Raw genomic sequence first — 54,581 nt, 5'->3', positions numbered from 1 at the left:
GCGCGAAAGCCCTGTCCAATCGGGCGCTCACATTCTCTGGATAGCGCGCGATGATCTCGTCGTAATCAGCGATCGCACGATCGATCTCGCCTTTCTGGCGGTAGAACATGGCGCGGCGAATGTGTGCCATGATTGTGCTTTGCTGCATGGTCGGCGCCGCCTCGATCATCGCGGTGCAGCCCGCGATCCGGTCATCGACACTGAAATTTCCGACCGCGTTGCACTTGGCGGTCAATGGCATTTCCGCGCGGGCGACCGGCGCATCGATCAAGCCCGCAAAACCTGCTACCGCACACATGAGTGCGCGGCCTGTCATTCCAAACATGCAGTCCCCAACTCAATTCACGGGGACTGTCATAGCAACCAATCGGGCTCATGCACAGCCCTTGGTTGCAGCTATCGTAACGGCGCCGGCCAGCCCAAACCTACGCGCCCTGCTCGACCATCCCCTGCAGCCGCACCAGCTCCGCCTCGAGATCGCGCTCGACATCCGCCGCGCGGATCTCCAGCACGCGATAATCGCGCGCCTCCAGCCATGCCCGCCGCGACGCGCGGTCGGCGGCAATCGTCTCGCCCTCGCCTGGATTCACCAGCTCGATCGCGATCCGGTGCGGAAAGGAGACGAAATCCGGGATGTGGCGGCCCACGGGGGTCTGGCGCTTGAACCCACCTGCAAAACGGCGATCGCGCGTGAGCGCCTGCCAGAGCAGGCGCTCGGCATCGGTCGGGTTGCGGCGGAGCAGGCGCGCAAGGCCGCGCACGGTGGAGCCGCTGTCGGGCACGCCGCCGCCCTGGCCGTGCTCGGCCAGCAGCGCGCGCAGGCGCGTGGCCTGCTCGCCATCGAGCACGCCGCCCTTGGCCGGGCCCTTGCGGCCTTCCGCGATGGCCATCACCACGCCGTGGAGCGTGTGCATGTCCTGCTTGGTCGGCTCCATCCTGGAGAAGATGTTGCGCAGGTTGACCAGCATGGTGTCGCGCTTCTCGGCCGGGCGCAAAAATTCGACGCGGTCGAGCTCGCGGATGAGGTTGTCGAAGAAGGACTGCATCTGGTGCTGCGAGGCGCGCTCGGAGCGTTCCGGCATGCCGTGCGGCAGTTCGCCTGATGTCGCGCGCTTGAACCATTCATAACCGACCAGCAGCACGGCCTGGGCAAGGTTGAGCGAGGCAAAGCCCGGATTGACCGGGAAGGTGATGATGCGGTTGGAGAGCCCGACCTCCTCATTGGTCAGGCCCCAGCGCTCCCGGCCGAACAAGATGCCGGCCTTGCCGCCGGTGGCAACGTGTCCCGAAATCTCCGCGGCGGCCGCTTCCGGCCCCACCACCGGCTTGGCCTGATCATGAGGTCGCGCGGTGGTGGCGAACAGCAGGTCGAGGTCGGCCACCGCCTGCTCCACTGTGTCGAACAGTTCGACCGTTTCCAGAATGTGGTCGGCGCCGGCGGCGGCCCGCTGGGCTGCGATGTTCGGCCAGCCGTCACGCGGGTTGACGATGCGCAAGCGGCTCAGGGCGAAATTACCCATGGCGCGCGCGGCCATACCGATATTTTCCCCGAGCTGCGGTTCGACCAGGATCACGATGGGGCCGTCGAGTGCGAGCCCTGCCTTGGTCTTGTCGGTGCCGGACATCTCAATCCACTTTCTGCTTCAGCTTTCGGCTTCCGAAGAGCTTGAACGTCTGTCCGAAGACCCTGATCCAAACCTTCATCCACGCCGCCCGCCCGCCTTCCGCGCGGCGCAATTTCTCAAGGGAGATAACAGGGTTAGCGGCGTTTGCGAAACCGCAATCGCACCTCAATTGGGGACGATTTCACCGCTCGGCTTGCGCGCGCATTGCTTTCGGATATGGCTATCAACCACAACCAAAGCGAAGCCGAAAGGCCTGAGCTGAAGCAACGATTGAGTGGGGGGATGGCGATGCTGAGCCGATGGAAATTGGCGCTTCTGGGACTGGTCCTGATCGTGGCGGGCGGCCTCATCGCCCATCTGACGCAGACATCAGGCGGCATCCGGATCCAGGATGTCAGGTTCAAGGGCGCCAAGGGCAACACCATGAGTGCCCTGCTCTACATCCCCCAAAATGCCACCGCACAGACCCCGGCACCCGGCATCCTCGCCGTCCACGGCTACATCAATTCGCGCGAGACCCAGGATGGCTTCGCCATCGAATTCGCCCGCCGCGGCTATGTCGTGCTGGCGCTGGACCAGACCGGCCATGGCTATAGCGATCCACCCGCCTTCGCCAACGGCTTCGGCGGCCCTGACGGCCTCGCCTATCTCCGCAGCCTCGACATCGTCGACAAGGCCAATATCGGCCTTGAGGGTCACTCGATGGGCGGCTGGACTGTGCTGGCCGCGGCCACCGCGATGCCGAACGACTACAAGTCGATGGTGCTCGAGGGCTCCTCGACCGGCAAACCGTTCGCGGCCGACGGCACCCCCAGTTGGCCGCGCAATGTGGCGCTGGTGTTCGCCCAGTACGAAGAATTCTCCACGTTGATGTGGGGTGTCGATCTCGCCCGCGATGTCACCAAGAGCCCCAAGCTGTGGGCGATGTTCGGCACGCAGGGGCCGGTCGAGCCGGGCAAGGTCTATGGCGACCCAACGGCCGGGACCGCCCGGGTGCTTTACACGCCTGCGATCACGCACCCGGCCGAACACATCTCGCATGAGGCGATCAGCTACAGCCTCGACTGGTTCGCCAAGACGCTGCAGGGCGGCACGCCGCGGCCGGCCGACGACCAGATCTGGTTCCGCAAGGAGCTCGGCACGCTGATCGCGTTTGTTGGTTTCGTCGCGCTGTTGATCGGCACGTTCGACGGCCTGCTCGAAGCGCAGATGTTCGCCCGCCTCCGCCTGCCCGCGGTCCCCGACGGCACCATGCCGCCGCATCACGCCGCCGCCGGCCGGCGCTGGACCGCAGCTTTCATCCTGTCCGCCTTCATTCCGGCGCTGACCTACTACCCGGCCTTTGCACTGGGCGGCAGCTTCGTGACGCCGTCGGCGTACCTGCCGCAGGGCATCACGAACCAGATCCTGGTCTGGGCCATCATCAACGGCCTGATCACGCTGGCGCTGATGGGCTTCGCCCCGAAGCGCAAGGGGCGGACCGGGCTGCTCGGCCAGTCGCTCGCGATCGCGGTTGTCTCCGTCGCCGTCGGCTATGCCGCGCTGTGGCTCGCCGACCTCGCCTTCAAGATCGACTTCCGATTCTGGATCATCGCCCTGAAGCTGATGAACCAGAAGCAGTTTGTGATCTTCCTGATCTACCTGATTCCGTTCACGGCGTTTTTCGTCGTGGCGCTGCACGTGCTGCACCGGAATTTCTCGACCATGGAGGCGCCGCGGCTCGCGCTTTATCTGACCAATATCCTGGCGCTGACGTTCGGCTTCATCGTGCTGCTGGTCCTGCAATACGGCACGCTCTGGCTGACCGGAAAGCTGTTCAACCCGCTCCCCGATCCCGGCTTCGTGCCGCTCTCGACCATCGTCGCCATCCAGTTCGTGCCGCTGCTCGCGATCGTCGCCGTGATCGCGACCTTCACCTGGCGACGGACCGGATCGAGCCTGCCGGGCGCCCTGATCTCCGGCCTGTTCGTGACCTGGTACATCGTGGCCGGCACCGCCACCCAGGCCGCCTTTTAGAAGCGTTCTCGGAGGGCGCCGGTTCGCTCCGGGGATCGGTGCCCAAACAAGGTGCGAGGGCCGTCATTCCGACCTCAGGGAATGGCGGTTCTCGGCGAAAAGATGGGCTGAAAGTGCATAACCGCTCCGCTTCCGCCCGCCCTCGGGCGGTGCTATAGCGCGGGAGATTTCCTCCAGTTCCCAAGAAGGCTTCTCCGATCATGGCAAAAATCAAGGTATCCAATCCCGTCGTCGAGCTCGATGGCGACGAGATGACCCGGATCATCTGGCAGTACATCAAGGACAAGCTGATCAACCCGTTCCTGGATGTCGAGCTGCAGTATTTCGACCTGGGCATGGAGTACCGCGACCACACCAACGATCAGGTGACCATCGACGCCGCCGAGGCGATCAAGAAGGTCGGCGTCGGCGTCAAGTGCGCCACCATCACCCCGGACGAGGCCCGGGTGAAGGAGTTCAACCTCAAGCAGATGTGGAAGTCGCCGAACGGCACCATCCGCAACATCCTCGGCGGCGTGATCTTCCGCGAGCCGATCATCTGCAAGAACGTGCCGCGCCTGGTTCCCGGCTGGACCAAGCCGATCATCATCGGCCGCCACGCCTATGGCGACCAGTACCGCGCCACCGACATCAAGTTCCCGGGCAAGGGCACCCTCTCGCTGAAGTTCGTCGGCGAGGACGGCACCGTGATCGAGAAGGAAGTGTTCAAGGCTCCGGGCGCCGGCGTCGCCATGGAGATGTACAATCTCGACGACTCCATCATCGACTTCGCCCGCGCCTCCTTCAACTACGGCCTGCTGCGCGGCTACCCGGTGTACCTGTCGACCAAGAACACGATTCTGAAGGTCTATGACGGCCGCTTCAAGGACATCTTCCAGGAGATCTTCGACAAGGAGTTCAAGAAGGAGTTCGACGCCAAGGGCCTGACCTACGAGCACCGCCTGATCGACGACATGGTCGCCTCGGCGCTGAAGTGGTCCGGCGGCTACGTCTGGGCCTGTAAGAACTACGACGGCGACGTGCAGTCCGACACCGTGGCCCAGGGCTACGGCTCGCTCGGCCTGATGACCTCGGTGCTGCTCACCCCCGATGGCAAGACGGTGGAAGCCGAAGCCGCCCACGGCACGGTGACCCGCCACTACCGCGAGCACCAGAAGGGCAAGGAGACCTCGACCAACTCGATCGCGTCGATCTTCGCCTGGACCCGTGGCCTGTCGCACCGCGCCAAGCTCGACAACAATCCGGCGCTCGCGAAGTTCGCGGCCACGCTGGAGAAGGTCTGCGTCGACACCGTCGAGGAAGGCTACATGACCAAGGACCTCGCGCTCCTGGTCGGCGCCGACCAGCGCTGGCTCTCGACCACCGGCTTCCTCGACAAGGTCGCTGACAACCTTGTGAAGGCGCTGGCGGCCTAAGCTGCCATCCGCATTTTCGCCCGACTGGGCCAGACATCATCCCGGGCCGCGTCTCACACGCGGCCCGTTCGTTTTTTGAGAGCCCTCCCGCGGAGAGATACGACCATGTCGACCAAGTTTGTTGCCCCCTGCCTGCTGCTGCTCGCCGCCATGGCCGCGCCCGCCTCCGCCGCCGAGACGCTGCCCGAGGCCATCGCCGCCGCCGGCGAGAGCGTCGTGCTCAGCGTCCACGCCGAGGGCGCGCAGGTCTATGAGTGCAAGGCCGGCACCGACGGCAAGCTCGCCTGGGCTTTCCGCGAGCCGATCGCGACGCTGCTCTCGGAGGGCAAGACCATCGGCCGCCACTATGCGGGGCCGAACTGGGAGCACGCCGACGGCAGCGCCGTCGTGGGCAAGGCGATTGGCAATGCTCCGGGCGCAACGGCGGCCGATATTCCCTGGCTGAAGCTCGAGGTCGCCTCCCGCCGCGGCAGCGGCGTGTTGACGCCGGTCACCACCGTTCAGCGCATCAACACCCATGGCGGCAAGCTCGAGGGTCCTTGCGACAAGGCCGGCGAGTTCAAAAGCGCGCCCTACTCGGCCGAGTACGTCTTCCTGAAGAAGGGCTGACCGCTCAGCGGTCGGTGCCCTCGCGCTGGGCCTGCGCGAGCTCGGCGGCGGCGAGATCGCCGGTCTCCTCCAGCCGCGCGCGCGCCGTCTCGTGGACGTGGGCGGCGAGCGTCGGCATGCGCGCGATCAGGGCGTGAAAATCCTGGGCGTCGAGCAGCAAGAGCCGCGTCTTGCGCGTCGCCGTCACCGTGCCGCTGCGTTTCGTCTTGTGCAGCAGCGCGATCTCGCCGAAAAACGTGCCGTCGCCGAGCCGCACCTGCTGGCTCGGCAGCGCGATCTCGACCTCGCCGGCGGTGATGAAATACATCGACGAGGCCGCATCGCCCCGCCGCACCAGCACCTCGCCCTGCTCGATGGTGCGCGCGCGGAGCAGCCGCATGATGTCGGCGATTTCGCCGGCCGCGAGATGCGAGAACAGCGGCACGCGGGCGAGCATGCCCCAGGTCACGACGAAATCGCGCCGCTTCACCTCTTCGGCGAAGGCGGTGGAAATGATCGCGACCGGCAGTGCGATCATGGCGAAGCCGCTGATGATGGTGAGGACCGAGATGATCTTGCCGAGCGCCGTCACCGGCACGACGTCGCCATAGCCGACGGTGCCGAGCGTCACGATCGCCCACCACATCGCGTCCGGAATGGTGCCGAGCTTGGTCGGCTGCACGTCGCGCTCGACGGCGTAGAGCAGCGAGGCGAACGTCAAGACCGCGCCGGTCAGGATGACGAGGCAGCCGATCAGCGCCCGCCGCTCGGCATGCACGGCGGCGAGCAGCGAGCGCATCGCCGGCGAATATCGGATCAACTTGAAGAACGGCAGCACGCCGAGCGCGGCCAGGGTTGCGTGCCGCCCCATCACCAGCACGATCGCGGCAGGCAGGAATGCCATGAGGTCGATGATGCCGAGCGCCGAGAAGGCATAGCCGAGCCGGTCGGCGAGCGGCGAGCGATTGCGCGGCGTATGGCCCGCCACCGTCCAGAGCCGCGCGGCATATTCCAGCGCGAACACGATGACGCAGAGGATCTTGATCCCGGAGAACAGCGCACCGTATCGCGCATCCAGCTCCGGCACCGAGGCCAGGATCATCGCGAGGACATCGAGCACGATGACGCCGATGATGATCTGGATGAAGCGCGATCCCGCCGAATAGGCCAGGGGATCGTGCTCCAGCAATTCGTAGAGGCGATCCCTCAGATCGGGATCGCGCAGGCCACGCCCTCGCGGAACGAGGCCCATCTGCCTTTAAGCGCCTGCCGCTTTTTGTTCGAGGATGGCTTTTTCGATCGCAGCCAACGCCTCGGTCGCCTTGCCGCCGTCGGGGCCACCGGCCTGCGCCATGTCGGGACGGCCGCCGCCGCCCTTGCCGCCGAGCGCTTCGGAGGCGATCTTCACCAGATTGACCGCATTGAAGCGCGCGGTGAGATCGGCGGTGACGCCGACCACAACGCCGGCCTTGCCGTCCTCGGTGACGCCGACGATGGCGACCACGCCGGAGCCGATCTGCTTCTTGCCGTCGTCGGCGAGGCTCTTGAGATCTTTCATCTCGATGCCCTCGACCGCGCGCGCCATCAGCTTGACGCCGCCGACGTCGCGCACGCCCGCGGCTGCGCCATCACCGGCAGACGCGCCGCCGCCCATCGCCAGCTTCTTGCGGGCATCCGAGAGCTCGCGCTCGAGCTTCTTGCGCTCCTCCATCAGCGCGGTGATGCGCGCCGGAACGTCGTCGATCGAGGTGCGCAGCTCGCTCGCCGCGTTCTTCGCCAGCGCCATGGTCTCGTTGGCGTGGCGGCGCGCGTAGTTGCCGGTCAACGCCTCGATGCGGCGCACGCCCGAGGCCACCGCGCTCTCGCCGGTCAGCGTGATCAGGCCGATATCGCCGGTGCGCCGCACATGGGTGCCGCCGCAGAGCTCGACCGACCAGCCGAGCGCGTTGGTGCCGCGCTCGCGCGCGGTCTTGCCCATCGAGACGACGCGAACCTCGTCGCCATACTTCTCGCCGAACAGCGCACGCGCACCGGCCTCGCGGGCCTCGTCGACGCCCATGACGCGGGTGGTGACCTCGTCGTTCTCCAGCACCACGTCGTTGGCGATATCCTCGACACGCGCGAGCTCTTCCGCCGTGATCGGCTTCGGATGAACGAAGTCGAAGCGCAGACGATCCGGCGCCACCATCGAGCCGCGCTGGGCGATGTGATCGCCGAGCACCTGGCGCAGCGCCTCATGGATGAGATGCGTCGCCGAGTGATGCGCGCGGATCGACGAGCGCCTGGAATGATCGACCTCGAGCTGCAGCGCGGCGCCGACCTTCAGCTCGCCGCTCTCCAGCGTGCCGACGTGAACGAAGAAATCGCCGAGCTTCTTCTGCGTGTCGGTGACGCGGAATTTGATGCCGCCCTCGCCCGTCAGCACGCCGGTGTCGCCGACCTGGCCGCCGGACTCCGCATAGAACGGCGTCTGGTTCAGCAGCAGCGCACCGGTGTCGCCGGCCTTGAGGCTGGCAACCTCAGCGCCGTCCTTCACCAGCGCAGACACCACGCCTTCGGCGCTCTCGGTCTCGTAGCCCAGAAATTCGGTGGCCCCGAGCTTCTCGCGCAGCGGGAACCAGATCGCTTCGGATGCCGCTTCGCCAGAGCCCTTCCAGGATTCGCGCGCCTTGGCTTTCTGCCGCTCCATCGCGTCGGTGAACGAGGCCTGGTCGACGCCGATGCCGCGCGACTTCAGCGCGTCCTGCGTCAGGTCGAGCGGAAAACCATAGGTGTCGTACAGCGTGAAGGCGACGTCGCCGTCGAACATGTCGCCCTTCTTCAGGCCCGCGCTCTTCTCATCCAGGATGGCCAAGCCGCGCGACAGAGTCTTGCGGAAGCGGGTCTCTTCCAGCCGCAGCGTCTCCTCGATCAGGTTTTCTGCGCGCATCAGATCGGGATAGGCCTGGCCCATCTCGCGGACCAGCGCCCAGACCAGGCGATGCATCAGCGGCTCCTTGGCCCCTAACAGCTGCGCATGGCGCATCGCGCGGCGCATGATCCGGCGCAGCACGTAGCCGCGGCCTTCGTTCGACGGCAACACGCCGTCCGCGACCAGGAAGGCCGAGGAGCGCAGATGGTCGGCGATGACGCGGAACGAGGCGACGGTCTGCTCGTTCGGTCCGCTGCCCAGCGCCGACGACGTCGCGTCAATCAGATGACGGAACAGATCGGTCTCGAACACGCTGTCGACGCCCTGCATGACGCTGGCCATGCGCTCGAGGCCCATGCCGGTGTCGATCGAGGGACGCGGCAGATCAACGCGCTGCTCCTTCGTCACCTGCTCGTATTGCATGAACACGAGATTCCAGAATTCGAGGAAGCGATCGCCGTCCTCTTCCGGCGAGCCGGGAGGGCCGCCCCAGATATGGTCGCCGCGGTCGATGAAGATTTCCGAGCACGGGCCGCATGGGCCGGTGTCGCCCATCGCCCAGAAATTATCCGAGGTCGGGATGCGGATGATGCGGTCGTCGGAGAAGCCGGCGATCTTCTTCCAGAGTCCGGCCGCCTCGTCGTCGGTGTGATAGACGGTGACGAGCAGCTTGTCCTTCTTGAGCCCGTATTCTTTCGTGATCAGCTTCCAGGCCAGCTCGATCGCGCGCTCCTTGAAATAGTCGCCGAACGAGAAGTTGCCGAGCATTTCGAAGAAGGTGAGATGGCGCGCGGTGTAGCCGACATTGTCGAGGTCGTTGTGCTTGCCGCCGGCGCGCACGCATTTCTGCGACGTGGTGGCGCGCTGATAGGGCCGCTTCTCGACGCCGGTGAAGACGTTCTTGAACTGCACCATGCCGGCATTGGTGAACATCAACGTCGGATCGTTGCGCGGCACCAATGGCGAGGACGACACGATCTCGTGGCCGTTCTCGGCAAAGAAGTTCAGAAAGGTCGACCTGATCTCGTTGACGCCGCTCATGTTCATCCAATCGGGTGTGCTTGGACCCGCTTTCCTGCCATCCAAACCGGTGATTTGGGCTGATATCTGCGGGCCAAAGCGCTTTTAGACAAGGCCAGCTTCGCTGTCCAGAAACTGTGCAGAAAGATCAGAGGGTTGCCGCAGTCGCGCAATCCCGTTGGAAAGCCGCCAGGTGCGCGTTGACAGGCTTGGCCGGGCTGTGGTCTGTACCCATCTGTATCGTACGGCCACGTCGGGAGAGACCGGCTTCATTGCCGGCGCCGAAGGAGCAACCGCCCCGGAAACTCTCAGGCAAAAGGACCGCGTGGCTTTGACGACATCTGGAAAGAGGCGCCGACGGGCTTGAAGCCCGGACTGCGTCCGCCGACGGGATAATACTCTCAGGCACAGCGACAGATGGGGCTTCGACTGGTTGCTTCCGGGGAATCGTCCCCGGGGAACCGCCGAGGACCCCTGCGATGTCCGTGCGTGACGACAAAGACTCCCTGAAACGTACCCCCCTCCACGACCTTCATGTGACGCTTGGCGGCAAGATGGTGCCGTTCGCGGGCTACGACATGCCCGTGCAGTACCCCGCAGGCGTCCTGAAGGAGCACCTTCAGACCCGCTCCTCCGCCGGCCTGTTCGACGTCTCCCACATGGGCCAGATCGCCCTTCGGCCGAAATCCGGCAGGGTCGAGGACGCCGCCCGCGCGCTGGAGCGGCTGGTGCCGCAGGATATTGTGGCGATTGCGCCGGGACGGCAGCGCTACGCCCAGTTCACCAATGCCGATGGCGGGCTTCTGGACGATCTGATGGTCGCCAATTTCGGCGATCACCTGTTCCTGGTCGTCAACGCCGCCTGCAAGGCCGAGGACGAGGCGCATCTGCGCGCGAATCTCTCCGACGCCTGCATCATCGATTCGCTTGCCGATCGCGCGCTGATCGCGTTGCAGGGCCCGAAGGCCGAGTCAGCGCTGGCGAAATTATGTGCAGCAGCGCCCGCCATGAAGTTCATGGATGCCGGCCCGCACGAGGTTGCCGGCCTCCCCTGTTTCGTCTCGCGCTCGGGCTACACCGGCGAGGACGGTTTTGAGATCTCGGTGGCAGCTAGCAATGCCGAGCGCCTCGCCAAGACATTGCTGGACAACTCCGATGTGATGCCGATCGGCCTTGGTGCCCGCGACAGCCTGCGGCTGGAAGCCGGGCTCTGTCTCTATGGCCACGACATCGATACCGAGACGACGCCGGTCGAGGCCGCACTTGAATGGTCGGTGCAGAAGAGCCGCCGCACCGGCGGCGCCCGCGCCGGCGGTTTTCCTGGTGCCGACAAGATCCTCGCGCATTTCGATCACGGCGCAGCCCGCCGCCGCGTCGGCCTGCGCACGGAGGGCCGCGCGCCGGTGCGCGAAGGCGCGCTGTTGTTTGCCGATAGCGAGGGCGGCGAGCCGATCGGCAAGGTCACCTCAGGCGGCTTCGGCCCGAGCCTGAATGCGCCGGTGGCGATGGGCTACGTGCCCACTGCCTCAAGCGCGCTCGATACAAAACTCTTCGCCGAGGTGCGCGGGCAACGTCTGCCGCTCACCGTCGCCGCCATGCCGTTCGTGAAAAACACCTACAAACGCTGAGGACTTCAGAAAATGACCACGACGCTGTACACCACCGACCACGAATGGCTCGCGATCGACGGCGATGTCGCAACCGTCGGCATCACGGATTACGCGCAGTCGCAGCTCGGCGACGTCGTGTTCGTCGAATTGCCCAAGGTCGGCCGCACCCTGAAGAAGGCGGAAGCCGCCGCCGTCGTGGAATCGGTCAAGGCCGCCTCCGACGTTTACGCGCCGATCTCCGGCGAGGTGCTCGAGACCAACGCCGAACTCGCCGCCGAGCCAGCGCTGGTGAACTCGGATGCACAAAGCAAAGCCTGGTTCTTCAAGATCAAGATTGCCGACAAGAGCGAGCTCGGCGGCCTCATGGATGAAGCCGCCTACAAGGCGCATACGGCGTGAGATGAAGCGAACTCTGACCTCATATTCGGTGTCATCGCCCGCGCAGGCGGGCGATCCAGTACGCCGCAGCTTCTCGGTTCAAGCTGTGACGCTTGCGTGTACTGGATGCCCCGCCTTCGCGGGGCATGACGGCGACAGCGAAATCTAAGCGAGGACCCATGATGACCGCGCACCGCAAATCCAATGGCGAGACCACTCCCTTCGCACGCCGCCACATCGGCCCCTCGGCGCGCGATGTCACCGCAATGCTCGAGACCGTCAACGCCAAGAGCGTCGACGCACTGATGGCAGAGACGCTGCCCGCCTCGATCCGGCAGGCCGCGCCGCTCGATCTCGGCAAGCCGCTGAGCGAGACCGAGGCGATCGCGCATATGGCCGAGCTCGCGCGGCAGAACCAGGTTTTCACCTCGCTGATCGGCCAGGGCTATTCGGGCACGATCCTGCCCGCGGTGATCCAGCGCAACATCCTCGAAAACCCCGCCTGGTACACGGCATATACGCCCTACCAGCCCGAGATCAGCCAGGGCCGGCTGGAGGCGCTGTTCAACTTCCAGACCATGATCTGCGACCTCACCGGGCTCGATGTCGCCAACGCCTCGCTGCTCGATGAGGCGACTGCCGCAGCCGAAGCCATGGCGCTCGCGGAGCGGCATTCGCGGGTCGAGGCAAAGGCCTTCTTCGTCGACAAGGACGTCCATCCGCAGACGCTCGCTGTGATGCGCACCCGCGCCGAACCGCTCGGCTGGTCGCTGGTCGTCGGCGATCCCCTCACCGATCTCGACAAGCAAGACGTGCTGGGCGCCCTGCTGCAATATCCGGGCTCGTCGGGCGCGGTGCGCGACCTCAGGCCCGCGATTGCGGCGCTGAAGGCCAAGGGTGCGCTCGCGATCGTTGCCGCCGATCTGCTCGCGCTCACGCTGATCGCCTCGCCCGGCGAGCTTGGCGCCGACATCGCGATCGGCTCCGCGCAGCGCTTTGGCGTGCCGATGGGCTATGGCGGACCGCACGCGGCCTATATGGCGGTGCGCGACGCGCTGAAGCGCTCGCTGCCCGGCCGCATCGTCGGCCTCTCCGTCGACTCGCGCGGCGCACCGGCCTATCGCCTGGCGCTGCAGACCCGCGAGCAGCACATTCGCCGCGAGAAGGCGACCTCCAACATCTGCACCGCGCAGGTGCTGCTTGCCGTGATTGCGGCGATGTATGCGGTCTATCACGGCCCCGAGGGTCTCGCGCAGATCGCACGCAACGTGCATCGCCGCGCGGCCGTGCTCGCGGCCGGCCTGCGCAAGCTCGGCTTTGCGCCGACTAGCGAAAGCTTCTTCGACACGGTCAGCGTCGATGCCGGCGCTGAGCGAGCCGAGATCATCGCGCGCGCGACCGCCGAGACAATCAATCTCGGCGTTGGTGAAACTGCGCTCCGCATCGCGCTCGACGAGACCACGACATCAGCGACCGTCGAAGCGGTGTGGCGCGCGTTCGGCGGCCAGCTGTCCTACGCCGAGATCGACGCCACCACGCGCGAGGCGCTGCCGGAGACGCTGAAGCGCACCACGGCGTTCCTGACCCATCCCGTTTTCCACGCGCATCGCTCCGAAACCGAGATGCTGCGCTACATGCGCAAGCTCAGCGATCGCGACCTCGCGCTCGACCGCGCGATGATTCCGCTCGGCTCGTGCACCATGAAGCTGAACGCGACCACCGAGATGATGCCGCTGACCTGGCCCGAGTTCGGGTCCTTGCACCCCTTCGCTCCGCGCGAGCAGGCCGCCGGCTATCACGCGCTGTTCGCGCGGCTGGAAAAATGGCTGTGCGACATCACCGGCTATGACGCGATCTCGCTGCAGCCGAATTCGGGCGCGCAAGGAGAGTATGCCGGCTTGCTCGCGATCCGCGGTTATCACGCCGCGCGCGGCGAGACGCACCGAAAGATCTGCCTGATCCCCTCCTCCGCCCATGGCACCAACCCGGCCTCGGCCGCGATGGTCGGCATGGACGTGGTGGTGGTCGCCTGCGAGGCCAATGGCGACGTCGACGTCAACGATCTCCGCGCCAAGGCGGAGAAGCATTCGAACGATCTCGCCGCGGTCATGATCACCTATCCCTCGACGCATGGCGTGTTCGAGGAGCATATCCGCGAGATCTGCGACATCGTGCACGGCCATGGCGGCCAGGTGTACCTCGACGGTGCCAACCTCAACGCGCAGGTCGGGCTGTCGCGGCCCGGCGATTACGGCGCCGACGTCAGCCATCTCAACCTGCACAAGACCTTCTGCATCCCGCATGGCGGCGGCGGCCCCGGCATGGGCCCGATCGGCGTGAAGGCGCATCTCGCGCCGTTCCTGCCCGGTCATCCGGCGACGCAGGCCGATGCTTCTATTGGCCCGGTCTCGGCCGCGCCGTTCGGTTCGGCCTCGATCCTCACCATCTCCTACATCTACATCCTGATGATGGGCGGCGAAGGCTTGAAGCGCGCGACCGAGATCGCGATCCTCAACGCCAACTACGTCGCGGCAAGGCTCGATGCGCACTTCCCGGTGCTCTACAAGAACGCCAGGGGACGCGTCGCGCATGAGTGCATCGTCGATCCTCGTCCGCTGAAGACGACTTCCGGCGTCACTGTCGACGACATCGCAAAGCGCCTGATCGACTACGGCTTCCACGCGCCGACCATGAGCTTCCCGGTGCCGGGCACGCTGATGATCGAGCCGACGGAGTCGGAATCGAAGGCAGAGCTGGATCGCTTCTGCGACGCCATGATCGCGATCCGGAAGGAGATCGCCGAGGTCGAGGCCGGCCGCTTCAAGATCGAAGCGTCGCCGCTGCGTCATGCCCCGCACACCGTGCACGACATCGCGGACGACGATTGGAAGCGCGCCTACGCCCGTAGCGAGGGCTGCTTCCCCCAGGGCACCTCGCGCACCGACAAATATTGGTGCCCGGTCGGCCGCGTCGACAACGTCTATGGCGACCGCAACCTGGTGTGCTCCTGCCCGCCGGTGAGCGATTACGCGGAAGCGGCGGAGTAGGACGCGACGGAGCTCTCGTAGGGTGGGCAAAGCGAAGCGTGCCCACCACCTTTGCATGACGTGAAAGATCGTGGGCACGGCGCTACGCGCCTTTGCCCACCCTACGGCACTACAAGAACGCCAGGGGCCGCGTCGCGCACGAATGCATCGTCGATCCCCGTCCGCTGAAGACGACGTCAGGTGTCACCGTCGACGACATCGCAAAACGCCTGATCGACTACGGCTTCCACGCGCCGACCATGAGCTTCCCGGTGCCGGGCACGCTGATGATCGAGCCGACGGAGTCGGAATCGAAGGCAGAGCTGGATCGCTTCTGCGACGCCATGATCGCGATCCGGAAGGAGATCGCCGAGGTCGAGGCCGGCCGCTTCAAGATCGAGGCCTCGCCATTGCGTCACGCCCCGCACACCGTGCACGACATCGCCGACGACGATTGGAAGCGCGCCTACGCCCGCAGCGAAGGCTGCTTCCCCGCCGGCACCTCGCGCACCGACAAGTATTGGTGCCCCGTCGGCCGCGTCGACAACGTCTATGGCGACCGTAACCTCGTGTGCTCGTGCCCGCCGGTGAGCGATTACGCGGAAGCGGCGGAGTAAGCTTCGTAGGGTGGGTTAGCTGGCGGCTGCGCGAAGCGCGGACGCTAGCGTAACCCACCACTTCTGCTTCAACGGAGACAGACACGGTGGATTACGCCTTAGGCTAATCCACCCTACCGCACTGAACCCGCCTCTAAGGCGCAACCAACGACCGGCTTTCGCGATCCCATCGCCAGAGCCGTTCGTTGGTGAGTTCAGTGCCGCCCCACCAGCGCTTGATGGAGTTGTGGCGCCACATGTCGTCTTCGCGGGCGACAAGCGAACGCCCGAGGTCGGTCAACGTGACCTTCCACTCGCTCCTGCCGAAGTAGCGGTCCTCATCGTCGAACAACGGATCGCCCAACAGGACCGGCGGCGTCGAATATTCCGCCAGTTCGTGCAAGGCATTTCTGGCTTCGTTCTCGTCAAACACATCGCGAATCCATCTTGCCTCGGTGACGCGCCTTGGGTCGGTTTCCCCATTGTTCACATCCTCCAGCATGTCCATTTCGCTGGCACCGAGTCCCGTCACCCTGCCCGGAAGCTCTTCAAGCATCGCAATGAGCGCCGCGCGAAGCCTCGGCAGGATCATGAGGTCCGTCATCAGCAGATCGAAACAGGGCTCTGGCGTTGCAGCCCGATAGGCTCGCCAGGCGCGGCTTGCGGTCACCAAATGGCTGTCGGCCACCTTGAAGGCCGGCAACTTCCATTTTGCAACGGACTCCGGAGCATAGTTGGTAACCTCGACGTCCGTATGCACCAGGCTCAGCTTCGACGTGATCTCCTTGTAGGGGCGAAGCAGGTCGAGGAGCCAGACCAGCACGAGTTGATCACTATGCACCGGGTCGACCCACACTTCGATCGAATCGAACTTCGCGCACAGCTCGAAGAAACCGATATCGCGCGTGCCGAAACCATTCAGCGAGCCGCGACAAGTGTCATCAAGCCAATGATCCCCTGAGTTGCAGTGCTTTGCCGTTCGCCGCTCCAGCCCCATCAAGAGCTGCTCCTCTGACGGCAACTTCCCCGAGACGAAGCGCAGAGAGAACCCGAGCGCGAGGTTCGCCAGGCCTGATTGGCCAAGCACGTTTTCCGCAAGATCATTCGTCGCTAGAATCAAATGGGACACGGCTGCCTCTCGAAATCGATACGCAATACGGCAACGTCTTGAGCGACTAGGTTGACATCATCCAGGCGCGACAAGTGAGCGGGTCTCATTGCTCGCGTCCATCAAGGTTTTGTCAAAACAGCGCCGTAGCGCCACAGTCGGTTGTTGGTCAGATGCGTACCGCCCCACCAGCGATCGCTCGGATTGTAACGACTGAAGTCTTCCTGATGGGCCAGGACAGCCTTGCCGAATTCGGTCAGGGACAACCGGCTGCGGAGATAGACTTCGTGCCGAGCTCGCAAGTTCTGAAGGTCGATGGTACGAAGTTCGTCGCCTAACCCGGCCACAGCAGGCTTGGGGCCGAGGGCGAGGCCTTCGAGCAAATATCCCAGTTCGACCTCACCCCACACGTAAGTGCCGCGTAACGAGCTTAGATGGAACAACGGATTCGTGTTCACATACCAGTCAAGCATCTCCAAAAATCGCATTTCCGTCGCACCGAGCCCTGTCAAGGGAGACGGGAGCTCTGCCAGAAGCTCGAGCAAGGCTGGCCGCAGCATGAGCAAGCCACTCAAATCGCGGTGAAGAAGTTTGGTGCAGGGCTCAGGGGTCGGCGCGCGGTAGGCCGACCACGCCAACTTGGCTGTCTCGAAGTCCTCAGCACGGACGTCCCCGACAGGAATATGCGGCTCGGACTTGGCGAAATCATAATCGGGACTGAACCTCAGATCGGAGTCCAGCAATCGCAACGTGAGCTTCTGGGCCAGCGCAGGACAACCACTGAGGTGGTCGAGCAACCAGACGAGTTGCAATTGGTCTCGGGCGGTCGCCGCGAACCAGAGTTCGATCTCGTCATAAGGCTCGCAAAACTCGGCCAGGGATAATTTGCGCCCCTTGGTACCCCGTGGCCAACGAACCCAATCCGACCAGTGTTCAGCCGGGCCAAGATCTGCCGTGTAGGCCGCGAAATAGGCCGAGAGCTTTTCTGGCGATGGGAGAGGCCCCCATGCGAATTGAAAATGGAACGGGATGACGATCTCGGCCAAGCCCGATCGCGCAAGCTCGCTCCCGCCGCCCCAGCCAGTCAAGATCAGACGTTTCATCACACCACCCGATCACGACAACGCAAAAAGAAACGGGCACTGACGACGTCGGCAACTCAACGTCCTCAGCGCCCGCTCCTCGCGAAAACTTCTACTCGGGCTTACTCGTCCGCGGGCTCTTCGCCGTCGGCGTCGCTTTCGGGCGTGCCGGCCAAAATCTGCTCGGAGATCAGACCGGAGTTCTGGCGGATCGCGGTCTCGATCTTGGCGGTGATATCGGGGTTGGACTTCAGGAACGCTTTCGAGTTCTCGCGGCCCTGGCCGAGACGCTGGCTGTCATAGGAGAACCAGGCGCCGGACTTTTCGACGATGCCGGCCTTGACGCCGAGATCGAGGATCTCGCCCATCTTGGAAACGCCCTCGCCGTACATGATGTCGAACTCGACCTGCTTGAACGGCGGCGCCAGCTTGTTCTTCACCACCTTGACGCGGGTGGTGTTGCCGACCACTTCGTCGCGCTCCTTGATCGCGCCGATGCGGCGGATGTCGAGGCGGACGGAGGCATAGAACTTCAGCGCGTTGCCGCCGGTCGTGGTCTCGGGCGAGCCGTACATCACACCGATCTTCATGCGGATCTGGTTGATGAAGATCACCATGGTGTTGGACTTGTTGATGGAGGCCGTCAGCTTGCGCAGCGCCTGGCTCATCAGACGCGCCTGCAGACCCGGCAGCGCATCGCCCATCTCGCCTTCGAGCTCGGCCTTCGGCACCAGTGCCGCGACCGAATCGACCACCAGCACGTCGACCGCACCCGAGCGCACCAGCGTGTCGCAGATTTCCAGCGCCTGCTCGCCGGTGTCGGGCTGGGAGATCAGGAGCTCGTCGATGTTGACGCCGAGCTTGCGGGCATAGACCGGGTCGAGCGCGTGTTCGGCGTCGATGAAGGCACAGATGCCGCCCTTCTTCTGGGCTTCCGCCACCGTGTGCAGCGCCAGCGTGGTCTTGCCTGACGATTCCGGCCCGTAGATCTCGACGATGCGCCCCTTCGGTAAGCCGCCGATGCCGAGCGCGATATCCAGCCCGAGCGACCCGGACGACACCGCCTCGATATCCATCGAACGGTCGTTCTTGCCGAGCTTCATCACCGAGCCCTTGCCGAACTGGCGCTCGATCTGGGAGAGCGCGGCGGCCAGAGCTTTACTCTTGTCCATGGAAGATCCTTCGACGATACGCAGGGCAGTGGTGGACATTGGGTCGTGCTCCTTATGGCGAGGATTCGGGTGCGGGACAAACGATTGGCGCGGCGGGTCGTCGATAAAAACAACGTACACTATTTGTTCTTAGTTCGCAATATGTTCTTTTGCGGAATTCGGTGCCGGCCCGGTTCTAATCGTCACAATGGCCTGTTTTGATCTGCCAACATCGCGCGTTCCGCCGGGCGAACACCTGATGTAAGGTTCCAGTTTCGAACGTTAATTTCCCTCACGCGTTTTCATTCGGGAGGACGTTCAAATGAAACGCCACCGGTTTAAACAGGATAGAGCGCAGGGCGAGCGCCTTATAGAAGAAGCTCGACGAGCGCGGGAGAGAGCCGAACAGCTGCCGTCCGGCCAGGAGAAGGAAGCCCTCCTGGAGAAGGCTCGACAAGCCGATATGACGGCCCGCATCGATGAATGGTTGAATTCACCGGGCCTCAGAACTCCAACCTGAGCGTCGATAAAAGCGGGCGCCGCAGCTAAGCAAGATGGCCTGTTTTGCATCTGCGAATGGCCAATTTCGACCAGGCGCCGGGAATTCGGCGCTGACCGTGATTTAGCCCCGGGACCCCAGGTTGATTTTTGTTGTGTCCCGATTTGCTTGTCCCGGTCTAAGGTCGGGAAAAACAAGCAACTGGCTGTGCCATGCAGGACTATCAAAATCAGCTCGAGAAGCTCCGTAAGGACGCCGCAGAATGCGCCCTCATCCGTGACCTTGCGACAGACAAGGCAAAGCAGGAACTATTTGGTCGCCTTGCCGATCATCTGACCGTTCTCGCCGATCAGGTGGAACACGCGATGAAGGAGAGGAAGGCCGGGTAGTCCCGTAGCTCTCCCGCCACGAAGTTGGTTCCGTGGTCTCTGATCCATCTCAAGCGGCGCAGGGCGCGATTGCGATCCCCTGTGATGGCCATGTGATGTCAGATACGTGTAAGTCTATGGGAGCAAGCTCGCCCCATGACGCGCGACAAGCTGCTCTTGTCCCTATCGATCGCATGGACTGCCATATTGGCGGAAGCGTTCCTGTACGTCGCCCTCGCGCTTTAAGGCCGCCTCAGATCTGATCGAAGCGGCCCCGGGTCAACCGGGGCCAACGCGCCAGTGTGCTCATCTGCCATCGCGGATGCCAAGCAAAGGGCCGCTGTCCCAAGACAGCGGCCCTCATGCTCCGGGTTTCAATCATTCCGCACTGAAATGGCTTTGCCAGCCCCGGATGTTGCCAGCTTTTCCCGGTTAACAATCCGCTGCCACAACAAATGTGAATCGGACGTGTGTTAATTTCAAATCGCGGGTGAACGAAAAAGGCCCCAGCTCACAGGGGCAAGGAGCCGGGGCAATTCGACTTGGGTCTGCCCTTTGGGGAAGGGCATCGGGAAAACTTGGCAGACGAACGAACGTTCCTAAACGCCCAGCATCCACAACGCGAACGCGATGCAGAGACAAGCTCCGCCCACCAGTGTCAGCGCAAGAAAGAACCGTTCCGCCCTATCCATGGCGACCTCCCGCTTGGGTCACCCCATGGCTCTCAACGCAACACCGTTGATAAGTGTCCTAAGCAGGACAGCGCCCGGAATCTGGGGGCCCCGGAACGCAACCTGTTGTTCAAAGAGATGGCAGCGACCTGCCCCACCGTGCCGCCCGGTGCAGTCTTGTCATGTGTCCTGATCCGCCTTTTCAGGTGTGGACCATTGAACCTCTGACTAGTCCATCCAGACTAATCATGACCGGGGTTTTGCGCTTCCCCTCGGGGCTGGAAAGCCGCCGCCCGCAAATATATTTCAAGCGGGCGGCGTTGTTGCTTTCCAACCTGGCTCTCTGCGGCCACCCCTGCCCCTGCCCTTCGCAAGATCTGAGGACGCGTTTGCTTCGAAGATGATGCGCATCAAAGACGCGCCGTCATCATTCCGCAATCGTGTGGCACCGAACCTTTTTTCGCAGGCCCGACTTGAAACGGGGCTGCCGCAATGGGGAATTGGATCATGACGGAAAACACGCAAGCCGGTGCTGTCAGGCGCAATTCTCTGCTTGAGGCGGCGCTCGAGGAGATGCGCAAGTTCGAGCGCAAGGAAATCGAGTTCAGCAGGAGGGATCGCGCGGAGCGTGCCGCCGATCTCCGTCTGCCGCTGGACGAGATCAAGGTGCACTAGGAAACGCCAGGCAAAACAGGCTGTTGCCTACTGTGCATGGGGTTGTTTTCGCGTTTTGACCGGCGCGTGCCGCCCGGACCGCCGCTACATCAGCGCCAGCAGCACGATCCCGATGACCGCCACCACGAAGCCAGCCGCCGTCGCGGCGGCGAATGACCGCTCTACCTTGTCCATGATGCCACCCCGTTCGCGGCGCGCCACGTTTCCCCCATGGCTTCGCCGCCCGCAAAGTGTCGCCAACGGATGTGTCTGAAGTTGTGCGCGAGGATGTCTGAATTGGGACGTGAGAGCGGCTCTAAGCTTGAACGCAAGCTCCGCACAAGCTTGCGTAAGGCGCCTGTCAGCCGAATGCTCTAGCGTCACGTGGCCCGGTGGACCAACACCGGGCCTCCATACCATACCCAGTCGACCCCGCTCGATCCCGAGCGGGGTTTTCTGTTTCCGGCGGCCAGAAGCGTTGCCGATTCATGGAATTCGACTTGTGATCGGATCCGTCCCGATCTGTCAGGCTGTCGTAAGCTGAACGGGCTACGGTTGTCTTGCTATGGTGTTGCAGCCCAGCACCTCAGCCTCCAATAACCTCTTGCCCCGCCCGGCTCTCCCCTGGCGGGGTTTTTTCTTGCGCGCGCATGGATCCATCGCGCGTGCTGCTCGCGCATCTGTCCGTGGTTCTCCCACCATGAACAGAGTTCCTGGTCGAGCGCGGGCCGCGTGAAAACGCGCCTGCAGGTTCCATCTTTCGGAATCCGATTTCGCTTGTTTCGAGCCACGCGCGCTTGCTGAATTCCGATGAACTATCCACGACTTAACGACAAATTTTGCTTGTCGAAGGAATTTTACGACGCCCAACATGTTAGCCGACATGGCAAGGTGAAGCGTGGAGGTGACCATGAATCACAGGGGCGTTGAGTTCACGGTTGCAAAGACGGCGATCCCAGGCGTCTGGCAATGGCAGTTCCGGATCGGCGACGAGACCAAGACAGGCAAGACCGAGACGAAGATCGACCTGCTGGCGATCCGTCGCGTGCAACTACGAATCGATCGGGAGCTGAAGGCACATCGGGCCCAGGACGGCCTGAGCCGGCAGGTCGAGAGACCGGACCAGGGCTAGTCGGCGCTGGGCAGCCGCCGCATGGTGAACTCGATGTCGCCGCCGGGCAGCTCGCGCCAGTTCTCGACCTCGCTCATGTAGCCGGCCTTGGGATAGCGCGCGAAGAACGCCTGCGCCCTTGCCCGGGCGGCCGCGCGAGGCAGAGTGAAGCTCTCGCGCAGATAGCCGTCGCCGGCATTGCCGCCCGATCCACCGGCCGGCTTGCGCCGGCGTGCCATCCGCTCGGCGAGGTCCCGCGGGCGATCCGCCATATCCTGCCTCCTCAACGCAACGCTGTGAGGGAATGTAGGATCAGGGCCGGGTCAACGGGAGTCCCGGAAGGAGGCGTCGTCCACCTCCTGAGCCGCCTACGGTCAGTTGGCGGCCGTGCCGGCCTTGGTCTTCTTGGGCGCGCTGGTGGCGGCGGCGGCCTTCGGTGCGGGCTGCTTCGGCGGGTCGGCGCGCATGCCGCCCCAGGGATCGCTGGACGCCTTGGCGTCCGGAATCTTCTTCAAAGTCTCCTTGTAGGCCTTGTCGCGCGCGGCATCTGCGGCCTTCTCGTCCTCGGTCTTGGCCGGGCCATCGGCCATCAGATTGATATGGGGCGACTCCTGCGCGAAGGCCGGTCCAGCCACCAGCGCCAGCACCGCGGCCACACGGAAAAGCTTCATCATTCACTCCTTGATCATCGATAGAGGGGGCGGATGCCTATCCCTGACCTTCTTCACGGGCTCCGAGCGTCGCTTCGCTCCGCTAGAGCCGATCCGATCTGCACGATTTCGGCCCATGGAGCCAGTCGTCCCAGATCGGGCCGCACCTGGTGCAACCGTTCAGCGCCAGACCGAGCGCGGCCAGGCAAATCACAAGGACACATCGACGCAACATCGTCCACCCGCTCCAAGCGTGCCATCATATCGGGCGAAGTCGGGCATTTTCAAGCCGACGGACCCCGGTGACTTTGCCGCTCCCGGGCGGGCAGAATGAGCGAAACATCCGGAAACACAGGAGGGAACGACAACCATGCCACCGCAGCCAGACGCCGAGTTCGGCATCACCGAGGCCAGACGCATCCTCGGCGAGGTCTTTGCGCCCTGGATCCAGGATCTTGACCTGTCCGTCGAGCGCATCGAGCACATCCCACCTGCCGATGCGCCGGACTGGCAGCCGGGCGCGCTGCTCCGCATGCCGTTTTCGGAGCGGCTGTGCCGCAATGGCGGGATGGTCTGCGGTCAGGCGTTGATGGCGCTCGCCGACACCGCGATGGTGATCGCGAACCTCGCGGCCAATCGCGGCTATCGTCCGATGACGACGGTGGACCAGACCACGCATTTCATGCGCGCAGTCTCCTCGTCCGACGTGCTGGCGGATGCGCGCGTGGTGCGGCTCGGACGCACCATGAGCTTTGGCCGCGTCACCCTGCTCTCCGCCACCGACAACAAGCAGGTCGCCATGGTGTCGAGCGCGTTCGCGATGCTGCCGGGTTGAGCATCCCCCAAAAAGAAGAGAGCCGCGTCGCACCGCGGCTCTCCATCACGTTTGCATCGAAGCGAGAGACCGAAATTGCATCCGCGCTTCAGTCGACACGCTTCAAGAACTACTTGCCGAGAATTTCGTCGGCCGCGGTGACGACGCTGACGGTTGGATTCTTTCCGCAATAGGCACCGAACTTCTTGGCGTTCTCGATGAACACCTCGGTGTCGATGATCGCGTTGTCCTCGTCGCCCTTGTACCAGCCGTCCATCCAGGTCAGCACGACAGCGATGTTGTCCTCGCCGCTCTCGAGGAATTGCTTGCAGGTCATGGTCGAGAGGTCCCACTTGACGGCGTGGGCGGGCATCGAAGTCAGCGAGAGCGCTGCGGCGAACAAAATCGAAAGCGTGGTCTTCATCGGAATCTCCATCGGCGCGTAACGCCATAAAGGAAAGGCTTGCGGGGTAAACTCGGCGGGAAGGAAGTGACTCGCCGCTTCAACGTCGTAAACGAAGTCTGAAGCGCTGTGCAAGTAGCGCCAGTATTGAGTTTAGATCAATGAAATTTCTATGCGCTATTTCACAATCATCGTTATGGATTAACGCGGATGATCGAGAAACGTGCAGCGCAACGTCACCGGGTTTTCAAGGGCGGCACGATCACCTTTGAAAATAGCGGTATCGCGTGCACTGTGCGCAACATGTCCGACGGCGGTGCCGCGATCGATCTCGAAAACCCCGCCATATTGCCGCAATCGTTCACGTTGTCGATTTCACGCGACAATTTCGTGCGGGATTGCCGCACGGTGTGGCGCAACGACAAGCGCATCGGCCTCGCCTTCGTGCAATAGCGCGCGATGTGAATGACTGTTCGCATCGCATGCACGCAAACATCATGTCGACCTGATACGACGACGTCGGCGACGCCAGCGCAGCGCAACGATCACCAGCGCGACAATCGCGAGCGCGATCGCCGACGATGCCGCAAAGAACCGCCCGCCCGGGCGGTCGATCGTGCGCGACCACAATGACGGCGCTTCGCCCGGGCGCGCGAGACGAAACGCGACGACGCTGTCGCCAATCGACGTGCCGGCTTCGGAATGACCGCCGGCGCCGATCGCGACATATTGCTCGCCCTTCCAGGCATAGGTCATGGGATTGGCAACGCCGGGCACCGGTAGCCGCCCCTGCCACAGCTCTCGTCCGCTTCGCGCATCGAAGGCACGCAAGTAGGCGTCCATCGCACCGGTGAAGACGACACCGCCTGCGGTCACCGCGAGCCCGTTCACCAGCGGCGCGCCGAAGGGCAGCGGCACGCCGAGCGGCGCCACATCCTCGGTGGTGCCGACGGTCGAGCGCCAGAGGATCCTGCCGGCCTTGAGATCGACCGCGACCATCTCGCCCCAGGGCGGCTTGTTGCAGAGCAGCCCGAACGGCGACATCACCACCGAACGCGACATCGCGAACGGCGCGCCCTTCTGCTGGCCGAAATCATGACCGGGCGGCGGATTAAATCCGGCCGCCTCCGCGCGCGGGATCAGCTTGATGAGATGAACGGCGCGGCTGGTGTTGGCATAGAGGATCTGGTTGACGGGATCGAATGCCGCACTGCCCCAGTTCACCCCGCCGCCGGTGAAGGGAAACACCAGCGTGCCTTGCGTCGAAGGCGGCGTGAAAAGACCTTCGTTGCGCGCTTCTGCAAACTGACGTTCGCAGGACGAACGGCGCAGGCCGGGCAATAGCGAGAGTGCATCGTCGGTCGAGATCGTCTGCGACGTCAACGCCGGCACATGCGTCGGGAACGGCTGCGTCGGCGAAAGTCGTTCACCCTCGGCGCCGCCTTGCGGCACCGCGCGCTCCTCAACAGGCCATACCGGCTTGCCGGTGTCGCGGTCGAGCACGAAGACAAAACCTTGCTTGGTCGGCTGGATCACGACATCGCGCGGGCCGTCGCCCGTGTCGATGCGCGCGAGCGTCGGCTGCGCCGGCAGATCGTAGTCCCAGACGTCGTGATGCACAGTCTGGAATGCCCATACGAGTTCGCCGGTCTCGATGCGCAGTGCGACGACGGAATTGGCATACTCGTTATTGCCGGGCCGCTTGCCGCCCCAGAAATCCGGCGACGGCGAGGATGTCGGCAGGAACACCAGCCCACGCGCCGCATCGACCGACATGGCGGCCCAGACATTGGCATGGCCGGCCTCGATGCCGTCGCGCTTGAGCGGCTCGAAGGTCCAGCGCGGCTCACCGCTGCGCGCGTCGAACGCGCGCACCACGCCGCTCGGCGCATCGACCCGGCGGTTATCGCCGATCGAGGAGCCGACCACGACAACGCCGTGGCCGACCGCCGGTGGCGACGTGATCTGGAATTCCCCGGGCCACTCCAGCGGCATGCCGATATCGAGCTTGATCTCGCCGCCCTTGCCGAAATCCGCACAGGGAAGACCTGTCCTGGCATCGAGTGCGATCAGGCGAACATCGTTCGTTCCCATGAAGATGCGCGATCGGCAGACGGCGCCTTGAGGCGCAGCGTCGTCGACCCAGTGGCTGACGCCACGGCAGACATAGCGATTGGCCGGACGCTGGTTGATGGCGATCTTCGGGTCGTAGCGCCACTTCTGCGCTCCGGTGCCCGGATCGAGTGCGATCACCTCGTTGAAGGGCGAGCAGAAGATCAGGCTGTCCTCGACGAACAGCGGTGTCGCCTCGAACTTGGTTCGCCGCATCACCTCGGGAGGACGCGCCGTAACGTCGCCGGTGTGAAATTCGAAAGCGCGGACGAGTTGGCCGACATTGTCGGAGGTGATCTGGCGCAATGGCGAGAAACGCGAACCGCCGGGATCGCCACCCCAGTTCTCCCAGGCGACACACTGCCGCGCAACAAGCAGAACAACGAGGCCAACCAGATATCGCAGCCGGCCCGCCACGACACCACCTCGCGCTATTTCGGCTTCTTGGCAGGCTCGCTCGGACGCGCCCCACCCCACGGATCGTATTTTTCCTTGGGGTCCGGAATGCGTTCGAGCGCGGCCTTGTAGGCCTTCTCATCGACCTTGGGCTTGTTGTCCGGCTTCTGGCCGCTGTCCTGCGGCTGGCGCCGGCCGCCGCCCATCTGCGCCTGCGCGGAGGTAACCGCCAGTGCCAGCACCGCGGCCGCGATGACCAAAACTCTCATTGGTGCAATCCCCCTCATTCGGGGTACAAATTAGCCCGCAATCGCATAATAGCAAATGCGGCCGGTTCTACCCCTTCAGCAAATGTTGATCGGCCGGGACTTCGTCCCGTCGAATTCGCGCCTATCTGTTGGCCCGCAGGGGACCTTCACGAATGTTGCGGATTGTTGCTCATGTGGCGCTGCTCGCCGGCGTGCTCGCGCTCGGCGCGTGCGGCTTTGCCGACAGCCGCGCGCCCGTGCCCGACTTCATGCGCCTCAAGGAGGCCGACCAGCCGCCGCCCGAACCGCCGCCTGACGTCAAGCGCGTGGTCCGCGAGCAGATCGACGTGGTTTTCCTCAACACATCCTATCCGCGGGAGGTGCAAGTCGCTCTGCCCCATCACGAGGTCCGCGGACAGGGCTGGACGGCCTGCGTCCGCGCACAACTCACCTCGGCCACCGGCTCGGCGCTAGGCACCCAGACCTACATCGTGACGATCAATGGCGGAAAGGTCATCGACCGGCGGCGCGCGGAAGCCGACGATATCTGCGGGTCCGAAGCCTACGAGCCGATCTAGCGATTGATCGCGCCGCATGGCGATTGGTTCCGGGAAAAACCTGTAATTTTGCCGGAACGATCACAGCCTCCCATTCTTGTTACCGCCGAGGGCAGTTTCGGAGGAGAACAGGATGAGGACGTTCACGATTGCACTGCTGGCCGGTGTCGGGGCTCTCGCTGCGGCGAGCGGCGCGAAGGCTGCGGATCTGTACACGACCAGCGAATACACCAGCCCCGATCTCATTCAGGAGGTCCGGCTCGTCTGCGATGACGCCGGCAATTGCTATCGCACCCGCGGCGGCGCGCGCGTGATCGTGCGCGACTCCTATGATGCCATGCCGCGCGAGCGCTATTACGAGCGCCGCACCTATCGCGATCACGACTGGGACGACGGTCCGCGCGCCGGCGTCGGCATTCGCGCGCCCGGCGTCAGCGTGGGCGTCGGTGTCGGCGACCGCTGGTAAGCCAGACAGCATGAATGGAAAGGACCGGACGAGATCACTCGTCCGGTCCTGCCTGCGTCAGGACTCGAGCGGATGAACCGGCGCCGCGACACGTGTCGATGATGGCAGTTGCGCGATGAAGCGGGCCAGCATCATGCCGGCGCACATCGCGACGACGAAAACGACGGCCGAGGTCGAGCCGAAGCCGAGCGCGGTCAGCGCCGGTCCCGGACAGAAGCCCGCCAATCCCCAGCCGATGCCGAAGATCGCGGGACCAACGATGATCTTCGGATCGATGTCGCTGCGCGTCGGCACGTGGAAGCTTTCGGCGAAGACGGGATGTGCAAGCTTCAAGACGTGCCTGAAGCCGACGAAGGTCACGGCGACCGCGCCGGCCATCACGAAGGCGAGGCTCGCGTCCCATGTGCCCGCCGGGATGCCGCCGAGGTCGAGGAAGTTCAGCACCTTTGCCGGATTCGACATGCCGGAGACGATGAGCCCGAGGCCGAACAGCAAGCCGATCGCGAATTGAACGAGAATGGTCATTGCCGTCAGCTCCAGTGCCGGATGACGAAGACGGTGGCTGCGGCCGTCGCCATGAAGGTGATGGTCGCCACCAGCGAGCGGACCGACAAGCGCGACAGGCCGCAGACGCCATGGCCCGAGGTACAGCCGCTGCCCCACACCGCGCCGAACCCGGTGAGCAGCCCTGCGACAATCAGCACCGGCGCTCCCGCGGCGATCGTCTGCGCCGGCAGGCTTCCGGTCACAAGCCGCACCAGCACGGGTGCGGCAATGAGCCCGGCGACGAAGGCGAGCCGGCCGGCGAATTCGCGGTCCTCGTAAGGCGGAAACAACCGCGCCGCGATGCCGCTGACGCCGGCGATCCGCCCCGTCGCCCACATCAGGAGCACGGCGGACAGGCCAATCAGCGCACCGCCCAGGAGCGATGCAATCGGCGTGAAAGACGTGGCGACCATTTTGGTTCTCCGGATCGAGACGGCATCCGCCGGCCGGCCAGGCCCGATGCTCAATGAGACGTTAACAATACCACTCGAATTGAAGCGGCGTCCCAACGGGATTTTCCAATCTTTGCGCTAAGCATGACCTTGTAACGCAGGGCTTCTGCCCGCGTGAACGGGGACGACGGGACGTGGTCGACATCGCACATCAGGCTGCGATCAATCCGGCATCGGCGAAGGATGCGACGCCCGCGCTCGTCCCGCTCACGGCGATCGAGCCCGGGCAATGGCGCGCGCTGGCGCAGCGGGCGGTCGAGCCGAACGGCTATTACCTGCCCGCCTGGGAGCTCGCGGTCAGCGCAACCGCGCGCGATCGTGTCGGTGCCTCGGCCCTGTCTGTCTGCGGCGGTTCCTCGACGCGGCTGATCGGGCTGATGCCGGTGGTCTCGCTCTGGCATGCCCTGAAGATCCCCCTGCCCGCGCTGGTGAGCGCACATCCCTATGGCACGCTGTGCAGCCCGCTGATCGATCGCGACGCTTCGCTCGAGGCCGCGACGCGCCTGCTGCAACGCGCGCGCGAGGCCGGCGTGCATGCGCTGGTCCTGCGCGATGTCGCGCTCGACGGCGCTGCGATGGCATCGCTCAGGCAAGCGCTCGGGCAGGCCCGACTGAAACCGCGCGTGCTCGCCTCCTACATCCGCGCCAGCCTCGACGCGACACAGGATGGCGACAGGCTGCTGCACGAGGCGCTCGGAGCCAAGAAGCTCAAGGAGCTGCGCCGGCAGCGCCATCGCCTGGAAGAACATGGCGCGATCAGCTTTGACGTTGCGCGCAAGGTGGAGGAGATCAAGCCCGCGCTCGAGACCTTCCTGCAGCTCGAATCCAGCGGCTGGAAGGGCGAGCGCGGCACTGCGTTGATTCAGGACGCGGGCGATGCGACCTTCATCCGCCGCGCCGTCCCCGCGCTTGCCGAGACCGCGCAATGCGAGATCGTCACCCTGCGCGCCGGCACCACCCCCGTGGCCGCCGGCATCGTGCTGCGCCATCAGGACCGCGCCTTCTTCTTCAAGCTCGGCATCGACGAGCGTTTTGCCAAATATTCGCCCGGCGTACAGCTCACGCTCGATCTGACGCGTCATCTCTGCGCCGATCCCGCCATTGCCAGCGCAGATTCCACCGCGAATGCCGACCATCCCATGATCAACCCGATCTGGCGCGGCCGCTTTGCGATCGGCGACGTGCTGATCCCGCTGCGGCGCAACGATCCGATGGTGGCGCTTATCCATGCAGCGCTCAGCGCGCGCGGCCTGGCGCGCGAAGCGGCGCGCCGCGCGATCCACCTGCTCCGCAAATAAGCGTTCGCTACTCCGCCGCCTGCGCGTTGATCTCCGCCGAGACCTGGCGGATGGCGCGCGCGAGCAGGTTCGGATCCTGCGCGCCGGAGACGGCGTATTTCTGCGCGAACACGTAGGTCGGCACGCCGGAGATGCCCTTCTCGGCAGCCTCCTGCGCGTCGGCTGACACGCGTGCGACATCCTCGTCGGTGGCGAGGCGCTTGCGCACGTCGTCGGCATCGAGGCCGATATCGGCCGCGGCCTGCACCAGCACGTTGACGTCGGTGAGATCGCCGCCGTCGCGGAAATACAGCTCCATCAGGCGCTGCTTCATCTCGGGCGCCTTGCCGATCGCTTCGGCCCACAGGATCAGGCGGTGGCAATCGGTCGTGTTGGGCTGGCGCGCGACGAGCTCGGGCTTGTAGACGAGACCCTCCTCGCTTGCCGCAGCGACCACGCGGCCGGCAATGCCCTTATAGGCCTCGACCGAACCGAACTTCTGGGTGAGATAGTCCTCGCGGCTGATGCCTTCGCGCGGCACCCAGGGATTGAGGAAGAACGGGCGGAAATTCAGCTTGACCGGAACATCGGGGACGAGCGCGAGCGCGCTCTCGATCCTGTGCTTGCCGATATAGCACCACGGGCACACCACGTCGGAGACGACATCGATCTGGAGCGGTTTCAGCGTGCTCATGAGCGCCTCCTTTGGGCGGCAAGAATTTGGGGCGGTGCGGTTTTGTCGGAAGATAAGCCGAACGCCGCCCGAGGCAAGGGGACTCGATGAGCGTGCTAGGCCATATTTGCCGCCGTCTGCTTCAGCCATGCCGCGGTCCGCTCGTCGGCCGGAAAGAACGTCTCCAGCGCCAGCTCCGACAGGGTGATATCGACCGGCGTGCCGAACACCATGGTGGTGGAGAAGAAACTTAGTATCCCGCCGTCATGGCGCAGCTTGAAGGGGATCGCGACATTATCGCTCGACAGCGGGCCCGAGCGCGCCGGGATCGGATAGCTCTTGAGGTCGTGGTAGAGCTTGACCAGTTCCGGATCGGCCGTCGCCTCGCATTGCCGGTGCAGGCGCTCGAGCAGATGCGCGCACCATTCCGCGAGATTGACCGTGCGCGGTGCCAGCCCCTCCGGATGAAACGCAAGCCGCAACACGTTGAAAGGCTGGCCCAGCAACCGCTCCGGAACGCCCTGCAGCAGCGGTGCCACCATGCGATTGGCGGTCACCAGATTCCAGTGCCGGTCATAGGCCAGCGCCGGATTGGGCTCATGCGCTCTGAGCACGAGGTCGATGGCCTGCCGGGCTGATTTCAAGGCGGGATCCTCCAGCGGGCGCTGCGGAAAGGCCGGCGCGAAGCCTGCGGCGACCAGCAGCACGTTGCGTTCGCGCAAGGGCACGTCGAGACGCTCGGCCAGCCGCAGCACCATCTCGCGCGAGGGCGCGGCGCGTCCGGTCTCGACGAAGCTGAGATGGCGCGCGGAAATCTCCGCCTCACCGGCGAGATCGAGCTGGCTCATGCGGCGGCGCTGCCGCCATTCGCGCAAATGGTCGCCGATATGGACCGGCTGGCTGGGCTCAGTGCGTGCCGTGGATGCATGTGCGTTCATGGTCGAAAACCTACCACGCGCATTTCGGCCCATCCATTACCCCCGAGGTAATCGAATTGGGTCCCCCACCGGCGCATCTTCCCGAGCACAGGAGATGACCATGATCGCGCTGCTGCTCTACCGAACCCTTGCAGACCACCTTCTTCCCTGGGCGATGACGCTCGCGACCCGGATGCTGGCCCGCAGCCTCAACATGCCGGAGCCGCTGGTGCATTCGACCGGCGACTATGTCGTCGCCCAGGTCACCGCCTTCGAGCACAGCGTCGGTAGGAGCCTCTGCCCGTTCCGCCTCGCCCGCCTGCTCCGTGCCTGGTGGCGCGGACTGCATTGAGTTCACCCCAAGTTCACCCAAAGCCCAACCCAACCAAGGAGTCCGACGATGATTGACGCATCCACCTTCCTGCGCCGTGCCCTGCTCGCCGACGCCGTCTTCAGCGGCGTCGCCGCGCTCGGCTTCACTTTCGGCGCCGGCGCGTTCGCCACGCTGTTCAACCTGCCCGAGGCGCTGTTGCGGGAAACCGGTCTGTTCCTGATCGCCTACACCGCGCTGGTCGGCTGGCTCGCCTCACGCACGGCGGTGCCGAAGCCACTCGTGCTGCTGGTCGTGGTCGGCAACGCCGCCTGGACCGTCGGCAGCATCGCGCTGCTGTTCTCCGGCGCGGTGTCGCCGAACCTCGGCGGCGAGTTGATGGTCGTCGCGCAGGCGATTGCGACCGGCGTGTTCGCCGAACTGCAATATGTGGGGTTGCGGAAGAGCGGGAGTGTGGTGGTGGCGTGACACTCACGTGTCCCGGACGCACAGCGCGGTTAGCGTTGCTGGGCAGCGCCAAAGTGGCGCGGCGTTGCGTTCGGGACACGAGGCCGCCGGCGGCGGTCGAACGGGACCTAAACTTTGCCGCGGCCGACCTTGCCGGCAAAATGCTTGCCGTTCAGCTTCTTCTTTTTCACCGCGGTGGTTTTCGCGCCGGCCTTCTGCGCCTTGCGCTCGGCACGGGCCTTGACCTTGGCGCGTTCGGCACGGGCCTCGGCGCGCTGCTTCTTGCGCTTGTTTTCGCAGGAGGGGCACTTGCAGCCGATCGGCTTCAGATAGGCTTTGAAATAGTCGGTGCCGTAGTCGTAGTTGATCTCGTCGCCCGGCTCGATGTTCTTGATGGCGCGGATGAAGACCTTGCGCTCGCGCGGACGGACGTCCGATTCGGCGTTGGGCCGGCAGGAATGGTTGATGTAGCGCGCGAGGTTCTTGCGCACCGAGCCGTCGATGGTCCAGCGGTTGTTGAGCTCGAACAGATATTTGTTCTCGATGTCGTCCTGCGCAGGGATTCGGCAGTCCAGGATCGGTCCGAAATAACGGATGATCCGGGTGCCTTTCTTGATCGGCATGGTGGCGAAGAGGCCGAGTCCCGTCTTGGAGCGGCCGACACGATAGGATTTGCTGGAAGCGGTGACTGGCATGATCGATTGTGACGAGGACGCGAACCAGGCTGCATGAGCCCAAGCGAAGCCGCCCTTCTAGAACGATTCCGCGCCGCTGTCAGGTCTATCGAAAGCGCGTTTCGAACCTTGCCCACAATGAAAGATGTGCAGGGCCGCGAGTTCCGCTGCCCGGCAACCAAATGTCGCTAACGTTGCGATCTGCCGCCTGATCAAGAAGCGGACAGCCTGCCCGCCACCGTCGACTTCAGGATCGCTTCCAGCAGCTGCTCGGCCGTCGTGCCATCAGGCAGCCGCTCCAGGATATCCTCGAGCCGACCGTCGAGCAGCAGCATGGTGAAGCCGTGCACCATCGACCAGGCCCTTGCGATCGCAGCGCCCTGCTCGATGGTCAGTGCATCGCCGCTGATCGGCTCCTGCCGCATCGCGCCGATGGCATTGGCCAGACCGGCAAAGGAGGATTCCGCGGCCTCCTGCAGCGAGGGCCTGGAATAGTCGAGCCGCTCGGTGCGGAACATCAGGCCGTACATGCCGGGATGGGCCTGGGCATAGGCGACATAGGCTTTGGGCCGCGCCAGCGCCCGCTCCAGCGGCGAGGTGGCCGCATCGCAGGCCGACGCCATCGCCGCGTTGAACTGGCGGAAGCCGATCGCGGCGAGCTCGCTGACGAGGCCGGTGAGATCGCCGAAATGATGGGTCGGCGCGGCATGCGAGACGCCCGCCTCGCGCGCCACCGCACGCAGCGTCAGGCCGCCGAGCCCGTCGCGTTCCAGCACCCGCTCAGCTGCCTGCAGCAGCGCCTCGCGCAAGGCGCCGTGATGATAGGGCGTCTCGGCCTTCGCGCTCGCCGGACGGCGCGCGGCGCGAGATGCCGGCGATGTCTTTTTCGGGGTGCGCAGGCTTCGCGCGGTTTCGCCCTTGGTGTCGGTCTTGGCCATTTGCAAGCTATATGACGCAATATTGACAGTGTAAAGATTTCACTTGACGGAAGCCGCGCATGGCCCTATGGAATCTTTACGATGTAAAGATAAGGAGGATACGCCGTGCAGCAGGACGCCGTCACCGAGCGCCGCAACAATATCGCGCCGATTCCGTTCGAGGCGGATGCGCCTTTCCTCAAGGTCGTCGGCGAATTGCCGCGCGAGCTGAACGGCACGCTCTATCGCAACGGCCCCAATCCGCAGTTCGAGGTGCCGGGTGCGCACTGGTTCGTCGGCGACGGCATGCTGCATGCCTTTCATCTGGAGAATGGCCGCGCCAGCTACCGCAACCGCTGGGTCCGCACCCCTAAATGGCAGGCTGAGCACGACGCCGGCCGTGCGTTCTTCGGCAAGGGTTTTGGCAGCAGGTTGCCGGACACGCCCGCTCACGTCACGGACGGCGGCGTCGCCAACACCAACATCGTCTTCCATGCCGGCAAGCTGCTCGCACTGGAAGAGGGACATCTGCCGACCGAAATCGAGCCGGGCACGCTGGCCACGCGCGGCTATCACACTTATCAGAACCGCATCGCGGGCGCCTTCACCGCGCATCCGAAGGTCGATCCGGTCACGGGCGAGCTGGTGTTCTTCGGCTACAATGCGGCGGGACCGCTGACACCCGCCCTCTCCTACGGATCGATCGACGCAAGCGGCAAGGTGACGCGCTTCGAGCGTTTCGACACACCCTATGCCAGCATGGTGCACGACTTCATCGTCACCAGGAATCACGTGCTGTTTCCAGTCCTGCCGATCACCGGCAGCATGGAGCGCGCGATGAGCGGCAAGCCGCCCTATGCCTGGGAGCCGGAGAAGGGCTCCTACGTCGGCGTGATGAAGCGCAATGGAACGGCGAAGGACATCGTCTGGTTCCGCGCCGAGGCCTGCTACGTCTTCCACGTCATGAATGCCTGGGAGGACGGTGACCGCATCGTCGCCGACGTCATGCAGTTCGAGGAAGCGCCGCTGTTTCCGCATCCCGACGGAAGGCCGACCAATCCCGACAAATCATTCGCGCGCCATTGTCGCTGGACGTTCGATCTCTCCGGCAATACCGACCGCTTTCAGCAGACTTATCTCGACGACGTCACCGGCGAATTCCCCCGCATCGACGATCGCCGCGCCGGCTTGAAGAGCCGTCACGGCTGGTACGCCTGCGCCAATCCGCGAATGCAGATGTTCGGCGCGTTATCAGGCATCGTCCACGTCGACGGCACCGGCAAGCGGCTCGGGCAATATCTGCTGCCGGCCGGCGACACCATCTCCGAGCCCGTGTTCGTCGAGCGATCGAAGGATGCGGAGGAAGGCGACGGCTGGCTGCTGGCGGTGGTCTGGCGCGCGCGGGAAAACCGCAGCGACCTCGCCGTGTTCAACGCCACCGACATCGAGGCCGGCCCCGCCGCGCTGGTGCAGCTCGGCCATCGCGTGCCCGACGGCTTTCACGGCAATTGGGTGGGAGCGCAGTAGCTCCCTCCCCTGTCGTTGCGGTTGCACCACCAGCGAGGCCTCGCATGCACATGCCCTCGATCACGGCGAACTATCTCGCGATCCTCGCGCTGATCTACGCCGCGCTTGCGCTGCAAGTGATCCGGCTGCGGCGAAACAGCAACGCCCCGTTCAACGATGGCGGCAGTGAAGGCCTGCGCAGCGCGATCCGTGCCCATGGCAATTTCATGGAATACGTTCCGATCATCACGCTGATGGTCGCGTTTCTCGAAATGTCCGGCGCATCGCCCTTGCGCATTCACCTGTTGATGGGTGCGCTGGTGCTGTCGCGGCTGCTGCATCCGCTTGGCATGTACGCGACGCCGGGCTCGCTCAAATTCACGATCTGCCGCGGCGGCAGCATCTTCCTGACCATCGGCCTGCTGATCAGCACCGCGCTGACCATCCTGTCGCGCCTGCCCTGGGCGGCCGTCGCCGACGAAATATCGGATCAAGCCATTGCAACAATTGAATTTTTACAGGTCATCCATATCATTTTGACACTGTAAAGATTTCGCTTGACCCGGCGCCGACCCTGAACTATCAATCTTGACATCGTAAAGATTGGTTCGACCGAGGCGACCATGACGATCTTCCTGATCCTTGCCCCCTACGGCGTCTATACCTTCCTGATGATGGTGACGTCGGCCGCGACCAGCGTGTTCGTGGCCTCCGCCATCTGCCTTGCGACCATCGCGGTCGACGTGGCCTGCGGCCGCTCGGTGAAGATCCTGGCCGCGGGCTCGGCGATCCTGTTCGCCGGCATCGGCCTCACCCTCGTGCTGTTCGATCCGAAGCTCGGCAGCCTCGGCGTCAAGCTCTCGGTCGATATCGGCATCTTCGTCATCTCACTCGGCTCGATGCTGGCGCGCCGGCCGTTCACGCTACAATACGCGATCGAATCCGTGCCGGCCGAGACCGCGGCGATGCCCGGCTTCCTCACCGCCAATTACATCATCACCGGCGCGTGGACCGTCGCCGCGCTGCTGATGATGGCCGCCAACATCGTGCTGCTCTACTTCCCGGGCCTGCCGGTTTGGCTCGGCCTTGCAGTTGCCTTCGCCGCCCGCAACAGCGCGATCTACTTCACCAAATGGTATCCCGAATATCGCCAGATCAAGTATGGTGCGCCCGCCGGCGCGCTCACCGAAGCGCAGTGAGACAGGACCGACCATGAAGGACGTATTCGCCCGCCTCGCCTCCGACTTCCTCTCGGCCATCGTCTTCCTGGTGATCTACCTCGTCACCGACAACGTCATCCTCGCGACATCGGTCGCGATTGCCGGCGCGATCGCGCAAGTGGTCCATGCCCGCATCAAGGGGCGCGAGCTCGGCTACATGACCTATGCGAGCGTCGCGCTCGTCATCGTGCTCGGCACCGTCACGCTGCTGACCAACGATCCCCGCTTCATGCTGGCCAAGCCTGCGATCGCGCATTTCGCGATCGGCGCGATCATGCTCAAGCGCGGCTGGATGCTGCGCTACATGCCGCCGATCGTGGTCGAGACCGCGCCGGAATACGTCACCGCCGCGGGCTATGCCTGGGCCGCGCTGATGTTCGTCCTCGGCGCCGGCACGATCGCGGTCGCCGCCACCGGCGATCTGAAGCTGTGGGCGTTCTACATCTCGGCGGTCGCAGGTGGCGCCAAGGCCCTCGCCTTTGCCGTGCAGTACGTGGTGTTCAGGCTCGTCGTCACCAGCCGCCGACGCGCCGCCGCCCGCGCCTGAATGCCGCCCCAAGAAGCGTTGAAGGCACGTTAGGCGCGCGAGCCAAGTTGCGCTATACGCTCGACCCAGGACTGGTTGCGGATCATCGCAGCCCGCCGGGACATTGTTCGGGAGACGCGAATGGCCGTGGACGGCAACTGGAATCTGACCATGACGACGCCGATGGGCGAACGCCAGGCGACGCTGAGCCTGAAGGAAGCGGGCGGCACGCTCACGGGCACGCAGGGCGCGGAAGGCAATACCGCCGAGATCTTCGACGGCACCGTCAGCGGCGACGCCGTCAACTGGAAGGTCTCCATCACCAATCCGATGCCGTTGACGCTCGAGTTCATAGGCAAGGTTTCCGGCGACAGCATGAGCGGCGAGATGGGCATCGGCCCGATGGGCAGCTTCCCGTTCACCGGCGCGCGCGCGTAAGCCCGCGCGGCATTCATGCGTGCCCTCCATCGTATCGCGGCAGTGATCCTGTGTGTCGCGGCACAAGCGGCGCGTGCGGATGACACTCAACCGGCGTGGCGCGCAAGCGCGCTCGCCATGGTGCCGGCAGGCTACGTTGCCGGCACCGCCTACAAGACCGAAGGTTCGACCGGCTATCTCGCCGTCTATCCTGCGTCGTCGAACGATCCGAAGACACCGGCAAGCGTGTTCGCCGCGCGCCAGGCCCTCGTCGTCACGCTGACGCCGGATGCAACGCGTGCACTGTCAGCCGAACTGAAGCCGCGTGCCGCGCCGGATCCTGACAACGACGACACCGATTTCGCAAAATTGCATGCCGATCTCGCCGCCAAGCGGGCAACACTGCCCGAACGTACCGAGCCCTGCGATCTCGGCGCCTGGTCGATCGACAAGGATCCGAACGGCCTCAACGTCCGCGCCGAGCCTTCAGCGAAGGCGCGCGTGCTCGGGACCCTGCCGCCGCCTTACCGGCTCAAGCTTGGCGGCGCCGAGAACACGCCCGATGGCGGCTGGCTCACCGAATTCCGCATCATCGGCTTTCGGGACGGCTGGTTCCTGATCGAAGGCGCGAGGCCGCCCGGCAAGGATTACGAGGACGAGAAGCGGTATCCGCACAGCGCGCCGAAGCCTTACGCGGGCCGCGGCTGGGTCGCTTCCAACAAAGTCGGCGCGTCCTACGCCAATGGCGCAACGCGCATGGGCGGCCTGTTTCAGGCGCCGTTCGTCGATGCCAAATGGATGCCTGCCCAGCGCGAGCTCGGCGGCGCGATCGACACCGACGGCGGGCCGAAGCGCATCTTTGCGTGCAGTGGCCTCTGGGGCCTGGTCGAGAGCGAGGACGGCGTCCGCGGCTGGTGGCGCGCGCTGTGCTCCAACCAGGTCACGAATTGCAGCTAGCTCTTTCACCTCTCCCCGCAAGCGGGGAGAGGTGAAAGCAGGCTAGCCCAGATTCAATTCCTTGAAGAAGTCGTTCCCCTTATCATCGATGATGATGAAGGCCGGGAAGTCGACGACTTCGATGCGCCAGATCGCTTCCATGCCGAGCTCGGGATATTCGAGCACCTCGACCTTCTTGATGCAGTGCTCGGCGAGGTTCGCCGCCGCACCGCCGATCGAGCCGAGATAGAAGCCGCCATATTTCTTGCAGGCCTCGCGCACGGCAGGCGCGCGATTGCCCTTGGCCACCATCACCATCGAGCCGCCCGCGGCCTGGAACTGGTCGACGAAGGAGTCCATGCGGCCCGCCGTGGTCGGGCCGAACGCGCCGGAGGCGTAGCCCTCGGGCGTCTTGGCGGGACCGGCGTAATAGACCGGATGGTTCTTGAAGTAATCCGGCAGCGGCTCGCCCTTCTCGAGCCGCTCGCGCAGCTTCGCATGGGCGCTATCGCGCGCGACGATCATGGTGCCGGTCATCGAGACCCGGGTCTTGATCGGGTTCTTGGAGAACGTCGCAAGGATGTCCTTCATCGGCTGGTTGAGGTCGATCTTGACGACCTCGCCGCCGAGCGACTCCTCGACCTGCGGCAGATATTGCGCGGGGTTGTGCTCGAGCTCCTCGAGATAGACGCCGTCCTTGGTGATCTTGCCGAGCACCTGGCGGTCGGCTGAGCAGGACACGCCGAGCCCGATCGGCAGCGAGGCGCCGTGGCGCGGCATGCGGATCACGCGCACGTCGTGGCAGAAATATTTTCCGCCGAACTGCGCGCCGACGCCGAGCGACTGCGTCATCTTGTGGATTTCCTTCTCCATCTCGACGTCGCGGAAGGCGTTGCCGTCGGGCGAGCCGTGGGTCGGCAGCGCATCGAGATAGCGCGCCGACGCCAGCTTCACCGTCTTCATGCAGAGCTCGGCCGAGGTGCCGCCGATCACGATGGCAAGGTGATAAGGCGGGCACGCAGCGGTGCCCAGCGTCAGGATCTTCTCCTTCAGGAAGGCGAGCAGCCGGTCCTTGGTCAGGACGGACGGCGTGGCCTGGAACAGGAAGCTCTTGTTGGCGGAGCCGCCGCCCTTGGCCATGAACATGAACTTGTAGGCGTCGTCGCCCTCGGCGTAGATCTCGCACTGCGCCGGCATGTTGTTGGCGGTGTTCTTCTCCTCGTACATCGAGAGCGGCGCGACCTGCGAGTAGCGCAGATTGCGGCGCAAATAGGCATCGCGCGCGCCTTCCGACAGCGCCGCCTCGTCGTCACCGTCGGTGATGACGTTGCAGCCCTTCTTGCCCATGATGATGGCGGTGCCGGTGTCCTGGCACATCGGCAGCACGCCGCCGGCGGCGATGTTGGCATTCTTCAGAAAGTCCAGCGCCACGAACTTGTCGTTCGGGCTCGCCTCGCCGTCCTCCAGGATCGCGCGGAGCTGCTTCAGATGGCCCGGGCGCAGATAATGGTTGATGTCGCCGAAAGCCGCCTCCGACAGCGCCCGCAGCGCCTCACGCGACACCACCAGCATGTCCTTGCCCAGGACCTTCTCGACCCGGACGCCCTCGGCCGTGATCTTCTTGTAGGGCGTCTCGTCCTTGCCCAGCGGGAACAGCGGGGTGTGCTTGTAAGGCGGGACGGGTTTTGAGGCGTCGGGGAAGGCGGTGGGAGCGTTCATGGGGGCAATCTCGGGGTTCTGGAGCCCTCGCGGGCCTCTAAGCATAGAAGCGTTCTAAGCTTTTTTGCCGCAAAGGGAAGGCGTTCCGGCGCGGCCGGGGCATCCGGATTCGGGGCCATTGCGACCATTTTCCTACCCCCTCCTTCGATCAGAGGGGGGTCGTAGTTGTGCCCAATCAAGCCGGGTTGCACCCCTTGCGCTTCGCGCGCGGCGACGGTTGAATGCGCGCGCTCAAGGGGCTTTTCATCATGATTTTCAAACTGCACGTCCGCGGCGCGATTGTGGTCGCCGCCGCAATCATCGGCCTTGTGACCCTCGCCGCGCCTGCGCGCGCGGACCAGTGCGACGACATCGCAAAGCAGCTCGCCGGCGGCATCGACGGACTGAAGGTGAACTTCAAGGCCGCCAATATCATCTACCTCACCCACCCGGCAGCGAAGGAGCTGTCGCTCGGTTGCCGGTCGCAGGGACAGACCTATTCCAACGAGCTCTATGCCAAGGGCGACCGCAAGCCGACGCCGCAATTCTATGATCTGGTGGCGTCCGCGGCCGCGATCATCTTCACGGTGACGAAGGACGACACCACGACCGGCGCGACGCGCTGCCTGAAGCGCATGGGCCTGTTGCGCGGCGACAAGGTGACGATGCGCTACAAGCGCCTCAACATGGAATGCACGCGCACCAAGACGGAAGCCGCGATCACGATCACGCGGCCGAAGGACGAGTAGGCCGAGCTGCTCTCACCGCAGTCGCGACACGCATGTGTCGCTTCGCAAGCGGCCACAGACTCCGTCATTGCGAGCGCAGTGTGATGTCGGGCGCGAAAACGCCTTCCTTTTCGCACCAGATCCCTCGCATTTTAACAATTGGCTTGACGGAGCTTTCGTCCCTCACAGGGCAGGGTCAATTGTTTCAATCTGTGAGGATTTGTGGATGAGCGTTTCCAGCGTTGCGCCGCCGCCTGTGACGATCGTGGTCCCGAGCTACGACACGACCAAGCAGCCGGACGACCAGACCAAGACCAAGGACAACGACCCGACCTATCAACCGACGCCGCCCGCGCCGCTGCCGCCGGGCCAGGGCACGCGGATCGATCAGCTCGCCTGATCCGGCTTGCCTGCGATGGATCGCCCGGTCCGGTTGACCGGGCCTTTCGCGCGTCCGGATTTGCCGGATAGCGCGGCCTCTCCTTGTTTGATCTCACGCATCGCGAAGCGAGCCCGCCGGGCCGCGCCGCTGGCCTCGGGCGTGATTGTTCCCAGCCCTGAAGTGTGATCCGGCTCATCAAATTTCCACATCCGGCGTGCTCATGTGCGAGGCCGAACGAGTCCATCCACGCGTTCATGGGACACGCCAATGGAACTGAATGACGAGCTGCTCTCGCTGGTGGGGAACATCTACGACGCAGCGCTCGACGATTCCCGGTGGACGATGACGCTTGCCAGTATCGTCGACCTCGCGGGCGGCCAGGGCGGTGGCCTCGTCCGGATCGGGGCTCGCGGCGAGGCCGTGATCTCGCATGCCGTCGGTGTCGATCTCGCCTATGTTCGATCCTATATCGAAACCTACGAGCCGTTCGATCCGTCGCGCGCAGTGCTCCACGCGCCGGTCGGTCAGATCCAGACCATCGGGGACTGGATCGACGTCGACGAATTCCGAAAGACCATGTTCTACAACGATTGGACACGGCCGCAGGGTCTCGAGGACGCCGCCAACATCCTGCTCGACAAGTCCAGCGATGGAATATCCCGCCTCTCGATCATGAAGGCCGGCGGTCCTGTCGATCGCAAGATGTATCGGGTGATCTCTCACCTCACCCCGCACATGCAGCGGGCGATGCACATCCGGCAGAAGCTGCAACAGCAGAACGCATTGGAGGCGACGTCGGCCCGCACGCTCGATGCCTTGCGAGCCGCCATCCTGCTGCTTGATGCCAACGGTCACATCACGCACTCCAACGCGAGCGCGCAGGAGATTCTGGACGAAGCCGACGTGCTTCGATCGGTCCATGGCCGGCTCGTGACGTCCGACCTGAATGCGGATCGCATGCTGCGGCAGGCTCTGGCGGGCACGGCTCTCGGCGACCGGGCGGGCCTCTCGCTGCATCTGGCGGCCCGCGACGGATCGCATTATGTGGGGCATCTCGTGGCGCTGACCGCCGGGCGCCGCAAAACATTCGGCGCCGGCTACGAGGCCTGTGCCGTCCTGTTCGTCAGCAAAGCGGCGATCGATACGATCGTTGCTCCCGACCTCATCCGCAAGCTCTTCAAGCTGACGCCGGCCGAGCTGCGCGTGTTCCTGTCCATCGTCGAGGTCGGCGGTGTCCCAGACGTGGCCAAAAGCATGGGCGTCGCCGAAACGACGATCAAGACCCACCTCGCCAGGATCTTCACGAAGACCGGAACCAAACGGCAGGCCGATCTGGTGCGGCTCGTGGCGGCCTTTACACCGCCCATCAAGATCTGACGCCAACACCGTCGCGCCGGCCGCTTGTTGGCCGGAAGCGTGCTATCAATGGCCCGGCGCGTGATGGAGGCAGATCGAACATGATCGCACGCCTGTTGTTGCAGAACACCATTCTCACCGCCGGAATGGGCGCGCTGCTGTTTGCCGCCGCCGGCACGCTGCATTGGCCCGGCGCGTGGGTATTTCTCGTCACCTCCGTCCTGCTCGGCCCGCTCTGCGGCTGGTGGCTCTACCGGATCGATCCGGCGCTTCTGGCCGAACGTCTGCGCCCGGTTCTTCAGAGAGACCAGCCGGCGGCCGACAAGGTTTTCATGGTCGCGTTCGTCGTGGCGATGCTGGGCTGGCTCGTCGTGATGGGGCTCGACCGTCGTCATCTTGCATCCCACATGACCATCGCATGGCAGGTGCTCGGATTCGTGCTGTTCCTCACCTCGACACTGTTCACGCTGTGGGTCTTTCGCGAGAATTCGTTCGCCGCCCCCGTGGTGAAGCTGCAGACCGAACGCGCGCAGCGCGTGATCTCGACAGGTCCCTACGCCCATGTCCGCCATCCCATGTACAGCGGCATGATTCTGTTCTTTGCCAGCGTGCCGCTGATCCTCGGCTCGTTGTGGGGATTGGCGATCGCGCCGCTCTTCCTGGCGTTGCTTGCGGTCCGCATCCGCATCGAGGAGCGCACGCTGATCGCGGGCCTCGCCGGCTATGCCGACTATGCGGCACGCGTGCGCTACCGCGTGCTGCCTGGACTGTGGTGAGCGCGCGTCACATCGGCGCCTCCTGAAAAGACCTGCGCGTCCTCCGATCGACTGACGCCGTGGCGAATGGACCTCGCTAGAGAAGGCTCGCACCTGCACGCGATTCCGATCCGGATGCACAGCGCGAGAGGCGATGATGTTCTGCAAGCCCCCCTGCCCCGACGAGCATGATCTCTCTCCCGTTCCCGATCGCTCGGACGATCGATCCGGTCCCGAGCGCGCGCAGCCGGTCGGGAGCCATCCCGTCTTTGGGCGACCGATCGCGCCCGAAGCGGCCGGTCCGGAACGGGAGCTGCCGCCAGCCTCCGTCCGGACCGGCTAAAGCTTCGTGCTTTGACGCGTTTTCTTCACGCGAACCGGTATCCACTTCGCTCGAAAACGCTCTAATGATCCAATTCGCGGTAGCGCCGGAAGATGCCCTGCTCGTTGAACGGAATCCGGCGCTCGCTTGCGAGATAGGCCTTGATGTTCGGCCGCGCCGCGATCCGGTCGTGCAGGCCGACGAGGCCGGAGATATTCTTCTCGAACGCCTTCATGCGCTTGGGGAAGGCATAGCGCAGGCCGGCGACAATCTGGAACAGTGAGAGATCGACGTAAGTCAGGCGCCGACCTGTGACATAGGCGCCGCCATTGTCGTCGAGAAGCTGTTCGAAATAGCCGAGATATTTCGGTACGCGTTCGTCCCAGAATTCGGCGGTGCGTTTCTTCGCCGGCGGCTTCTGGTCCTCATAGTACAGCGACGGCCCGAGCGGATGATGGGTGTCGTGGATCTCGACCACGAGGTCGGTAATGGTGAGCTGAAGCTGGTGCACCCAGAGTTGTCCTGCTTCCGTCTTCGGCGCGAGGGCGTGACGGGCTCCGAGATAGAGCAGGATGTTAGCGGTCTGTCCGATGACGAGCTTGCCCGCTTTCAGAAACGGCGGCGCAAAGGGCGGCGTGCCCTTGTGCGCCTCCATCATCTTCATCATCGCGGCCGAGCCACGCGGGCCGCGTGCGACGTCGTCGTAAGCCGCCCCCGCCTCCTCCAGCGCCAGCCGCACATATTCACCGCGGCCCTGGATCTCGGGCCAGTAGTAGAGCTCGTATTTCATGAGACAGTCCTTTGAGACGCGCGCAGGACAAGCCTAGCACGCGACGCAAGTCCCGTCGTCGTGAGCGTCCCATTGGCCCCACACGTCATTGCGAGCGCAAGCGAAGCAATCCAGACTGTCACCGCGGAGGGACTCTGGATTGCTTCGCGGAGCCTGTCATCGGGCCGCGCTTCGCGCGGACCCGGTGGCTCGCAGTGACGGAGGAGGCCCAGTCGCTCAGTTCGCCGCGAAACAATACAGCAGACCGTCGCCGCCGGTGGTCTTCAGATCGGCCTGCGAGCAGCCGCCATCGGGGCCGCGCGAGGGATGAGAGCTGTTCCAGGACTTTGACGGCTCGTCGTCGCGCAGGCCTTGACGGTCGACATGACCGAGCATCGCCGCGCCTTGCGTGCTCGACGTCCAGTTCTTGCAGGTCTTGTCCTCACCCGCGGCAAAGGCGGTACCGTCGGCCTGCGATCCCGTAAGGATGTCATGCCGGTTCGGCGTGTCGCCGCGGCCGTTGATGACCTCGCCCTTCTCGCTGAGCGCGGTCTGCTTGGTGAGATTGTTGGCCGCGCTGTGCAGGTCGGCAACGTCCTTGGCGACCACCACGCCCTTGGCGTTCTGCCACGGTCCCTTGCCGATGCGGTCTTTTGCGTTGACGGCGGGCTTGCCGTCGGCCGCTTGCGTCGAAAGATAGGCGTGCCAGGTTTTTGCAGTGGCGCCGCCGGCCTGCGCCAGCTTCTGGCACTGCGCATCGGCGCCATCGAGGCCGCCGAGATCGGCGCCCTTGCCCGGACCGTTGGAAGTCACGAAGAACGTCATGCCGGCCGACTGCGCCTGCGCCGATGGCGTCGCAAGCAAGGCTGCCGCGAGCGCGAGGCCTGACACCATCACGGATCTTGCGATGCGGATCATCCTGTCCTCCCAGTTGTATTTGTATTTAGCCACCTGATGTCAACCCGACGCGCGCCCGCTTATTCCGATGCCGCGATGCGAGACGTCCAAAAGAAAAAGGCGCCGTGCCGGAAGCACGACGCCTCGGTTTCTCATGTCGAGCGCGATCAGTTGGTCTGCTGGATCGCCGACAATTCCCAGGCGCTGCCGGGGCGGCGAGCAAACGTCCAGACTTCCGTGACTTCGCCCGGCTGCTCGCTGCCGGCGACGATCGCGCCGGTGTTGCGGTCGACCGTCTTGTCGGTGAGCGCGAAGCGCATCGCCACCGTCGCGTAGTCGGTCTCGCCTTCGCGCCAGGCTTCCGCGAGATCGCCCTGCAACAGCTTGACGTTGGTCACCTTGTTGACGGCATTGCGCGCGCGGTTCTCTGCGAGATCCCTCTCGAAGTAGGAGACCATCTCCGGGGTCGCGAGCGTGTGCAGCTTTGCGACGTCCTCGTTCGACCAGGCCGCCTGGATGTCGCCAAGCAGACGCTCGAATGCTTCGTAATCGTCCGGCTTGATCTCGAGCGGCGCGTTGTTGGCGCCGAAGCCGAAGCCGCCGCCAAGACTCGAGCCAAGACCACCGCCAAGGCCACCACCGAGGCCGCTGCGATAGTTCGTCTGCGGCCCCTGACCGGCGCTGCCGTCAGCACCGGCATAGGCCGCCTGCGGCGCGTTGCGACGCTGCCACCAGGACATCGCCAGCCGCACCACGAACACGACGAGCACGATCTGGATGATTAGACCCAGGATCGACGAGAGCCCGCCGAGGCCGCCGAACAGGCCACCCCCGAACAGCATGCCCAGAAGGCCTGCGCCGAGGAAGCCGGCCGCTAGACCACCCAGGAAGCCGCCGCCGCGGCCGAACAGGCCGCCGCGCGCGGGCGCAGCCGTGTTCATGCCGGCGCCCGGCTGGCTGTAGGTGCGGTTGAATTGCGAGGTTGAGCCCGGCGAGGTCGTGGTCGACGGCGGGGCCGAGAAGGTCCGCGAACCGCGCGAACCCGACGAGACGCCGCCGCCAACGCGGGCGTCAGCGGAGGAGATCGCAAGCGCCGTCGGCAGCGCGAGCGCCAGAACGACGGCAATCGTCTTCACCAGACTGCGGGACCATTGCGAGAAATTCATGTTCGTTTCCCAAATCCCCGGCATGGGGACGCGCTCCTAAGATGGGCAGCCTTCTACAAAAAGGAAGCCGGTTTCGGAACCCCCGGCTGCGGCCCTCAGTCGCGGGGATGTGGCAAAAGCCCATATTTGCCGGGGAGTTGGTCGAATGCGGGAGGGAACTGTGGTCGCGGATTACCGGCGAGTTTAACGCGATATCCGCGATGTCGTCCTGGCGAAAGCCAGGACGACAGCTGAGCCTCACCCCTGCTTCGTCATCGTCTCCTTCACCGCCGCCACGAGCTGGCTGAGCGTGAACGGCTTTGGCAGGAAGTCGAACTGCTGGCCCTCGGGCAGGCTCTTCTCGAAGGCATCTTCGGCGTAGCCGGAGACGAAGATGAAGCGAATGTCGGGGTTCTTCTCCCGCATCGCCTTGAGCAGCGTCGGCCCGTCCATCTCCGGCATCACCACGTCGGAGACGACGAGATCGATGCCGCCGCTCTGCTCCTCCAGCACCTCCATGGCCTCGACGCCGTTCTCGGCTTCGACGACGGTGTAGCCGCGCGAGCGCAGGCCGCGTGCGTTCAGCGCGCGCAGACCCTCTTCGTCCTCGACCAGCAGGATGGTGCCCTGCCCCGTGAGATCGGTGCGCGGCTTCGCCTCCGCGGCTGCAGGTGCAGCGTCCTTCGCAGCACCATTGGTCGCGGCAACCGCCGCGGGCTGCTCGACCTGCACTTCCGGCTCGGCGTGATGGCGCGGGAGGAAGATGTGGAACGAGGTGCCCTGACCCGGCTCGGAATCGACGTAGATGAAGCCGCCGGTCTGCTTGACGATGCCGTAGACGGTGGACAGCCCGAGGCCGGTGCCCTTGCCCACTTCCTTGGTCGAGAAGAACGGCTCGAAAATCTTGTCGCGGATGTCGGCGGGGATGCCGGTGCCGGTGTCGGCGACCTCGATCCGCACATAGTCCGCCGCCGGCATACCCTTGTAGGCGAGCTTGCCTGCCTCGTCGGTCGCGACATTGGCGGTGCGGATGATCAGCTTGCCGCCGTCGGGCATGGCGTCGCGCGCGTTCACCGCGAGATTGACGATGACCTGCTCGAACTGGGAGACGTCGACCTTGACCGGCCAGAGATCGCGACCGTGGATCAGGTCGAGCTTGACCTTCTCGCCGATCAGCCGGCGCAGCAGCATGGTGAGATCGGACAAGGCATCGCCGAGATCGAGCACCTGCGGCCGCAGCGTCTGCCGCCGCGAGAATGCGAGCAGCTGCCGCACCAGGGTCGCAGCCCGCGTCGCGTTCTGCTTGATCTGCATGATGTCCTGGAACGACGGGTCGGTCGGCTTGTGCGCGTTCAGCAGGAAGTCGTTCGCCATCATGATGGCGGACAGCACGTTGTTGAAGTCGTGAGCGATGCCGCCGGCGAGCTGGCCGACCGTCTCCATCTTCTGCGACTGGTTGATCTGGTTCTCCAGCGCGCGCCGCTCGGTGGTCTCGAGCATGTGCACGATCGCGGCTTCGGCCTCGTTCTCGGCCGCATCGACCGGCGTGACGAAGAACTGGCCCCAGCGCTCCTTGGTCCCCTCCAGCGCCACCTCGACCGGCGCGATGTCGGCCTGGTTTTCGGCGGCCTGATTGATGGCTGCAATCAAAAGGTGGCGGTCGCGCGCGTTGACGGCGCGGAAGATCGACTTGCTGGCGCTGTCGAGCCCGAGGCCCTGTGCGAGCTTGGCGTAGCGCGCGTTCGCCCGCACGACATTGCCGCCGCGCTCGACGGTGGCGATCGCCATCGGGGTGTGGTCGAAGAAGCGCATGAAGCGCACTTCGGCGGCACGATCGGGATCACTGCGCTCGTCGCGGGCCCGGCTGATGACGAGCGTGCGCGACGGCCCCGGCGCGCCGTCGGCACCGAAGGCGAGCTTGTGATAGAGCCGGACCGGCATCGTCTTGCCGGTGCGCATGCGCAAATCGATGTCGAAGACTTCGGTCTTCACTTCGCCCGGCACCGCCACGATCGCGCTCAGCAGCGAAGCGCCGTCGCCGGAGACGATGTCGGCGAGCTTCAAGCCGCCCGAGCCGATCTCGGCGAGATCATAGTCGAGCCAGTTCGCCAGTGTCGCATTGACATAAGCGAGCTCGCCGGCGGGATTGACCGAGAAGAAGCCGCACGGCGCGTGATCGAGATACTCGATCGCGTGCTGAAGCTCCTGGAACACGTCCTCCTGGCGTTCGCGGTCGCGGGTGATGTCAGCGATCGACCACACCGCATATTTGGCTTCGCGCTTCCCGGTGCCGAGCGGACGCACGCGCATGCGCAACCAGCGCCCATGGCTGCCGTCCTGGCCGGAAATGCGCACTTCTTCCTGCTGTCGTTTTCCTTCGCGCGCCGCTTTGAGCAGGCGGAACACGGCTTCCGAAACGTCGGGATTGCCGATGAAGACGCGCTCGACCGGCCGCACGTCCTGCGGGCCGGAGGCGCCGGTCAGCGTCAGATAAGCCGCGTTGGAATAGACCACATGGCCGCGCGGATCGGTCACCGCGAGGCCGTCGAAGGCGTGATCGGCAATGCGCCCCATTACGGGATCGTCGAGGCTGCGATCGACGAAGCGGATGATGCCGGCGGCGAAGGCGAACAGATTGAACAGGCCGATCATCGCCAGCACGGCGAGGATGCCGAGGATATAGGGCTGCGCCTGCGCGCGCCCGAGCGTCATCAGCCCGATGGCGACCGCGACAAGGCCGGCGGCCACCAGGAGCACCAGCACAATGCTGCCCGAGCGCGGCGACGGCTCATGCGCCGCAACGGGCTCGCGTGACAGGTCGTGGTCGGTCTCGGCGGTCATTTCACGCTTGTGCAGCCTGTCGGCAGAGAATCAGCGCGCTACGCGGCGCGTGGGGTCCTCCCTGCCTGAATTGGACCCGCGGACGCAAGGGCGGCAGGGGCGAAACGTACGCTGATTCCCAGTTTACAGCCATTTCCGGTACTTTTCGGGGGTTTTATTGCCGCGCGGCACTGAAACCGCGCTTCAGCCGGATGACGTAGCCGATGACTTCGGCGACCGCATGGTAGTGCTCGACAGGGATTTCCTTGTCGATTTCGGCGGTGGCGTACAGCGCGCGGGCCAGCGGCACGTTCTCGACGATCGGAATGTCGTGCTCGCGCGCGATCTCCCGGATCTTGAAAGCGAGATTGTCGACACCCTTGGCGACGCAGATCGGCGCCGACATGCCGCGCTCGTAGGAGAGCGCCACCGAATAGTGGGTCGGGTTGGTGATGATCACGGAGGCCTTGGGAACCGCAGCCATCATGCGCTTCTTGGAGCGCTGCTGGCGCAACTGCCTGAGCTTGCCCTTGATGTGCGGGTCGCCTTCGGACTGCTTGAACTCTTCCTTGATCTCCTGGAGCGACATCTTCTGCCGCTGGAACCAGCTGCGATACTGGAAGAAATAGTCGCCGATGGCGATGATCGCGAGCGCTGCGACCACCGCGCCGAGCAGATGGACCGTCAGGCTGGTAATGGCGCCCATCATCGCGGCCGGATCGAGCTTGACCATCGCCTCCATGCGATGCCGCTCCGGCCACAGGATCGTGGTCATAACCACGCCGAGCACGATGAGCTTGCCGATGCCCTTGAGAAAATTGGCGCCCGCCTGCTTGCCGAAGATGCGCTTGAAGCCGGCTGCTGGCGAGAGCTTGCTGAATTTGGGCGTGAGGGATTCCGCCGACCATACCAGCCGGTGCTGCAGCATGTTGCCGGCGATAGCCGCGATCACCAGCATCAGGAGCGGCACACCGACCGCCGCCAACACCGCGACCTCGATCTGCTGCATCAACGCGAGCAGGTTCCCGCCGTCGGTCTTGATCATCCAGGAATTGGCGAGCAGGTTGCGCAACGGCGTCAAGAGGCCGCTGCCGACCGAGCCGGAGAAGGTCGAAACCACGAGCGTGCCGCCCGCGATCATGAACCAGGTGTTGATCTCCTGGCTCTTGGCGACGTCGCCGCGTTCGAGCGCCTGTTCGAGGCGCTTTTGCGTCGGGTCTTCTGTTTGACTCTCTGGATCGTTGTCTTCCGCCATCGATCTCTCTTATTTCAACGGAAGCATCTGGTGCATGACACCGATGAAGTAGTCGAGATAGGTGCCCATCATCGCCGCAAGCACCAGGGCCAGCACCATGAAGCCCACGAAGATCGACAGCGGCACGCCGACGAAATAGACCTGCATCTGCGGCATCAACCGCGCCAGCACGCCGAGCCCGATATTGAAGACGAGGCCGAACACCAGGAACGGCCCCGACAACTGCAGGCCGAGCAGAAACGCGGCCGAGAAAGCCCGCGTGGCAAGCGAGGCGATGTCGCCGCTCGACACCGTCTCGCCCGGCGCGAAGATCGCGTAGCTGTCGTTCAACGCAGCGATCACCAGATGATGGCTGTCGGTGGCGAACAGCAACGTCACACCCAGCATGGTGAGGAAATTGCCGACCAGGACACCCTGCTGCCCTTGCGTCGGATCGACCGAGGTCACGAAGCCCAACCCCATCTGCTGCGCGATCACGGCGCCTGCGACCTGGAGCGCCGACAGCGTCACGCGCGCGGTCGCTCCCAGCACGATGCCGATCACGATCTCATGCAGCATGAGCACCAGCATCGGCGCGAGCGAACCCATGTCGACCTGATAGGCGTTGCGATGCAGCGGCAGGATGATCAGCGTCAGCAGCAGCGCGATCGAGAGCTTCACCCGCGTCGGGATGTTGGTCTCGCCGAGCCCCGGCAGCAGCATCACCATCGCGCCGACCCGGGCGAAGGCGAGCATGAAGGCCGCGGCAAGCGCCGGCAGCAGCGAGACGTCGATGCGCATGGTGGGCGCATTGTGCCTTACCCGCCGATGATTCGCGACGAGATCCGCATCATGTGGGAATGGAGCGCGTCGGCCATGAACGGCAGCGCCAGCAGCATTGTGGCGAAGATGGCCAGGATCTTCGGCACGTAGACCAGCGTCTGCTCCTGGATCTGGGTCAGCGCCTGGAACAGCGACACGATGACGCCGACCACGAGGCCGACCACCATGGGCGGCGACGACACGATCACGATGGTCCAGAGCGCATCGCGCGCGACGTCGAGGGTCTCGGGTCCGGTCATTGCAGAATTCCGTTGTTGGTTGTCTTGATGGCTGCGAATGGTGAGTAGCGAATGGCGAATGGGAGCAACTCCCCACTCGCCATTCGCTACTCACCGCTCTCGTCAGATCGGCATCTTCATGATGTCTTCGTAGGCCGCGATCACGCGATCGCGGACCGAGACCAGCGTGGACACCGCGACGTCGGTGTCGGCGACCGCCGTCACCACATCCATCACGTTGGCTTTGCCGGAGGCCATTGCGACGGTCTGCGCGTCCGATTTGCGGCCGGATTCCATGACGCTGCCAACCGCGTCTTTCAGCAGCGAAGCAAAGGACTGCCCGCTCGCCTCGCTGCCCTTGCCGGCGCCGGTGTTTTCCAGCACGCGGGCAAGGTTGGCATAAGCATTGGCCGCGATTGTCGGTGTTGCCATGGCCTAGGGTTTCCTGTTCAGCTCTTGAGGATGTCGAGCGTGCGCTGGATCATCCGGCGCGTTGCACTGATGATGTTGACATTGGCCTCGTAGGACCGCTGCGCGTCGCGCATGTCGGTCATCTCGACCACTGAATTCACGTTGGGATATTTGACGTTGCCGGTGGCATCCGCCGCCGGATTGCTCGGCTCGTATTTGACGCGGAAGTTGGACTGGTCGGGCTTGATCTTGCCGAGCGTCACGACCTGCGCGTCGAGCGCGCGGTCGAGCGCCGAGGAGAACGTCGGCACCTTGCGCCGATAGGGATCGCCGCCTGCGGTCGGCGCGGTCGAGTCGGCATTCGCGATGTTTTCCGAGATCACCCGCATGCGCCCGGCCTGCGCCCGCAACCCGGAGGTCGCGATCGCCATCGAGCGGGCAAAGTCACTGCTGTCATTCGCCATGATGCGGCTCCCCTAGCCCTAGCCCTTGCCGATCGCGGTCTTCAGAAGATGCAGGCTCTTCGAGTAGAGCGAGGTGACGGCCGCATAATCCATCTGGTTGTTGGCGGACTTCATCATCTCCTCCTCGAGATTGACGGCGTTGCCCGCCGGACGGGTCTCGAAGCCCGCATTCTTGTTCTGGTCGAAGCTCGAGGCCGCGCCTGACGGCGTCATGTGCGAAGCGCTGGTGACGGCCATGGCGAGAGGCCCCATCGAGCCCGCCGGAGCGCCGGTCTTGTCGAATTTCGGCTCGACCAACTCGCGCGGGCGGAAATTGGGGGTGTCGGAATTGGAGACGTTCTCGGACAGGACGCGCTGGCGTTCCTGGTGCCACTGCATCTTGGTGCGAAGCGCCGACAGCACCGGAAGATCGTTGATGGACATCGTTGCGGCTCCTTCCGCCTCTTGCGGACCCCCAAGTGCGGAGTGTGGCCCGAAGCTAGGCAGAATTTGCCGCGTGTATGGTTAACAGGTGGTTAAGGCGAGGCAGATGCGTGTTTCTGATTGAGACACGCATTGTGTCCCCCCGTGTTTCTACGCATTCCAAAAGCCGTATTAACCCAACCGCTTGGCGGCCCACGCACAGGCCAAGAAGTCGTTTTGGATCGGGCGATTCATGGGTTATTAAGGGTTGGGGACGGCAAAACTTGCCGCGGAACGTTAAGAGATCGCAGTTTTTGGGGCATCGCACGCCGGTGGTTGGCTGACCATGGGCACGAGAGAAGCGCCATTTACCGGGGACAGGTATGAACGGTAGCCCTATCACTTTCATCGTCGCGTTCATCGTCGTGCTGGCGTTGATCGGCGTCGCGGCGTGGCTGGTCCGCCGATTCGCGACCACCCGGCTCGGTGCCAATACCCAGCGCGGCAGGATGCCCCGGCTTGCCGTGATCGACGCGGCCGCCGTCGATGGCCGCCGGCGCCTGGTGCTGGTGCGCCGTGACAATGTCGAACATCTCTTGATGATCGGCGGTCCGACCGACATCGTCGTCGAACCGAATATCGTGCGCGCCGCAGCCGGCCGCGACCAGATTCCGCAGCGTTCCAGCGCCGCCGAGCCGCCGCGCCTCGCCCCGATGCCCGATGCCGGCAGCTGGGCCGACGAAGCGCCGCGCCCCGAAGTGCTCGACCATCCCGAGCCGCAAATGCCCGAGCCGCCGCCGCGGCCCGCACGTCCGTCCTTCGCCGACGAAGTCCGCCGGCCGGCGCCCGCTCTGGCCGAACGCCGCGGCGAACCGGCACTCGGCGGTTTCTCGCCGGAACCGATGCCGCCGCGTCCCGAGCGTGAGCCCCGCCCCGAGCCGATGCCGCCGCGCGTTGCGCGCAGCGAGCCGCCGTTGATGCCGCGCCCGCCGCGCGCGAGCGAGCCGGCCAAGGTGCCGCCGGTGCGTGCCGAGCGCGCAGCCGCGCCGCCGCCCCCGCCGCCCGTGCCGCAGGCTCCGCCGGGACTACAGGCTCCGCCCGTGCCGCCGCCGGCCCCTGCCGCCGCGCCGTCGAGTGCCGAGCAAAATCTCGCCGAGATGGCCCAGCGCCTCGAGGCGGCGCTCCGTCGTCCGGCCGGCGAGACCATCGCCCCGCCGGTCGCGCCGGAGCCGCCCGCCGCTCCGCCGCGCGTCGCCCGCGCCGAGCCGCCGGCCCCTCCCGCGCCGCCGGCCAGACCGGCTCCGGAAAAGACCAGCTTTGAAAATCTCGAAGACGAGATGGCCTCGCTGCTCGGCCGTCCGAAGCCGTCTTCGTGAGGCTGCCGTCCTTCCCGCGTAGAGTTCTTATCCCTTCTGTTCTGATCGCCGCGGCCTTGCTCGCCACGGGTTTGCTTGCCTCGCCTGCGCATGCGCAGGACATCAGCATCAATCTCGGTGGCGGCGGTGCTGGCGGTGGCGGCGTCACCGAGCGCGCGATCCAGCTGATCGCGCTGCTCACGGTGCTGTCGATCGCGCCGTCGATCCTGATCATGATGACGTCGTTCACGCGCATCGTGGTCGTGCTCTCGCTGCTGCGGACCGCGATGGGCACGGCGACAGCGCCGCCCAACTCGGTGATCCTGGCGCTGGCGATGTTCCTCACCTTCTTCGTGATGGGGCCGGTGCTGCAGAAATCCTACGACGACGGCATCCGCCCGCTCGTCGCCAACCAGATCGGCGTCGAGGACGCGCTCCAGCGCGCCTCCGTGCCCTTGCGCGGCTTCA

The 54,581-nt window shown here is 64.6% G+C and carries 58 protein-coding genes, 1 pseudogene and 1 riboswitch (2 of these 60 running past the window's edge); of the genes and pseudogenes, 29 read left to right on the top strand and 30 right to left on the bottom strand.

Translation table 11 applies throughout. The features are described 5' to 3' along the window. On the bottom strand, positions 1-325 hold the beginning of the coding sequence (locus tag QA645_RS15590; protein WP_283051307.1) for a tetratricopeptide repeat protein. 1,343 nt of this gene lie to the left of the window's left edge; only the first 325 of its 1,668 coding nucleotides appear in the window; it begins with the start codon at positions 323-325; its stop codon lies off the left edge, out of view. Positions 326-425: 100 nt separating this feature from the next. Then, a complete protein-coding gene (locus tag QA645_RS15585; RefSeq protein ID WP_283051305.1) occupies positions 426-1,625 on the bottom strand; it encodes a TrmJ/YjtD family RNA methyltransferase in 1,200 nt (399 codons plus the stop codon). Between the two features lie 288 nt (positions 1,626-1,913). Here QA645_RS15585 and QA645_RS15580 point away from each other — a divergent pair, with 288 nt between their 5' ends. From QA645_RS15580 to QA645_RS15570, 3 genes are all read left to right on the top strand, one after another. Then, complete coding sequence (locus QA645_RS15580; RefSeq protein ID WP_283051303.1) at positions 1,914-3,641, top strand: alpha/beta fold hydrolase; 1,728 nt, start codon at positions 1,914-1,916, stop codon at positions 3,639-3,641. Between the two features lie 200 nt (positions 3,642-3,841). Beyond that, positions 3,842-5,056 (top strand): NADP-dependent isocitrate dehydrogenase, encoded by a 1,215-nt coding sequence (locus QA645_RS15575; protein WP_254194440.1) that lies wholly within the window; start codon positions 3,842-3,844, stop codon positions 5,054-5,056. Between the two features lie 105 nt (positions 5,057-5,161). After that, positions 5,162-5,665, top strand: coding sequence for a DUF3455 domain-containing protein (locus tag QA645_RS15570; protein WP_283051302.1), 504 nt, complete (start codon positions 5,162-5,164; stop codon positions 5,663-5,665). A 4-nt stretch (positions 5,666-5,669) separates the two neighbouring features. On the opposite strand, the gene QA645_RS15565 is transcribed toward QA645_RS15570, so the two are convergent. Together QA645_RS15565 and alaS are read right to left on the bottom strand one after the other, a co-directional pair. After that, positions 5,670-6,896 (bottom strand): cyclic nucleotide-gated ion channel, encoded by a 1,227-nt coding sequence (locus QA645_RS15565; RefSeq protein WP_283051301.1) that lies wholly within the window; start codon positions 6,894-6,896, stop codon positions 5,670-5,672. A 6-nt stretch (positions 6,897-6,902) separates the two neighbouring features. After that, the gene (alaS, locus tag QA645_RS15560; RefSeq protein ID WP_283051299.1) at positions 6,903-9,596 is read right to left on the bottom strand and encodes an alanine--tRNA ligase; all 2,694 of its coding nucleotides are present in this window, start codon (positions 9,594-9,596) and stop codon (positions 6,903-6,905) included. A 223-nt stretch (positions 9,597-9,819) separates the two neighbouring features. Further along, positions 9,820-9,908: riboswitch (glycine riboswitch) on the top strand. A gap of 146 nt (positions 9,909-10,054) precedes the next feature. On the opposite strand from alaS, the gene gcvT reads away from it, so the two are divergent. From gcvT to QA645_RS15540, 4 genes and pseudogenes are all read left to right on the top strand, one after another. Beyond that, positions 10,055-11,203 (top strand): glycine cleavage system aminomethyltransferase GcvT, encoded by a 1,149-nt coding sequence (gene gcvT, locus QA645_RS15555; RefSeq protein ID WP_283051297.1) that lies wholly within the window; start codon positions 10,055-10,057, stop codon positions 11,201-11,203. Between the two features lie 12 nt (positions 11,204-11,215). Beyond that, the gene (gene gcvH, locus QA645_RS15550) at positions 11,216-11,584 is read left to right on the top strand and encodes a glycine cleavage system protein GcvH (protein WP_283051296.1); all 369 of its coding nucleotides are present in this window, start codon (positions 11,216-11,218) and stop codon (positions 11,582-11,584) included. 161 nt (positions 11,585-11,745) lie between these two features. Continuing rightward, positions 11,746-14,610 carry an aminomethyl-transferring glycine dehydrogenase gene (gcvP, locus tag QA645_RS15545; RefSeq protein ID WP_283053209.1) on the top strand — a complete coding sequence of 955 codons (2,865 nt, stop codon included), beginning with the start codon at positions 11,746-11,748 and terminating at the stop codon, positions 14,608-14,610. A 110-nt stretch (positions 14,611-14,720) separates the two neighbouring features. After that, positions 14,721-15,206 (top strand): annotated as a pseudogene (locus QA645_RS15540) (glycine dehydrogenase (aminomethyl-transferring)); the annotation flags it as partial. A 133-nt stretch (positions 15,207-15,339) separates the two neighbouring features. On the opposite strand, the gene QA645_RS15535 reads toward QA645_RS15540, so the two are convergent. The 3 genes from QA645_RS15535 to recA all read right to left on the bottom strand — a co-directional run bounded on the left by QA645_RS15535 (position 15,340) and on the right by recA (position 18,586). Continuing rightward, positions 15,340-16,314: a hypothetical protein gene (locus QA645_RS15535; RefSeq protein ID WP_283051294.1), complete on the bottom strand. Its 975-nt coding sequence runs from the start codon at positions 16,312-16,314 to the stop codon at positions 15,340-15,342. Positions 16,315-16,415: 101 nt separating this feature from the next. After that, on the bottom strand, positions 16,416-17,396 hold the full coding sequence (locus QA645_RS15530) for a hypothetical protein (RefSeq protein ID WP_283051293.1): 981 nt from the start codon (positions 17,394-17,396) through the stop codon (positions 16,416-16,418). Positions 17,397-17,497: 101 nt separating this feature from the next. Continuing rightward, positions 17,498-18,586: a recombinase RecA gene (recA, locus tag QA645_RS15525; protein WP_057747344.1), complete on the bottom strand. Its 1,089-nt coding sequence runs from the start codon at positions 18,584-18,586 to the stop codon at positions 17,498-17,500. Between the two features lie 651 nt (positions 18,587-19,237). Between recA and QA645_RS15515 the strand changes: the two genes are divergently transcribed. The 3 genes from QA645_RS15515 (at position 19,238) to QA645_RS15505 (ending at position 21,850) form a co-directional block, all read left to right on the top strand. Beyond that, positions 19,238-19,414: a hypothetical protein gene (locus QA645_RS15515; protein WP_254132533.1), complete on the top strand. Its 177-nt coding sequence runs from the start codon at positions 19,238-19,240 to the stop codon at positions 19,412-19,414. Positions 19,415-20,571: 1,157 nt separating this feature from the next. Further along, positions 20,572-20,739 (top strand): hypothetical protein, encoded by a 168-nt coding sequence (locus QA645_RS15510; RefSeq protein WP_254132534.1) that lies wholly within the window; start codon positions 20,572-20,574, stop codon positions 20,737-20,739. An 889-nt stretch (positions 20,740-21,628) separates the two neighbouring features. After that, on the top strand, positions 21,629-21,850 hold the full coding sequence (locus QA645_RS15505; protein ID WP_254132535.1) for a hypothetical protein: 222 nt from the start codon (positions 21,629-21,631) through the stop codon (positions 21,848-21,850). Here the strand turns inward: QA645_RS15505 and QA645_RS15500 are convergent. Next, positions 21,847-22,101 carry a hypothetical protein gene (locus QA645_RS15500; protein WP_254132536.1) on the bottom strand — a complete coding sequence of 85 codons (255 nt, stop codon included), beginning with the start codon at positions 22,099-22,101 and terminating at the stop codon, positions 21,847-21,849. The two genes, QA645_RS15505 and QA645_RS15500, sit on opposite strands and share 4 nt — an antisense overlap. 102 nt (positions 22,102-22,203) lie before the next feature. Continuing rightward, on the bottom strand, positions 22,204-22,500 hold the full coding sequence (locus tag QA645_RS15495; RefSeq protein WP_254135460.1) for a hypothetical protein: 297 nt from the start codon (positions 22,498-22,500) through the stop codon (positions 22,204-22,206). Between the two features lie 349 nt (positions 22,501-22,849). Here QA645_RS15495 and QA645_RS15490 point away from each other — a divergent pair, with 349 nt between their 5' ends. After that, on the top strand, positions 22,850-23,314 hold the full coding sequence (locus tag QA645_RS15490; protein WP_283051288.1) for a PaaI family thioesterase: 465 nt from the start codon (positions 22,850-22,852) through the stop codon (positions 23,312-23,314). 109 nt (positions 23,315-23,423) lie between these two features. On the opposite strand, the gene QA645_RS15485 is transcribed toward QA645_RS15490, so the two are convergent. Continuing rightward, positions 23,424-23,717, bottom strand: coding sequence for an HdeA family protein (locus QA645_RS15485; RefSeq protein ID WP_165425184.1), 294 nt, complete (start codon positions 23,715-23,717; stop codon positions 23,424-23,426). A gap of 189 nt (positions 23,718-23,906) precedes the next feature. Here QA645_RS15485 and QA645_RS15480 point away from each other — a divergent pair, with 189 nt between their 5' ends. Continuing rightward, on the top strand, positions 23,907-24,149 hold the full coding sequence (locus QA645_RS15480) for a PilZ domain-containing protein (RefSeq protein ID WP_254132538.1): 243 nt from the start codon (positions 23,907-23,909) through the stop codon (positions 24,147-24,149). Positions 24,150-24,191: 42 nt separating this feature from the next. Here QA645_RS15480 and QA645_RS15475 read toward each other — a convergent pair whose 3' ends face one another. Next, entirely contained in the window at positions 24,192-26,225 is a 2,034-nt protein-coding gene (locus QA645_RS15475; protein ID WP_283051284.1) for a pyrroloquinoline quinone-dependent dehydrogenase, read from the bottom strand. 14 nt (positions 26,226-26,239) lie between these two features. After that, a complete protein-coding gene (locus QA645_RS15470) occupies positions 26,240-26,473 on the bottom strand; it encodes a hypothetical protein (protein ID WP_254132540.1) in 234 nt (77 codons plus the stop codon). 152 nt (positions 26,474-26,625) lie between these two features. On the opposite strand from QA645_RS15470, the gene QA645_RS15465 reads away from it, so the two are divergent. Together QA645_RS15465 and QA645_RS15460 are read left to right on the top strand one after the other, a co-directional pair. After that, complete coding sequence (locus QA645_RS15465) at positions 26,626-27,030, top strand: hypothetical protein (RefSeq protein WP_254132541.1); 405 nt, start codon at positions 26,626-26,628, stop codon at positions 27,028-27,030. Positions 27,031-27,142: 112 nt separating this feature from the next. Continuing rightward, the gene (locus QA645_RS15460; RefSeq protein WP_254194452.1) at positions 27,143-27,475 is read left to right on the top strand and encodes a hypothetical protein; all 333 of its coding nucleotides are present in this window, start codon (positions 27,143-27,145) and stop codon (positions 27,473-27,475) included. Positions 27,476-27,532: 57 nt separating this feature from the next. On the opposite strand, the gene QA645_RS15455 is transcribed toward QA645_RS15460, so the two are convergent. Both QA645_RS15455 and QA645_RS15450 read right to left on the bottom strand, forming a co-directional pair. Continuing rightward, complete coding sequence (locus tag QA645_RS15455; protein WP_283051281.1) at positions 27,533-28,000, bottom strand: YeeE/YedE family protein; 468 nt, start codon at positions 27,998-28,000, stop codon at positions 27,533-27,535. 5 nt (positions 28,001-28,005) lie between these two features. Further along, positions 28,006-28,434 carry a YeeE/YedE family protein gene (locus QA645_RS15450; RefSeq protein ID WP_283051279.1) on the bottom strand — a complete coding sequence of 143 codons (429 nt, stop codon included), beginning with the start codon at positions 28,432-28,434 and terminating at the stop codon, positions 28,006-28,008. A gap of 173 nt (positions 28,435-28,607) precedes the next feature. Between QA645_RS15450 and QA645_RS15445 the strand changes: the two genes are divergently transcribed. Next, on the top strand, positions 28,608-29,771 hold the full coding sequence (locus QA645_RS15445; protein WP_283051277.1) for a GNAT family N-acetyltransferase: 1,164 nt from the start codon (positions 28,608-28,610) through the stop codon (positions 29,769-29,771). A gap of 7 nt (positions 29,772-29,778) precedes the next feature. On the opposite strand, the gene QA645_RS15440 is transcribed toward QA645_RS15445, so the two are convergent. After that, complete coding sequence (locus QA645_RS15440) at positions 29,779-30,444, bottom strand: DsbA family oxidoreductase (protein ID WP_254194455.1); 666 nt, start codon at positions 30,442-30,444, stop codon at positions 29,779-29,781. A 95-nt stretch (positions 30,445-30,539) separates the two neighbouring features. Further along, on the bottom strand, positions 30,540-31,361 hold the full coding sequence (locus QA645_RS15435; protein ID WP_254132547.1) for a helix-turn-helix transcriptional regulator: 822 nt from the start codon (positions 31,359-31,361) through the stop codon (positions 30,540-30,542). A gap of 100 nt (positions 31,362-31,461) precedes the next feature. On the opposite strand from QA645_RS15435, the gene QA645_RS15430 reads away from it, so the two are divergent. Then, the gene (locus QA645_RS15430) at positions 31,462-31,692 is read left to right on the top strand and encodes a hypothetical protein (RefSeq protein WP_254135461.1); all 231 of its coding nucleotides are present in this window, start codon (positions 31,462-31,464) and stop codon (positions 31,690-31,692) included. Between the two features lie 48 nt (positions 31,693-31,740). Further along, complete coding sequence (locus QA645_RS15425) at positions 31,741-32,139, top strand: hypothetical protein (protein ID WP_283051273.1); 399 nt, start codon at positions 31,741-31,743, stop codon at positions 32,137-32,139. A gap of 107 nt (positions 32,140-32,246) precedes the next feature. Here the strand turns inward: QA645_RS15425 and QA645_RS15420 are convergent, their stop codons facing one another. Together QA645_RS15420 and QA645_RS15415 are read right to left on the bottom strand one after the other, a co-directional pair. Further along, positions 32,247-32,813 (bottom strand): SET domain-containing protein, encoded by a 567-nt coding sequence (locus QA645_RS15420; RefSeq protein WP_254132549.1) that lies wholly within the window; start codon positions 32,811-32,813, stop codon positions 32,247-32,249. A gap of 191 nt (positions 32,814-33,004) precedes the next feature. Beyond that, on the bottom strand, positions 33,005-33,730 hold the full coding sequence (locus tag QA645_RS15415; RefSeq protein ID WP_283051269.1) for a WHG domain-containing protein: 726 nt from the start codon (positions 33,728-33,730) through the stop codon (positions 33,005-33,007). Between the two features lie 105 nt (positions 33,731-33,835). On the opposite strand from QA645_RS15415, the gene QA645_RS15410 reads away from it, so the two are divergent. The 6 genes from QA645_RS15410 to QA645_RS15385 all read left to right on the top strand — a co-directional run bounded on the left by QA645_RS15410 (position 33,836) and on the right by QA645_RS15385 (position 38,335). Then, entirely contained in the window at positions 33,836-35,236 is a 1,401-nt protein-coding gene (locus tag QA645_RS15410) for a carotenoid oxygenase family protein (protein WP_283051267.1), read from the top strand. 44 nt (positions 35,237-35,280) lie between these two features. Next, positions 35,281-35,763, top strand: a complete 483-nt coding sequence (locus QA645_RS15405; RefSeq protein ID WP_283051265.1) for an MAPEG family protein — start codon at positions 35,281-35,283, stop codon at positions 35,761-35,763. Between the two features lie 75 nt (positions 35,764-35,838). Next, the gene (locus tag QA645_RS15400; protein ID WP_283051264.1) at positions 35,839-36,414 is read left to right on the top strand and encodes a hypothetical protein; all 576 of its coding nucleotides are present in this window, start codon (positions 35,839-35,841) and stop codon (positions 36,412-36,414) included. 13 nt (positions 36,415-36,427) lie between these two features. Further along, the gene (locus QA645_RS15395; protein ID WP_254132554.1) at positions 36,428-36,982 is read left to right on the top strand and encodes a septation protein IspZ; all 555 of its coding nucleotides are present in this window, start codon (positions 36,428-36,430) and stop codon (positions 36,980-36,982) included. Positions 36,983-37,102: 120 nt separating this feature from the next. After that, a complete protein-coding gene (locus QA645_RS15390; RefSeq protein WP_254132555.1) occupies positions 37,103-37,399 on the top strand; it encodes a hypothetical protein in 297 nt (98 codons plus the stop codon). A 15-nt stretch (positions 37,400-37,414) separates the two neighbouring features. Then, positions 37,415-38,335, top strand: coding sequence for an SH3 domain-containing protein (locus QA645_RS15385; protein ID WP_283051262.1), 921 nt, complete (start codon positions 37,415-37,417; stop codon positions 38,333-38,335). Between the two features lie 42 nt (positions 38,336-38,377). Here QA645_RS15385 and QA645_RS15380 read toward each other — a convergent pair whose 3' ends face one another. Next, positions 38,378-40,033: a fumarate hydratase gene (locus QA645_RS15380; RefSeq protein WP_283051260.1), complete on the bottom strand. Its 1,656-nt coding sequence runs from the start codon at positions 40,031-40,033 to the stop codon at positions 38,378-38,380. Positions 40,034-40,281: 248 nt separating this feature from the next. On the opposite strand from QA645_RS15380, the gene QA645_RS15375 reads away from it, so the two are divergent. Together QA645_RS15375 and QA645_RS15370 are read left to right on the top strand one after the other, a co-directional pair. Continuing rightward, on the top strand, positions 40,282-40,761 hold the full coding sequence (locus QA645_RS15375; protein WP_254194464.1) for a hypothetical protein: 480 nt from the start codon (positions 40,282-40,284) through the stop codon (positions 40,759-40,761). A 205-nt stretch (positions 40,762-40,966) separates the two neighbouring features. Next, positions 40,967-41,140, top strand: a complete 174-nt coding sequence (locus QA645_RS15370) for a hypothetical protein (RefSeq protein WP_237865641.1) — start codon at positions 40,967-40,969, stop codon at positions 41,138-41,140. On the opposite strand, the gene QA645_RS15365 is transcribed toward QA645_RS15370, so the two are convergent. After that, positions 41,128-41,331 (bottom strand): hypothetical protein, encoded by a 204-nt coding sequence (locus QA645_RS15365; RefSeq protein WP_283051255.1) that lies wholly within the window; start codon positions 41,329-41,331, stop codon positions 41,128-41,130. The genes QA645_RS15370 and QA645_RS15365 overlap by 13 nt on opposite strands. 58 nt (positions 41,332-41,389) lie before the next feature. Here QA645_RS15365 and QA645_RS15360 point away from each other — a divergent pair, with 58 nt between their 5' ends. After that, entirely contained in the window at positions 41,390-42,499 is a 1,110-nt protein-coding gene (locus tag QA645_RS15360; RefSeq protein WP_283051253.1) for a LuxR C-terminal-related transcriptional regulator, read from the top strand. A gap of 80 nt (positions 42,500-42,579) precedes the next feature. Next, positions 42,580-43,254 (top strand): isoprenylcysteine carboxylmethyltransferase family protein, encoded by a 675-nt coding sequence (locus QA645_RS15355; protein ID WP_283051251.1) that lies wholly within the window; start codon positions 42,580-42,582, stop codon positions 43,252-43,254. Positions 43,255-43,637: 383 nt separating this feature from the next. Here QA645_RS15355 and QA645_RS15350 read toward each other — a convergent pair whose 3' ends face one another. From QA645_RS15350 to flgB, 10 genes are all read right to left on the bottom strand, one after another. Further along, complete coding sequence (locus tag QA645_RS15350; RefSeq protein ID WP_283051249.1) at positions 43,638-44,345, bottom strand: glutathione S-transferase; 708 nt, start codon at positions 44,343-44,345, stop codon at positions 43,638-43,640. Positions 44,346-44,561: 216 nt separating this feature from the next. Next, complete coding sequence (locus tag QA645_RS15345) at positions 44,562-45,242, bottom strand: lectin (RefSeq protein ID WP_283051248.1); 681 nt, start codon at positions 45,240-45,242, stop codon at positions 44,562-44,564. Positions 45,243-45,388: 146 nt separating this feature from the next. Further along, positions 45,389-46,411: a Tim44 domain-containing protein gene (locus QA645_RS15340; protein WP_283051246.1), complete on the bottom strand. Its 1,023-nt coding sequence runs from the start codon at positions 46,409-46,411 to the stop codon at positions 45,389-45,391. 213 nt (positions 46,412-46,624) lie between these two features. Continuing rightward, positions 46,625-49,207: a cell cycle histidine kinase CckA gene (locus QA645_RS15335; RefSeq protein ID WP_283051244.1), complete on the bottom strand. Its 2,583-nt coding sequence runs from the start codon at positions 49,205-49,207 to the stop codon at positions 46,625-46,627. Positions 49,208-49,361: 154 nt separating this feature from the next. Beyond that, entirely contained in the window at positions 49,362-50,441 is a 1,080-nt protein-coding gene (gene flhB / locus QA645_RS15330) for a flagellar biosynthesis protein FlhB (protein WP_254194472.1), read from the bottom strand. Positions 50,442-50,450: 9 nt separating this feature from the next. After that, positions 50,451-51,221, bottom strand: coding sequence for a flagellar biosynthetic protein FliR (gene fliR, locus QA645_RS15325; RefSeq protein WP_254132566.1), 771 nt, complete (start codon positions 51,219-51,221; stop codon positions 50,451-50,453). A 17-nt stretch (positions 51,222-51,238) separates the two neighbouring features. Next, a complete protein-coding gene (gene fliQ, locus QA645_RS15320) occupies positions 51,239-51,502 on the bottom strand; it encodes a flagellar biosynthesis protein FliQ (protein ID WP_254132567.1) in 264 nt (87 codons plus the stop codon). 102 nt (positions 51,503-51,604) lie between these two features. Further along, positions 51,605-51,913 (bottom strand): flagellar hook-basal body complex protein FliE, encoded by a 309-nt coding sequence (fliE, locus tag QA645_RS15315; protein WP_200473261.1) that lies wholly within the window; start codon positions 51,911-51,913, stop codon positions 51,605-51,607. Between the two features lie 17 nt (positions 51,914-51,930). Further along, a complete protein-coding gene (flgC, locus tag QA645_RS15310) occupies positions 51,931-52,356 on the bottom strand; it encodes a flagellar basal body rod protein FlgC (protein ID WP_254194474.1) in 426 nt (141 codons plus the stop codon). Between the two features lie 18 nt (positions 52,357-52,374). Continuing rightward, complete coding sequence (gene flgB / locus QA645_RS15305) at positions 52,375-52,779, bottom strand: flagellar basal body rod protein FlgB (RefSeq protein WP_254132569.1); 405 nt, start codon at positions 52,777-52,779, stop codon at positions 52,375-52,377. Between the two features lie 362 nt (positions 52,780-53,141). Here flgB and QA645_RS15300 point away from each other — a divergent pair, with 362 nt between their 5' ends. Both QA645_RS15300 and fliP read left to right on the top strand, forming a co-directional pair. Next, positions 53,142-54,134: a flagellar biosynthetic protein FliO gene (locus tag QA645_RS15300; protein WP_283051238.1), complete on the top strand. Its 993-nt coding sequence runs from the start codon at positions 53,142-53,144 to the stop codon at positions 54,132-54,134. Beyond that, a protein-coding gene (gene fliP / locus QA645_RS15295; RefSeq protein ID WP_283051236.1) for a flagellar type III secretion system pore protein FliP crosses the window boundary here: on the top strand, positions 54,131-54,581 show its 5' portion. 326 nt of this gene lie beyond the right edge of the window; 451 of the gene's 777 nt are visible here — the first part of the coding sequence; the start codon lies at positions 54,131-54,133; the stop codon falls past the right edge of the window. The genes QA645_RS15300 and fliP overlap by 4 nt, the downstream gene beginning before the upstream one ends.

It is taken from the genome of Bradyrhizobium sp. CIAT3101, assembly GCF_029714945.1.
Lineage (GTDB): Bacteria > Pseudomonadota > Alphaproteobacteria > Rhizobiales > Xanthobacteraceae > Bradyrhizobium.
The sequence above is the reverse complement of the archived record's forward strand: the minus strand, read 5'-3'. Positions and strand labels throughout refer to the sequence as shown.

Excerpts from the sequence above, each read along its gene's own strand:
- QA645_RS15355 (WP_283051251.1), top strand. The coding sequence starts at position 42,580 with ATGATCGCACGCCTGTTGTTGCAGAACACCATTCTCACCGCCGGAATG.
- QA645_RS15440 (WP_254194455.1), bottom strand. The coding sequence starts at position 30,444 with ATGAGCACGCTGAAACCGCTCCAGATCGATGTCGTCTCCGACGTGGTG.
- QA645_RS15515 (WP_254132533.1), top strand. The coding sequence starts at position 19,238 with ATGCAGGACTATCAAAATCAGCTCGAGAAGCTCCGTAAGGACGCCGCA.
- QA645_RS15375 (WP_254194464.1), top strand. The coding sequence starts at position 40,282 with ATGATTTTCAAACTGCACGTCCGCGGCGCGATTGTGGTCGCCGCCGCA.
- recA (WP_057747344.1), bottom strand. The coding sequence starts at position 18,586 with ATGTCCACCACTGCCCTGCGTATCGTCGAAGGATCTTCCATGGACAAG.
- gcvH (WP_283051296.1), top strand. The coding sequence starts at position 11,216 with ATGACCACGACGCTGTACACCACCGACCACGAATGGCTCGCGATCGAC.
- QA645_RS15365 (WP_283051255.1), bottom strand. The coding sequence starts at position 41,331 with ATGTGGAAATTTGATGAGCCGGATCACACTTCAGGGCTGGGAACAATC.
- flhB (WP_254194472.1), bottom strand. The coding sequence starts at position 50,441 with ATGGCGGAAGACAACGATCCAGAGAGTCAAACAGAAGACCCGACGCAA.
- QA645_RS15500 (WP_254132536.1), bottom strand. The coding sequence starts at position 22,101 with ATGGCGGATCGCCCGCGGGACCTCGCCGAGCGGATGGCACGCCGGCGC.
- QA645_RS15390 (WP_254132555.1), top strand. The coding sequence starts at position 37,103 with ATGGCCGTGGACGGCAACTGGAATCTGACCATGACGACGCCGATGGGC.
- QA645_RS15530 (WP_283051293.1), bottom strand. The coding sequence starts at position 17,396 with ATGAAACGTCTGATCTTGACTGGCTGGGGCGGCGGGAGCGAGCTTGCG.
- QA645_RS15380 (WP_283051260.1), bottom strand. The coding sequence starts at position 40,033 with ATGAACGCTCCCACCGCCTTCCCCGACGCCTCAAAACCCGTCCCGCCT.
- QA645_RS15465 (WP_254132541.1), top strand. The coding sequence starts at position 26,626 with ATGTTGCGGATTGTTGCTCATGTGGCGCTGCTCGCCGGCGTGCTCGCG.
- QA645_RS15335 (WP_283051244.1), bottom strand. The coding sequence starts at position 49,207 with ATGACCGCCGAGACCGACCACGACCTGTCACGCGAGCCCGTTGCGGCG.
- QA645_RS15360 (WP_283051253.1), top strand. The coding sequence starts at position 41,390 with ATGGAACTGAATGACGAGCTGCTCTCGCTGGTGGGGAACATCTACGAC.
- QA645_RS15425 (WP_283051273.1), top strand. The coding sequence starts at position 31,741 with ATGATTGACGCATCCACCTTCCTGCGCCGTGCCCTGCTCGCCGACGCC.
- QA645_RS15405 (WP_283051265.1), top strand. The coding sequence starts at position 35,281 with ATGCACATGCCCTCGATCACGGCGAACTATCTCGCGATCCTCGCGCTG.
- QA645_RS15505 (WP_254132535.1), top strand. The coding sequence starts at position 21,629 with ATGAATCACAGGGGCGTTGAGTTCACGGTTGCAAAGACGGCGATCCCA.
- QA645_RS15570 (WP_283051302.1), top strand. The coding sequence starts at position 5,162 with ATGTCGACCAAGTTTGTTGCCCCCTGCCTGCTGCTGCTCGCCGCCATG.
- QA645_RS15470 (WP_254132540.1), bottom strand. The coding sequence starts at position 26,473 with ATGAGAGTTTTGGTCATCGCGGCCGCGGTGCTGGCACTGGCGGTTACC.
- QA645_RS15580 (WP_283051303.1), top strand. The coding sequence starts at position 1,914 with ATGCTGAGCCGATGGAAATTGGCGCTTCTGGGACTGGTCCTGATCGTG.
- QA645_RS15450 (WP_283051279.1), bottom strand. The coding sequence starts at position 28,434 with ATGGTCGCCACGTCTTTCACGCCGATTGCATCGCTCCTGGGCGGTGCG.
- QA645_RS15395 (WP_254132554.1), top strand. The coding sequence starts at position 36,428 with ATGAAGGACGTATTCGCCCGCCTCGCCTCCGACTTCCTCTCGGCCATC.
- QA645_RS15455 (WP_283051281.1), bottom strand. The coding sequence starts at position 28,000 with ATGACCATTCTCGTTCAATTCGCGATCGGCTTGCTGTTCGGCCTCGGG.
- QA645_RS15435 (WP_254132547.1), bottom strand. The coding sequence starts at position 31,361 with ATGAACGCACATGCATCCACGGCACGCACTGAGCCCAGCCAGCCGGTC.
- QA645_RS15495 (WP_254135460.1), bottom strand. The coding sequence starts at position 22,500 with ATGAAGCTTTTCCGTGTGGCCGCGGTGCTGGCGCTGGTGGCTGGACCG.
- QA645_RS15340 (WP_283051246.1), bottom strand. The coding sequence starts at position 46,411 with ATGCCGGGGATTTGGGAAACGAACATGAATTTCTCGCAATGGTCCCGC.
- QA645_RS15490 (WP_283051288.1), top strand. The coding sequence starts at position 22,850 with ATGCCACCGCAGCCAGACGCCGAGTTCGGCATCACCGAGGCCAGACGC.
- QA645_RS15575 (WP_254194440.1), top strand. The coding sequence starts at position 3,842 with ATGGCAAAAATCAAGGTATCCAATCCCGTCGTCGAGCTCGATGGCGAC.
- QA645_RS15385 (WP_283051262.1), top strand. The coding sequence starts at position 37,415 with ATGCGTGCCCTCCATCGTATCGCGGCAGTGATCCTGTGTGTCGCGGCA.
- QA645_RS15485 (WP_165425184.1), bottom strand. The coding sequence starts at position 23,717 with ATGAAGACCACGCTTTCGATTTTGTTCGCCGCAGCGCTCTCGCTGACT.
- QA645_RS15415 (WP_283051269.1), bottom strand. The coding sequence starts at position 33,730 with ATGGCCAAGACCGACACCAAGGGCGAAACCGCGCGAAGCCTGCGCACC.
- flgC (WP_254194474.1), bottom strand. The coding sequence starts at position 52,356 with ATGGCGAATGACAGCAGTGACTTTGCCCGCTCGATGGCGATCGCGACC.
- gcvT (WP_283051297.1), top strand. The coding sequence starts at position 10,055 with ATGTCCGTGCGTGACGACAAAGACTCCCTGAAACGTACCCCCCTCCAC.
- flgB (WP_254132569.1), bottom strand. The coding sequence starts at position 52,779 with ATGTCCATCAACGATCTTCCGGTGCTGTCGGCGCTTCGCACCAAGATG.
- QA645_RS15585 (WP_283051305.1), bottom strand. The coding sequence starts at position 1,625 with ATGTCCGGCACCGACAAGACCAAGGCAGGGCTCGCACTCGACGGCCCC.
- QA645_RS15370 (WP_237865641.1), top strand. The coding sequence starts at position 40,967 with ATGAGCGTTTCCAGCGTTGCGCCGCCGCCTGTGACGATCGTGGTCCCG.
- QA645_RS15420 (WP_254132549.1), bottom strand. The coding sequence starts at position 32,813 with ATGCCAGTCACCGCTTCCAGCAAATCCTATCGTGTCGGCCGCTCCAAG.
- gcvP (WP_283053209.1), top strand. The coding sequence starts at position 11,746 with ATGACCGCGCACCGCAAATCCAATGGCGAGACCACTCCCTTCGCACGC.
- QA645_RS15460 (WP_254194452.1), top strand. The coding sequence starts at position 27,143 with ATGAGGACGTTCACGATTGCACTGCTGGCCGGTGTCGGGGCTCTCGCT.
- QA645_RS15345 (WP_283051248.1), bottom strand. The coding sequence starts at position 45,242 with ATGATCCGCATCGCAAGATCCGTGATGGTGTCAGGCCTCGCGCTCGCG.
- fliQ (WP_254132567.1), bottom strand. The coding sequence starts at position 51,502 with ATGACCGGACCCGAGACCCTCGACGTCGCGCGCGATGCGCTCTGGACC.
- fliE (WP_200473261.1), bottom strand. The coding sequence starts at position 51,913 with ATGGCAACACCGACAATCGCGGCCAATGCTTATGCCAACCTTGCCCGC.
- QA645_RS15565 (WP_283051301.1), bottom strand. The coding sequence starts at position 6,896 with ATGGGCCTCGTTCCGCGAGGGCGTGGCCTGCGCGATCCCGATCTGAGG.
- QA645_RS15350 (WP_283051249.1), bottom strand. The coding sequence starts at position 44,345 with ATGAAATACGAGCTCTACTACTGGCCCGAGATCCAGGGCCGCGGTGAA.
- QA645_RS15510 (WP_254132534.1), top strand. The coding sequence starts at position 20,572 with ATGACGGAAAACACGCAAGCCGGTGCTGTCAGGCGCAATTCTCTGCTT.
- QA645_RS15300 (WP_283051238.1), top strand. The coding sequence starts at position 53,142 with ATGAACGGTAGCCCTATCACTTTCATCGTCGCGTTCATCGTCGTGCTG.
- fliR (WP_254132566.1), bottom strand. The coding sequence starts at position 51,221 with ATGCGCATCGACGTCTCGCTGCTGCCGGCGCTTGCCGCGGCCTTCATG.
- alaS (WP_283051299.1), bottom strand. The coding sequence starts at position 9,596 with ATGAGCGGCGTCAACGAGATCAGGTCGACCTTTCTGAACTTCTTTGCC.
- QA645_RS15480 (WP_254132538.1), top strand. The coding sequence starts at position 23,907 with ATGATCGAGAAACGTGCAGCGCAACGTCACCGGGTTTTCAAGGGCGGC.
- QA645_RS15400 (WP_283051264.1), top strand. The coding sequence starts at position 35,839 with ATGACGATCTTCCTGATCCTTGCCCCCTACGGCGTCTATACCTTCCTG.
- QA645_RS15430 (WP_254135461.1), top strand. The coding sequence starts at position 31,462 with ATGATCGCGCTGCTGCTCTACCGAACCCTTGCAGACCACCTTCTTCCC.